The sequence below is a fragment of the Kitasatospora sp. NPDC002522 genome (genome assembly GCF_053595195.1).
This window is the reverse complement of the sequence record NZ_JBSFXE010000007.1, coordinates 167,699-224,551: the sequence shown is the minus strand read 5'-3', so window position 1 is coordinate 224,551 and position 56,853 is coordinate 167,699. Positions and strand designations below refer to the sequence as shown.

Below are 56,853 nucleotides of genomic sequence, written 5' to 3'. Positions count from 1 at the left end.
CTGGATCTCGCGGCCCGCGGTCTGGATCTTGTCGATGCCCAGCAGCAGCCCGTACAGCACTCCTTGGAGCTGTCCGTGGGCGGCGAACACCGCCGACTCGTGCTCCTGGCGGCGACGGCCGAGCAGCAGCAGCCCGGCCGTCACCGCCAGCACGGCGAGCAGCAGCAGCCCGCCGAGCCGCCAGTCCACCAGCAGCAGCACGGTCAGGCCCGTGCAGGCGAACACCGCGCCGAGCACGGCACCCACCAGCACCTCCGAGAGCGCCTGCCGGGCCAGTGCCACCGCGTTCGCCCGGTGCACCAGGTCACCCGTGGTGTAGTCGCGGAAGAACCGCACGTCCTGGGCCAGCAGCCGGTCCCAGACGGCGGGTTCGAGCGCGTGCTGCACCCGGCTGGTGAGCCGGACGGCCGCGGTGTTGCGGACCAGCGTGAGCAGCCAGGACGCGGCCACCGCGGAGCCCAGCAGCACGGCCAGCCAGCGCACCGGGTGCTTCTCGGCCAGCAGCAGGCCGGGCAGCAGCACTCCGGTGGACAGCGGGACGAGCAGGCCGAGCAGTGCCGACACGAGTCCGGCCGCGCTGAGCACCGCCAGGTCCCGGCGGGCACCGGGCGCGGCGAGGGCGAAGCGCAGCAGGACTCCCGGGGTCGGGCGCCCCGGTGGCAGCGGCGGGTACAGCAGCAGCGCCTGGCGGCTCAACACCTCGGGGGCGGCGGCCCCTTCGGCACCCGGGTCGAGCCGGCGGTGCCGCCCGGCCCGGGGGATCAGGGCGATCGGCCGACCGTCCGAGGCGGCGAAGGCCACCATCGGCCCGGCCGTCCCGCTCGGGTCGCCGCCGCCGTCCCTGCCCGCCGGCAGGGTGACGGGCCGCCAGCGCATCCCGGCCCGGCGCAGCAGCGCCGTCACCGGGTCGGCGGCCTCCCGCACCGCGGCCGGCAGCTCCTGGGGCAGTCGGACGCCGAGCGCCCGCAGCACCTCCCGCGCCCGGTCCGCGCGGTGGCGCGGCGCATCCGGCGGGCCGCCGGGGCGCGAGGAGGGGTGCTGCCGGGCGTGCGCGGTGCCGATCGTGGCCAGCGCATCCGCGAGCGCGGTGCGGTTGGCCGCCACGGTGGCGTCGACCCGGTTCGCCGGGCCGCACTCGATGTCCCCCGCGGTGCTCTGGGACCCGCCCGGACGGGCGGCGGTCGTGGTGACGCTCATGCCTCCTCCTCCGGAGCGGTCGTGGTGGGCTGCGCGGCGTTCCCGGTCCCCGGGTCCGTCTCGTGCAGCAGGTCGCGGTAGGGGCCGTCCTGGGCGGCGAGTTCCGCCGGCGTGCCCTGCTGGACGATCCGGCCGTCGGTGAGGACCACCACCCGGTCCGCGGCCTGGATGGTGCTGAGCCGGTGGGCCAGGATCAGGCAGGTGACGCCGCGGCGGCGGAGGTTGGCGGTGACGGCGGCCTCGGTGTGGGCGTCGAGCGCGCTGGTGGCCTCGTCCAGGACGAGCAGCGCGGGGTCGAGGGCGAGGGCGCGGGCCAGCTCGAGGCGTTGGCGCTCGCCGCCGGAGAGGTTGCGGGCGTCCTCGTCGACCGCCGCGTCCAGCCCGCCGCGGCGGCGGACCAGCTCGGCGGCCTCCGCGTCGGCCAGCGCCCGGTGCAGCGCGTCCTCGTCCGCGGCCGGGTTCCAGAGCGTCAGGTTCTCCCGGAAGGTGCCCTCGAAGAGCCGCAACTGCTGCTCCACGTAAGCGATCTGACTGGTCACCACGGACCGGTGCCAGTCGTCCCGGGCCCGGTCGTCGAGCAGCACCTCGCCGCTCCACGGCCGCAGCACCCCGGCCGCCAGCCGGGCCAGCGTCGACTTGCCGCTGCCGCTGGAGCCGACCACGGCGACCCACTCGCCGGGGGCGATCCGCAGCGAGATCCCGGCCAGCGCCGGCGGACGGTTCGGGTCGTAGCCGAACTCCAGCCCGCGCAGCTCCAGTTCGCCGCGCAGCCGGTCGGCGCCGGCGGGCGCGTCCAGCACGGGCGTCAGGTACGGGTCGACCTTGCTGGTCTCGACGTCCTCCAGCAGCGCGTTCTGCGCCCGGGCGACGGTGAACTCGGCGCCGGTGCCTACCAGTTGGGAGACCGGCAGGAGGAAGCCGTTGAGCAGCAGCAGGAAGGCCAGCAGAGTGCCGAGGGACAGCGAGCCGGCCAGCAGCAGCACCGTGCCGGCGATCACCGCGGCCGCGGCGGCGGCCGAGTTGAGCGCGCCGGGCAGCGACAGCGGCACCAGCACCGCCTGGGCGACCCGCTGGCCGGTGTGCGCGGCCCGGGCCTGCCAGCCGGACCAGGACCGGAACAGCGCGTCCTCGGCGCCCTCCGCCTTGACCGTCTCGATCGCCGACACCCCGGCGAAGGCGACGCCGTCGCGCTTGTGCTGCTCGGCGTGCAGCCGGTGCAGCAGCCCGCCGCGCCGCCGGTCGGCGACCCGCAGCGCCCACGCGTCCAGCGCGGCGACCGCCACCGGGATCGCGGCCAGTTTCGGCGCCAGCCACACCAGCGCGGCCAGGTGCACCCCGGCCGCGGCCAGCGAGGAGGCCGCGCCGGCCACCCGGTAGGAGAGCAGGTGGGCGAGGCCGTCGTTCAGCTGCACCCGGGTGACCAGTCCGCCGAGCTGCCGGCGGTGGAAGAACGCGCCGGGCAGCCGCAGCATCCGCCACAGGAAGGCCGAGGACGACCGGGCCGCCATCGCCTCCAGCACCCGGTTCACCATCGCCTGGCGCAGCCAACTGCCGCCCAGCACGAGCCCGGTGACGGCCGCTCCGGCCAGCGTCAGCGGCACCGCCCAGTTCCCGGCGCCGCCGTTCACCACCGCCGCCAGGTAGGCCCGCAGCAGGAACGCCGCCGCCACGCCCGGCACCGTCAGCAGCATGCCGACCAGCACCGCCGCGAGCAGCGGCCCGGCGTACGGGCGCATCCGGGCGGTCAGCGCGTTCAGCAGCGGGAAGCGGCGGCCGCCGCGCTCGAAGTCCGGGCCGGGCTCGAAGCCGACCGCGATGCCCGCGAAGGACTCCCAGAACTCCGCCGGGGTGGCCGAATAGCCGCCCAGCGACGGGTCGTTGACGTACACCCGGCCACGCTTGACGCCTTCGAACACGGCGAAGTGCGGTCCGGTCACCAGCACCATCGACGGCACCGGCACGTGTTCCAGGCCGGCCAGCCGTCCCTCGGTGCGCACCACCCGGCGCCCGCGCGCCTTCAGTCCGTACCGGCCCGCGGCCCGCGCCACCGCGGCGGCGCTGACGCCGTCCCGGCTCACCCCGCAGGCCCGCGACGCCTCGTGCAGCGTCACCCGCCGCCCGAACGCGCCCAGCACGATCGCCAGGCAGGCGGCGCCGCAGTCCTGCTCCTCCATCTGTGGGACGACGGGCGTCCGAAGGTACCTGCGCGGCTTGGCCGTCGCCTTCCGGGCGGCGGTCCGCGGGTCGGCGGCGGGCTGGTCGGCGGGCGGCGAGTCAGGGGTCGACGGGTCAGGGGTCGACGGGTCGGCAGCGGGCTGGTCGGCGGGCGGCGAGTCGGGGGTCGAAGGGTCGGCGGCGGGGGGCGAGGTGCGTTCGGGGGACTCGGCCTGGGGTTCCAGGGTGCGGAGCCGGCTCGGCCTCATCGCTTGGCCTCCGTGCCGAGGACCGCCTGGTACGGGTGCCGGCTGCCGAGGTCGACCCGGACCTGGAGCGCGATCGGGCCCTGCAGCGTGACGCCGGCGGGCAGCGTGGCGTACGCGACCCAGACCGGGGCGGCGCCGGTCGGCAGGCCGGGCAGCGGGACGGGCAGGGTGCCGTCCAGCGCGTCGGCGCGGACCGGCAGCGGTTCGACCGCGTCGACCACCGCCCGGACGACTCCCCCACCGGGGACCGGCACCAGGACCGGCAGGCCGGGGCGGAGCTTCGCCGCGTCCTGCGGGCTCACGGCGAGCAGCCGCACGGTGGCCGGGGCGTCGGCCGGGTCGAGGGCCAGCAGCGGCGCTCCGGGAGCGAGTGGGGTGCCGGGCGCGGCCAGCAGGGCGCTCACCGTGCCGGCCCGGGGCGAAGTCACCTCGACCGGGCCGTCGGCGGCGGCGAGCACCGCGACCACCTGTCCGGCGGCCACCGGCTCCCCCGGACCGACCTTGAACTCGGCCAGGCTGCCCGCCCGTTCGGCGGCCACCCGGACCGGCGCGGTCCCGTGCGCGGCGACCGCCTGCACCGTCAGGGCGTGCGGGAGCCTCCCCCACACCGCCCACCCGGCGCCCGCGCCGACCGCGAGCAGCAACGCCGCACCGGCGATCCACAGCCGGGCCCCGACCAGCCGGACCGGCTGGTCCAGCCCGGGCTCCAACACGGCAGCAGCCCGAGCCGCTGCCACCGCAGCCTGCGAGCGCTCGCCAACGGGCTCCCCGCCCGCGACCTGCGCAGCACCCTGAGGTTCCGTCACCGTGCTCATGCCGCCACCCCCACGAGGGCGCGGGCCGAACGCACCGGCAGCTCGAACCCGGCCACAGCAACAGCCGCGACGGGCTCCCCGCCCGCGATCCCCCGGCTGCTCTCCGCCGCCCACGCAGCGTCCTGACGTGCCATCACCTTCTTCATGCCGCCACCTCCACGAGGGCATCGGCGCGCAGCGGGCAGTGCACCGGCAGCTCGCGGACGCCGCCGAAGGCGAACTGTTCGTGGCGGCGGGCGGTGGCCTCGGTCAGCGGGGTGCTCAGCACCCTCTCGGTGCCCGCGTCGGCGAGGCCGCGCAGCACGGCGGCGCCGGCCAGCAGGGAGAGCGGGGCGCCGAGGCAGTGGTGCGGGCCGTGACCGAAGGCGAGGTGGTGGCGTTCGGCGCGGGCGGCGTCGAAGCGGTCGGGGTCGGGGAAGCGCCGCGGGTCGCGGTTGGCGGCGGCGTAGAGCAGCATGGCGACGCTGCCGGCGGGCAGCACGGCGGACCCGAGGTCGACGTCGCGGGTCAGCGCGCGGGCGCTGGCCCGGACGGGGCTGCCGAGGCGCTGGGCCTCGTCGAAGACCGCCTCGGCGAGCGCGGGTTCGGCGCGCAGCCGCGCGGCGAGGCCGGGGGTGCGGATCAACTCCCAGGCGGCGAGGGCGAGTCCGGAGGTCAGGGTCTCCAACCCGTTGGCGAAGAGCATCACCACGAAGGCGAGCAGTTCCTCGGTGTCGAGCCGGCCGTCGGCCCGCGCGACGGTCAGCCTGCTGATCAGGTCGTCGCCGGGGCGGGCGGCCCGCTCGGCGCACAGCTCCTCGACGTAGGCGCGGAACTCGGCGAACTCGGCGTCCAGTTCGGCGGCCTGCTCGCCCTCCCCGAAGGGGTCGAGCAGCGCGCGGGCGACCAGCGAGGCCCAGCCGGTGATCCGGTCGTGCTCGGTGTCCGGGATGTCGAGGATGGCGCAGGAGACCGCGACCGGCAGCGGCACCGCGAGGTCGGCGACCAGTTCGAAGGAGCCGGAGTCCAGCAGCGGGGCGAGCAGCCGGGCGGCGGTGGTCTCGATGCGTTCGCGCATCTGCTCCAGGCGGCGGTGGCTGAACGCGGCGGTGGCCAGCCGCTTGAGCCGGCCGTGGTCGTCGCCGTCGCGCATCGGCAGCATCCGGTTGACCACCTTCAGCAGGGCGGTGTTGCCCGCCCGGGGCAGTCCGACACTGGTCGGGTCGACGGCGGTGCCGGGGTTCATCAGGACGGTGAGGATCTCCTGGTAGCCGGAGACCACGTACAACGGGCCGAGGTCCAGGACGGGTGCCTCGGCCAGCAGCCTGCGGTAGAGCGCGGGTGGGTCCTGCTGAGCGGCGGGCTGCTGGATGAACCGCGTCAGCTCGTGCCGGAGGCTGTCCATGCCCGGCTCTCCTTACGGGGGTTGGTGGGCCGGTCGGGGCCGACCGGGAGGGGTGCGGGGGTGGGCCGCCGGAGCGGACCACCCCCGCACAGGACCCGAATTACTCGGCGGCGCTGTTCGAGATCGAGCTGAAGCTCGACACCGGGCAGGCGGCGGAGAGCAGCGAGGAGACGGAGACGCCGCCGTTGACGGTGTCCAGCTCCTCGACCTCGATGTCGAACTGCTCGTCCTTGTTGATCTCGTTCTCGGCCATGGGGATCTCCCTCCGGTCAGGGCACCGACCCGCTTCTCGGGTCGGTCACCGCATCTGGTCCCCGGTATTCGCATTCCCGGCTTTCCGGTTTCCCGGCTTTCTCCGGTTCCGCTCTCCGGCGATGTCTCAACTATGACCGGTCCGGGGAATGCCGGGCAGTACGAGATGTCAGATGTTCGAGCAGGTAAATGTCACCACCCGCCATGACATTTTGCACATACTCTGACCTGCACCGATACGCTACTTGCCGATTCACGCCGGGAGCCGTCACGCTGCATTCATGACACCTCTTTCCGAGAATTCCCCGGCCGTGGAGGTAGTGGATCTGCGGCGCAGTTACGGCGACTACGAGGCGGTGCGCGGCATCTCCTTCTCGATCGCCCGCGGCGAACTCTTCGCCCTGCTCGGGACCAACGGCGCGGGCAAGACCACCACGCTGGAGGTCCTGGAGGGCTACCACCCGGCGAGCTCCGGCACGGTGCGGGTGTTCGGCCTGGACCCGTACACCGCGGGCGCCCGGGTGCGCCGGCGGACCGGGACGATGCTCCAGGAGGGCGGCTTCTTCAAGGAGCTGACGGTCCGTGAGACGGTCGACTGCTGGCGCTCCTTCACCACCGGCGCCCGGCCCACCGCGGAGGTGCTGGCCCGGGTCGCACTGGAGCCGAAGGCGGGCACCCGGGTCGGGCAGCTCTCCGGCGGCGAGCGCCGCCGGCTCGACCTGGCGCTGGCGGTGCTGAACGACCCGGAACTGCTCTTCCTGGACGAGCCGACCACCGGCATGGACCCGGAGGCGCGGCGCACCACCTGGCGGCTGGTCAAGGAACTGCGGGCGGCCGGCACCACGGTGGTGCTGACCACCCACTACCTGGAGGAGGCCCAGCAGTTGGCCGACCGGGTGGCCATCATGGACCGCGGCGTGATCGCCGCCGCCGGCACCGTGGCCGAGGTGCTGTCCGGCCGGGGCGACCTGATCGCGCTGCCCGTGCCGCCCGGCTGCCCGCCCGCCGCGCTGCCGCAACTGCTCGGCGCCACACCGGTGTTCGCCGACGGCCGGGCCGAGTACCGGGTGCCGCGCTCGGCGCCCGCGCTGGCCGCCCTGCACGCCTGGGCCGCCGACCGGGGCGTCGAACTGGACGGCCTGGAGGTCCGGTCCGGCTCGCTGGAGGACGTCTTCCTGGAGCTGGCCGGCCACCCCACCACCACCGAAGGGGCTGTGCGATGACCTGGACCACGTACGCCAGGGGCCAGTTCGGCCTGTCCTGGAAGGTGTTCTGGCGCAACCGGCGCTCCACCTTCATCGGCTTCCTGCTGCCGGTGCTGCTCAACCTGGTGATCGCCGCGCCGCTGCGGGACAAGCGGATCGGCGGGGTGAACGCCGCCGGGTACGTGGCGGTCGGGCTGCTCGGACTGGCGCTGGTGACCTCGTTCGTCAACCTGCTGAACAGCGTGGTGGCGCGCCGCGAGGAGCTGGTGCTGAAGCGGCTGCGCGGAACCGAGGTGCCGCCGAGCGCGATCTTCGCCGGGCAGCTCGGCGCGGGCGCGGTGGTGGTGCTGATCCAGGCGCTGGTGCTGGGCGGGGTCGCGGTCGGCTGGTTCGGCGCGCCGCTGCCCGCCGACCCGGCGCTGCTGCTGCTCACCCTGCTCGGCGGCTACCTGCTGTTCTCGGTGCTGGCGGTGGCGCTGTCGGGGGTGACGCCGTCGACCGAGTCGGCGCCGCTGGTGGCCACGCCGGTCCTGGTGCTGTGCATGTTCGGCGCGGGCGTCTTCACCCCGCTCACCGCCCTGCCGGACTGGCTGCGCGGCCCGGCCCACGCGCTACCGCTCTCGCCGGTGATCGAGAGCCTGCGCACCGCCTGGTTCGGCCGCGAGTTCGGCGGCGAGAGCTGGAGCGGCGGCCCGCTGCCGGTGCTCGACCTGCCGCACGGCTGGGCCTCCGCCGGGCCGTCGCTGCTGCTGCTCGCCGCCTGGCTGGCCGCCGCCGCGATGCTCTCCCGCCGCCTGCTGCGCTGGGAGCCGCGCCGCGGCTGACACCTGCTCAGCCGCTGCCCGGCCGCGTTCTGCCGCCCCCCTTTCGCCACCCTTCGACCGGCCCGCCCGGCCCGTAGTGCCCGTCCCCGACGGGACCTCCGGCCGTGGCGGGCCGTCGGCGTCCGGAGGGAGGCTGGTCGGTGCGGGCCCTCTCCTGCCGTCGGCGGGCACCCGTACGGAAGACGTCGGGAGGCCCCGGGATGCCCCAAGACCGCTCGCAGCTAAGTCTGTTGACACTCGACACCACCCCGGACGCGATCGCCGGCGCCCGCCGGCACACCGCGCAGGTACTGCAGTGCTGGCGGGCCGACGCGGAACTCTCCGACGCAGCACGGCTGGTGGTCTCCGAGCTGGCGACCAACGCGATCCGCCACCGCACCGACCGCGACGACCGCGACGACCGCGACGGCTTCACCCTGACGCTCGCCCTGTGCGGCCCCGCCCTGCTGGTCCAGGTCGGCGACCACGACCCGCGTCCGCCCCGCCCGCGCCGCGCCGCCCCCGACGCCACCGGCGGCCGCGGCCTGCACATCGTCGGTGAACTCTCCACCCGCTGGGGCTACTACCCCGTCTCCCCCGGCGGCAAGGTCGTCTGGGCCGAACTCCTCGCCGACGCCGACACCCCGCCCACCCACGGCGCACCCCCACGGGTCGACCCCGACCAGCCTTACCTCCCCGCCTCCCCACTCCCGACCGACCACTGCTGCTGACCCCGCCCGCCGTACCGATTCGTGACACTGTTCGAGGCCCACGACTGAAACCCCGCAGACCCGTTGGTGCGTGTACCTTCCGGAAGATCCGATGGAGGGGGGTCCGTCGTGCGGCGGATATCGATGACGGGTGCGGTGTTGAGCGGGGTCCTGCTGCTGGCCGCGTGCACGGGTGGCGGCGGGGGCGGTGCTGCGAGCGCGGGTGGGGGTGGTGGCGGTGCCGGTGCCGTCGCAGGGCAGAGCGCTTCGCCGAGGACGTCCGCGGCCGTGCTGTCGATCGAGCCCGGGGACGGCGCGAAGGACGTGGCACCGGGCGCGGTCAAGGTCTCGGTGGCGACCGGCAGGCTGACCGCGGTCACCGTCACCGACCAGGACGGCAAGGCGGTCGAGGGCGCGATCGCCGCGGACGGCCTCAGCTGGGTCCCGGCCGCGGGCGGCGTCTCGGTCGGCGCGACCTACCGCGTGAACGCCACCGCCACCGACGCGGACGGCGTGACCGCGACCGCCACCAGCACCTTCACCACCCTCACCCCCAAGAAGACCGTCAAGGTCGAGGACAACGTGGTGACCGGGAAGCAGTTCGGCGTCGGCATGATCATCTCGGTCGACTTCGGCACGAAGGTCAAGAACAAGAAGGAAGCCGAGCAGGCCGTCGTCGTCGAGGCCTCGGACGGCACCCAGGTCAAGGGCCACTGGTTCGACGACGACACCCGGCTCGACCTGCGCCCCGCCGCGTACTGGAAGCCGGGCACCGAGGTGAAGGTCCACCTGCGCACCAGGAGCGTGGAACTCGCCCCGGGCGTGTACGGCGCGACCCAGCGCGACGAGAACTTCACCGTCGCCCGCTCCAGGATCAGCGAGGTCGACGCCCGCACCCACCAGATGGTGGTCAAGGAGGACGGCAAGCCCGACCAGACCATCCCGATCGTCGCCGGCACCGACGACAACCCCTCCTGGAACGGCACCATGACCATCTCGGCCAAGAGCCGCATGGAGAAGATGACCTCCCGGGGCCAGACCAACCTCGTCGGCGAGGGCTACGACGCGGTCGAGCCGCACGCGATGCGCCTCACCAGCACCGGCACCTACCTCCACGGCAACCCGCAGGCCCGCGGCGTCGCCGGCCACGCCAACATCAGCCACGGCTGCATCGGGATGGCCGACACCCCGGAGGGCGACGACGACTCCCCCGCCGGCAAGGTCTACGCCGCCTCCCTCGTCGGCGACGTCGTCATCATCCGGAACTCCGTCAAGAAGCAGCCCCTCGACCCCGGCAACGGCCTCAGCGGCTGGACCGTGCCCTGGTCCCAGTGGTGACCCCGCCCGCGACGGGGTGCCGACCGGACCTGGCGGCCACGGCTCAGCGGGCCCCGGTCACCAGCCCGGTCCGGTAGGCGAGCACCACCGCCTGGACCCGGTCGCGCAGGCCGAGCTTGGCCAGGATCCGTGAGACGTAGGTCTTGACCGTCTCGGGCGCGATGACCAGCGCGGCGGCGATCTCCGCGTTCGACAGGCCCTCGGCGATCAGCCGGAGCACCTCGTGCTCACGCGGCGTCAGCGCCCGGACCAGGTCCCTGGCCGGCTGGGCGGTGTCGGCCGGCCGCAGCCGTTCGGCGAAGTGCCCGATGAGTTCGCGGGTGACGGAGGGGGCGAGCAGGGCCTCGCCGCGGGCGACGGTGCGGATGCCCGCCACCAGCTCGGCCGGGCGGGCGTCCTTGAGGAGGAAGCCGCTGGCACCGGCCTTGAACGCGTCGTACACGTAGGCGTCCACGTTGAAGGTGGTGACCACCAGCACCTTCGGCGGTTCGACGGCGTCGGGCCCGGCCAGCCGCCTGGTGGCCTCGATGCCGTCGACCAGCGGCATCCGGATGTCCATCACGACCACGTCGGGGCGCAGCCGCCGAGCGGCCTCCACCGCCTCGTGCCCGTTCTCGGCCTCGCCGACGACCTCCAGGTCGGGCTGGGCGTCGAAGATGGTGACGTAGCCGGTGCGTACCAGGGCCTGGTCGTCGCAGACGAGCACCCGGATCGGCGGCGGCGCTTCGCTCATGGGGTCACTCCTGCAGGGGTTCGGACGGGATCGTCGCGCTGACCCGGAAACCTCCGTCGGGCCGTGCACCGGCGACCAGTTCACCACCGACCAGGCGCAGCCGTTCGCGCAGCCCGGTCAGTCCGCGTCCCCCGGAGGGGAGCGCGGCCGCGGCGGAGCCGGCGGGGCCTGCGGGTCCGGCAGGGCCTGCGGGGCCCTCGGTGATCACGTCGATGCCGATGTCCGCCGCGCCGTGCCGGACCACGACGGCGGTGCGCTGTCCGGCCGCGTGCTTCATCGCGTTGGTGAGCGCCTCCTGGACCACCCGGTAGGCGGCCAGCTCGACGTCCACGGACCGTCGGGCCTGCGTGCCCTGCTCGGTGATGTCGACGGACTGGCCCGACAGCCGGGCGCGTTCGACCAGGTCGACGATCCGGCCCAGGGTCGGCCCCCCGTCGGCGCCGACCGCCTCGCTGCGGGCCCGGTCGCCGGTCGCCTCCAGGACGCCGAGCAGCGAGCGCAGCTCGGTCAGCGCCCTGCGGCCGGTGTCACTGACCGCGTCGAGTGCCTCGGCGGCCCGCTCGGGCGCGGCGGGGAGGACGAACTGGGCGGCGTCCGCCTGGACCACCATGGCCGTCACGTGATGGGTCACCACATCGTGCAACTCCCGTGCGATCCTGGCCCGTTCGGTGGCCGTGGCGACCTCGGCCGCGAGCCGCCGCCGCTCGGTCTCCTCCACCCGCCGCCTGCGCATCGCACGTCCGATCTGCCAGAACAGGGCGAGGCCCAGGGAGAACGCCGCGAAGTCCGCGAAGCCCAATGGCGAGCCGAGGCCGTGCAGCGTGACGGCCAGCCCGCCGTAGGCCGCAATCGCCGCGGCCGCCAACGGGCGCCGGAACCGGACCTGGTGGGCCCCGACGGCGTACAGCGCCAGGTAGAGCCCCCAGCTCCCGAGCGTGGTCGGAAAGCCCAGCGCCTGGTGCGCGGCGAACGCCGCGCCCACCACCGCGAGGCAGGCGGCCGGCCGCCGCCGGCGAACGGCCAGCGGCAGGGTCTGGGCGAGGGTCAGGGCGATGCTCAGCGCGTCGGCCGGCCGCTTCGGCAGGTCACCGAGCTGCGCGCCGAGGTTCGCCAGTGCGGGCACGAAGGCCAGCAGGGTGACCGCCATCGCGAGGACGCCGTCCTGCGCGGCGGTGCCCAGCCCCGCCCACCGGTCGCGCGGCGCCCGGAGGAACGGGTTCCTCCGGGCCGCCTGCGGGACGAACTCCACGTCCGACTCCTCCGGTCCGGGCGTCATCGCCGGGCGCGGCGCCCGGACACCAGGCCGCCCCGTCGCCGGGCGAGGACCAGCATCGGGACGGCGAGCAGTACGCCGATCACGACGGGCACGATCGAGGTCTCCAGGCCGAAGACCCCGCCGTTCAGCAGTGCCGGGCCGTCGACCTTCGCGGTCAGCACGCCCTCGACGGGGTGGCCCGAGACCGGGATGCCGAGCAACTGCTCGGCGCCGTTCCAGGCGAAGTGCAGCCCCACGACGAACCAGATGCTACGCCGCCACAGGAAGGCCGCTCCGAGCAGCCCACCGGCCTCCAGGGCGATCGCCAGCGCGCTCCACGGCGAGGCTCCCGGGTTGGCCAGGTGCGACAGGCCGAAGAACAGTGCGGGCACCACCAGGCCCACCCGGCTGCCGAACCGCTGCTCCAGCGCTTGCAGGGCCAGCCCGCGGAACATCAGCTCCTCCGCCACCGCCGCCCCGCCCGCCACGATGACGGCGGAGGTCACCAGGGACAGCGCGTCGCCGTCCGCCCAGGAGAAGGAGTAGCCGCCGAACGCCGTGATCAACAGGGCCGAGACGAGCACGAAGCCGAGGCCGAGGCCGCTGCCGAGCAGGAACTCCCGCCGGGCGCCCCGACGGTCGATCTCCGGGGTCTCCCGCCCGGCGAGACGGTGCATCACCACGCGGTACACCAGCACCGAGGCGGCCGCACCCACCAGCGGCAGCGGACCCGGAGCACCCGCGGTCACGCCGGTGACGAGGGCGACGGCGACCATCCCGGTCACCATCCACCCCAGCGGGTGGCGAACGAACCGCCCGAGACGGCCCCTGCCCGGACGGTTCTCCCCCTCCGGCGGTCCGGTCGTTGCACTGCGGTGTTCGACGGACGTGGCGTCCATGACGGCCTCCCCGGGACAGTGGCCACCCCGTCGGCGACCCCGACCACAACGCTAGGAATCCCGCCCCCGCAGCGAATCACCCGAGCGCGGACGATCCGGGTAGCTCTCCCGGGGGATGCCGGTTCGCCCGGGCACGCAAGGGGCAGCGGCCGAGAACCACGAAGGCCCGGTTCGGCGGGATCTCATCCGCTGAACCGGGCCTTCGCTGTGTTCCGTTGCTGTGCCCCAGACAGGAATCGAACCTGCGACACCGGCTTTAGGAGAGCCGTGCTCTATCCCCTGAGCTACTGAGGCGGGAGTGCACCGGGAGGGCGCTGGCGCGGCTCCCGACTTCAGACAGGGTAGCGGATCGGTTCGTCGGGGCGGTCGTCTGATTCGGGATCAGCCGTCCAGGTCAGGTCACGGACGGCGGCGCGGCGGTCGGTGGGGCAGCGGGCCCGGCGGGCTCGAACGGACCTTGTGGAGGCCGGGAAGTCGGGTGTTCGAAGATCCCTTATCCTGACCCAATGGCTGTCGGCGAGGGCGGGGGGATCACGGTGCACGAGCGCCGTCTGCTGAGCACGGGCGCGGTGTGGGCGATACCCGCGGTGGTGACCCTGCTGGCAGGCCTGTGGAGGATCGGCAATCCCGAGCTGTGGCGTGACGAGGTCGCCAGCTGGGTGGCGGCCGAGCGCAGCCCCTCGCAGCTGTACGACATGCTGCAGAACGTGGACGCCAGCTCCGGCTTCTACTACTTCGTCCTGCACTACTGGATCGACCTGTTCGGCGACTCGCCGACCGCGCTGCGCTCGCTCTCCGCCCTGGCCATGGCGGGCGCCGCGGCGTTCACCGCGCTCGCCGCCCGCAAGCTGTTCCGCAGTGACACCGCCGGTCTCGCCGCCGGCCTGCTGTTCGCCGTCACCCCGATCGTCTCCCGGTACGCCCAGGAGATCCGCGCCTACGCCCTGGTCACCTGCGCGGCCGCCGCCGCGACCTGGCTGCTGCTGCGCGCCCTGGAGCGTCCGACCCTCGCCCGCTGGACGGCGTTCGGCGCGGTCACCGCGATCGCGGGCGCGGCGCACCTGGTCTCGCTGGCCGGCCTGGCCGGGCAGGCCGCCCTGGTCGCCCTGGCGATCTGGCGCCCCGACGCCCTCGGCCCCACCCGCGCCGAGGCAGCCCGGGAAGCCGAAGCACCCCAGGAAGCCCCCGCAGCCCAGGAAGCCCACCCAGCCCAGGAACAGGGACAGGGGCAGGAACAGGAGCAGCGCGACATCGCGGCCCCGGCCGAGCGCCCCGCCCGCCAGGTGCGGTGGAAGCTGGCGTGGCAGTTCCCGCTGACCGCCGCGCTGGCCGTCGCGGTGCTGATCCCGCTGATGCGGCTCGGGCAGTCGCAGACCGGCCGCCAGCTCGGCTGGCTGCCGCACCCGGACGCCGGGTCGCTGCGCCACGTCGCCGAGGACCTGTTCACCAGTCCGCGCCTGGTCCACCTGGTGGCGGTGCTGGTGCTGCTCGCCGTGCTGCTGCCCGGCCGCCGGCTGGCGGCGCTGGGCACGGTGCTGCTGGCGGCGCTGCCGGTGCTGGCGGTCTACCAGATGTCGCTGGGCGAGACCTCGTACTTCCTCAACCGGTACCTACTGTTCGTCGTCCCGGCCTGCGTCACGGCCGCGGGCGGCGGGGTGGGCGCCGTGCACCGGCTGCTGGTGCGGGCCTTCCGTGGGCTGGCGCCGGGCGCGGCCGCCCGGACCCGGCTGCTGATGTCGGCCGGGCTGGCCCTGGTACTGCTGGCCGGCCTGTCGGCGCGCTGCTGGTACCTGGTCAGCGACGGGCAGCACGTCCAGCGCACCGCGGCCTCGCACAACGTGACCGACTTCGAGGGCGCCGCCGACCTGATACTGGCCGGCCACCAGCCGGGCGACGCGATGGTCGCGGTCTCCGCCGACTACTGGTGGGCGATGGTCGGCCCCTCGCTCAACTACTACCTGCGCGACGCGAAGTCCGCCCCGGCGCAGGTCTTCGTCTACCGCACCGCGATCGAGCGCGACGACCTGTTCCCGCTCGAGACCCCCACCCCGCAGACCGCGTTCGGGAACCACCAGCGGCTGTGGCTCATCAATGTCGACAGCGGCCCGGACATCTACCAGGGCTTCACCCCGCAGCAGACCAGCGCCTTCAAGTCCACCTTCACGATCGCGCGGACCGAGCGCGTCACCGGACTGACCGTCTCCCTGCTGGTCCGCAGCCACTGACCTGAAAGGCACACCGTGACCACCACCCCGGAGACCCCGTTCGCCGGTCTGGGCAGGATCCTGGTGATCATCCCGACCTACAACGAGGCCGAGAACGTCGAGACGATCGTCTCGCGCGCCCGCGCCGCCGTCCCCGAGGCCCACGTCCTGGTCGCGGACGACAACAGCCCGGACGGCACCGGCAAGCTCGCCGACCAGCTGGCCGCCGACGACGACCACGTCAGGGTGCTGCACCGCAAGGGCAAGGAGGGCCTCGGCGCGGCCTACCTGGCCGGGTTCACGTGGGGCATCGAGCACGGCTACGACGTGCTGGTCGAGATGGACGCCGACGGCTCCCACCAGCCGGAGGAACTGCCCCGGCTGCTGACCGCGCTGCACGGGGCCGACCTGGTGCTGGGCTCCCGCTGGGTGCCCGGCGGCGCGGTGGTGAACTGGCCGAAGTCGCGGCTGCTGCTCTCCAAGGGCGGCTCCACCTACTCCCGGCTGATGCTCGGCGTGCCGATCCGCGACGTCACCGGCGGCTACCGGGCGTTCCGCAAGGAGACCCTGCTCGGCCTCGGCATGGACCAGGTCGCCTCGCAGGGCTACTGCTTCCAGGTCGACCTGGCGTGGCGCACCGTGAAGGCCGGCTTCAAGGTCGCCGAGGTGCCGATCACCTTCGTGGAGCGCGAGCACGGCGCCTCCAAGATGAGCCGCAACATCGTCGTCGAGGCGCTCTGGCGGGTCACCGCGTGGGGCGTCGCCGACCGGGTGGCGCGCCTCACCCGGAAGAAGTAGCGGCACCCCCGACCCTCCGGCGGCCGAGTCACCATGGAGGTAGCCGGCCACCGGAGGTTTCGCCGTGACAGAGTCACTGCATCGCGCAGAGGAGCCCGGACGGCAGCCCAAGCGGTGGTCCGGCGCCAGGGCACGGGCCGCCAAGGTCGCCGAGTCGGCCAAGGGCGCTCCCGAGCGGATCCCGCTGGTCGGCCGCGCCCTCAGCAACCTGATCCGGGTCAACCTGCTCGACAACGCCACCCGGCTCGCCGCCCAGGCCTTCCTCAGCGCCCTGCCCGCACTGTTCGTGGTCGCGATCTTCGCCCCCGCGACCATCAAGCACAGCATCACCGGCTCGCTGCGCGAGCAGCTCGGCCTGCACGGACCGGCCCAGCAGCAGGTCCAGCAGCTGATGAGCACTCAGCACGACACCGCGTCGCAGAGCTTCGGCGCGATCGGCGTGCTGGTCACGCTGGCCTCGGCGACCGCGCTGAGCCGGGCCCTGCAACGGGTCTGCGAACGCGCCTGGGAGATGCCCAAGACCGGTGCCCGACTCGCCCTCTGGCGCTGGGTGGTGTGGCTGCTCGGCTGGCTGGTCTTCCTGGTCATCCAGGTCCCGCTGCGCCACGGCTTCGGCGCGGGCCTGTGGCTCGGCATCCCGCTGGAGTTCCTGGCCTCCACCGGCGTCTGGTGGTGGACCCAGCACCTGCTGCTCGGGGCCCGCATCCGCTGGTACCCGCTGCTCCCCGGGGCCGCCCTGTGCGGCATCGCCGAGGTGGGCCTGGGCATCGCCTCCAAGGTGTACCTGCCGCACGCGATGACCACCTCGGTGAACCAGTTCGGCCCCTACGGCGTGGTCTTCACCTGCCTGTCCTGGCTGATCGTGCTGTTCACCGCCATCACCCTGGCCCTGGTCCTCGGCCGCGTCATCTCCGAGGAGCCCCCCGTCGCCCGCTACCTCGGCACCCGCACCGAACGCGGCGCCTGGTGACCCGTCAGGCACCCCACCCGTCGTCGGGCGAGGGCGCCTCGCCGCACGCGTGGAACGGCTCGCGGTGCTCCCACAGCCCCGCCTTGGCCAGCAGCCAGTCGTCCAGCACCGGCTCGTCGTACGCCTCCCGGTCGACCAGGACGAAGTCCACCCGGGAGGTGCCCCGGGCCACCCGCAGGGTGCGCTGGTCGGTCAGCGAGCCGTGGACCACCGTCTCCCACCGGCAGCCCGCCGCGGTCAAAGCGGCCGTCAGCGCCGACTCGGTGACCCGCCCGTCCACCGGACGCACGCCGCCGCCGGGCAGCGGCAGTTCCAGCTCCGAACGCCACACCTGCAGGCAGAGCGAACGCAGCCGCCGGCAGCGGCAGAACTCCGTCTCGGCGTCGCCCCAGCCGAAGTAGTGCGGCCAGCGGTGCTGCTTCGAGGCCCGGCCACCGTCCCAGGGCCGCCCCAGCAGCCGGACCAGCTCCGGCAGCGAGGCGTCCATCCGCAGCTCGCCGAAGGCCCCGGTGGCAGCCAGGTCGACCAGGCCCGGCAGGACGGACGGCGCGGTCACAGGCAGCCGCGCAGGGCGTCGACGAGGCGGGCGGCCCGGGCGTCGCCGTGGCCGATCATGCGGTTGGCGGTGTACGCGAACGCGACGCCGTGCGCGTCGTCGGCGAAGGCGAACTGGCCGCCCGCGCCGTCGTTGCCGAACGACCGGGCGCCGAGCATCGGGCGGAACCCGGAGTCCAGCAGCACGCCGGAGCCCCAGCGGGCGCCCGCGTCGAAGCGCAGGAAGCCGGCGCCGGACGTCTGCTCGCGCAGGGCGTCGCCGAGGGTCTCCGCGGACAGCAGCGGGGCCCCGCCGTCCAGACCGGTCGCCGCCGCCGCGTAGAGGCCCGCCAGGCCGGTCGCCGAGGCCACCGCGCCCGCCCCCGGGAGCTCCATCGCGTGCAGCGCCGGGTCGTTCCACCCGTGCGGCTCGTCCAGGCCCGGGAAGGCCAGCGCGCCGTTCATGGTGACGATCCGGGTCAGCAGGTGCTCGGGGCCCGGCATCGGCGGTCGGCCCGGTGCCTCCGCGAGCGGCGCCAGCCGCGGCAGTTCCTCCGCCGGCAGGCCGATCCACAGCGGCAGGCCGAGCGCCTCGGTGATCTCCGTCCGGAGGAACCGGCCGATCGTCAGCCCGGTGATCCGGCGGACCACCTCGCCGACCACGAACCCGAAGACGTGCCCGTGGTACTCGTGCGCCGTGCCAGGCTCCCAGAGCGGACGCTGTGCCTCGACCGCCCGCACCACCGGGGTCCAGGCGGCGATCTCCTCGAACGCAGGGGTCCGGTCCAGCACCGGGATGCCCGCCCGGTGCGACAGCACCATCCGGGTGGTGACCGCGGCCTTGCCCTCCGCCGCGAACTCCGGCCAGTACGTGGCGACCGGGGCGTCCAGGTCCAGCAGCCCGCGCTGCGCCAGCAGCAGCGCGGCCACGCTCACCGCGCCCTTGGCGCACGAGAACACCGGCACCACGGTGTCCACCGTCCAGGGGCGGCCCGTGGTCTCGTCCGCGACCCCGCCGTACAGCTCGACGACCTTGCGACCGCCGTGGAACACGGTCACCGCCGCCCCCAGCTCGGCGAACTCCTCGAAGTTCCGCGCGAACACCTCCGCGACGGCCCCGAACCCACCCTCGACCGACCCCTGCACGACCCCGCCCCTCTCACCGAACCGAACCGCCCCACGCTAGGCGAGCCTCCGGCGGAGCGGCGAACGGATTTCGGGGAGAGGGTGCCGCTGCCGCGGGGCATCTGCGGGGGTGACGACGAAGGCGCCTCCGGCGGGGGCGACGCCCGGCTTGGTGCCACCGGGGCGACGCCCGGCTTTCGGGACGCCCCTGCCGGGCCGGTGTCGCGGGGCGGGCGCAACCGCACTCCTCGCGCCGGGCGGGCGGTCGGGGTGCGGGTGTGGGCCGTCGTGGGTTTCGGCTAGGCGAGGCGGAGGAGGCGGGCGGTGATGGAGGGCGGGGCGAGGGGGGACTGGAGGGTGACCGGGATTTCGATGCGGTCGTCGCCGTCGCCCGCGGAGAGGGTGCCGATCTGGGTGCCGGCGGGGAGGGTGTGGGCGATCCGGCCGATCGGGTTGAGGGTGAGGTGGGCGGTGATGCCGTTCCAGCCGGCCACCGTGAGGTCCTTCCCGGCGACGACCGGGACCTTGCCGCCGAGTCCGTCGCCGACGTAGCCGACCACGTCGCCCGGCTTGGCGAGGGTCTGGCCGGTGAGGGCGTTCTGCGCGGCGACGTTGATCCGCTGGCTGACCGGCTGCGCGGCGCGGACCAGGCTGGGCTCGTCCTTGGTCGCGGGCTGACCGAGCGTCACACCGAGGACGGTCCGCTTGACGCCGCCGATGTCCTTGACCGCCGCCCACATCAGGCAGGACTGGGCGGGGGTGGACGAGCCGGTCTTCACCCCGATGTTGCCGTTCTTGCCGAGCAGCGCGTTGGTGTTGAAGATCCGCTGACCGTTGAACTTGGTGTCGGGCTCGGCGACGATCTGCCGGAACACGTCGTTCCTGATCACCTGCTCGGCCAGCTTCAGCTGGTCCTTCGCGGTGGACTTGGTGTCGTTGTTGTACCCGGCCGGGTCGGCGTAGACCGTGTTGGTCATGCCGAGCTGGGCCGCGGTGTCGTTCATCTTCTTGACGAACGCGTCCTCGCTGCCGGAGTCCCAACGCGCCAGCAGGCGGGCCACGTTGTTCGCGGACGGCAGCATCAGCATCTCCAGTGCCTCGTACTGGGTGAGCTGCTGACCCTCGGTCAGGGTGACCTTGGACTCGTCGGCGTTGGCCGACTCCTGCGCGGCCTGCTTGTCGACGGTGATCGTCGGGCCGGTCTCACCCTTCTTCAGCGGGTGGGCCTGCAGGATCAGGTAGGCGTTCATCACCTTGGTGACGGAGGCGATCGGGACCGGGGTCTCCTGCCCGGAGGCGCCGAGGCTGCCGACCCCGACCACCTCGGCGGCGGCCTGGCCCTTGGCGGGCCACGGGATGTCGAGCTTGTCGCCGGCGAAGGTGAAGGAGTCCGCGACCCCGAGCTTGGCCTTCGGCGCGGGCAACGGGCGCAGCAGCTGCGCGGTGGCCAGCACGCCGAGCACCACCACCGCGAACACGCCCCAGATCAGCACCCGACGCATCGCCCGACGCAGCGGCGTCATCGGACGTGCACTCAGCGCGGCCAGGACCTCCATCGCCTCGATGGTGTTGTCCGGCCCGGGCACGAACGCCACGGGCTCGGCGAGCGGCGCAGCAGCGGGAGCCGCGACAGCAGCCACCGGAACGGCGGCGGGCGCCGGCTTCGGCGCGGCGTCCGGCGCAGCCTTGGCGGCGGGGGCGGCCTCCGCTGCGGCCTTGGCGGCGGGGGCAGACGCGGCCTCCGGTGCGGCCTTGGCGGCGGGGGCAGACGCAGCGTCCGGTGCGGCCTTGGCGGCCGTCGGCTTCGGCCCGGCGTCGGCAGCGGGCACGTCCTTGGGCAGCCGCAGCATGACGGTCCGCTCCGGGCGGGACTTCTCGACCCGCAGCGTCACGGTCGGCTCCGGCCCGGCCGGAACCTCGGCATCCGCAGCCGTCCCGGTCTCCGCAGGCTCCGCGGCCTCGGCGACCTCCGCCGCAGCCCCGGTGCTATCGCCGCCCTCCTCCGCCTCCGACTCCGCGTCGGCCTCGACAGCCGCGTCCTCATCCGCGTCCGACGCACCGTCAGCACCCTTGCCGGCCGGGCCCACGCGCAGCGTCATGGTCGGGGCGGGCCCGCTGGCGGGCGGCTCGACCTTCCCGAGCTTCAGCTCCCCGGGCGCGGCGGGCGGCGGCTCTTCCTCGTCCTTCCCCGTCGCGGCCTCCTCCGAACCCTCCGGCTCCGCGACGGTCTCCTCTTCCTCCTCGACCTCCACGTCCGCCGTCTCGGCGCCGGGGGCGTCCGGGTTCCGCAGAGCGAGACGGGGGTCGGCGAGGGCGCCGCTGGCCTCGGGGGTGTCCGCGGGGAGGCGGAGGGAGGTGGTGCGGGTGTCCGAGTCGCGGACGCGGAGGTGGACGGTGGAGGTGCTGCCCTCCTGCGGGTGCTCCGGGGTCGAATCAGCCTCGGCCGACCGCGTCTCGCCGTCTCGCCGGTCGCTCTTCGGGGACTCGCCCACGTAACCCACTCCTCCTCGTCCGCCCGGCGACGCCGGTCCGATCACACAAGCTGGTTTTTTCGGGCGGGTTCTCGGCCCGCGCCGGTATCTGTACAGTCTCCGGCACCGAGTCCGCGGCGGCCTGCCGCACCCCGCCCGACCGGCGGTTTTTCCTGCCCGCCCGGTCCGTCCCCCGGACAGACGCACGTCTGTCCGACGCCGGTTCCAGGGTGCCGGGGCAAGGTCACGATTCGGAGGCGTACTCGACAAGCCTGTGTGAGAGGCGTCACCCTGTCATTCATCCACGCGGGGAGGCTTGGATGGGCAGAGGCCGTCGAACCATTCCCGAGGAGCTGTTGTTGCTCGCGCTGGACCCGGCCACGGGTACCACCGCGCAGCCGCAGACCCTCGATCTCGGACTCGCCGGGGCACAGCTCGTCGAGCTGTCCCTGGCCGGAAGGATAGTCCCGGACGGGGACCGGATCGCCGTGGTGGTGCCACGGCCGACCGGTGATCCGACCCTGGACCACGCGCTGGAGCTGTTGCGCCGGCGTGGCAGTCCGGTGCGCGCCGCGCACTGGATCGGCGGCCCACGGCTGGGCCTGAGGCAGACGTACCTGGCGCACCTGGAGCGGTGCGGCATGGTGACGGCGGTCGCGGGCCAGGTGTGCGGGGTGCTTCCGACGACGCGGTACCAGGCGTCGGACGACTGCACCAACGCCGCGATCAAGCAGCGGCTGGACACCGCGATCCGCACCGGCGTCCCGCCGGACCCGCGGACCGCAGCACTGGCGGCACTGGCGCACGCGGTGGGTCTGGGCAAGCACCTGTACCCGGGCAACGAGGGGCGGTCCTCCCGCTCCCGCCTGCGGGACCTGATCAGGTACGACCCGCTGGGCGGGATGGTGGCCCACGCGGTGATGGACGTGCAGAACGGTCTGCCGGCCCAACAGGGCAGGTCGGCGCCCGCGGGCAGCCGCGGCCCGGCCGGGCGGCCCGCCGCCAGCGGGCGGGGTGTGGCCACCCGGGTGGGCGCGCGATGAGGCGCGCGGACAGCGGCGCGCGCCGTTAGCGTTCGTCGGAGAGCAAGGGCGGTCGGCCCGGTGCGATGCACCGGACGGGCCGCCCTTCGCCGTTCCCGGGGCCGGGCGGTCGAGAGCCGACGAACCGTCAGGGTCCTTCTAGCGCAAGGGAGGTGCCATACCGCGCAGGCGCGCCGGGCGCAAGAGCCGTCATCCTCTTTGAACTATTTTCCGATGATCTGTTCTACAGCGCTCACGCGATTCCCAGGCATGGACCGCAGTTGAAGTGGCATGCTGCTCAGCGTCAGGGGGGTTGGTACCAATTACCGCACTGTTGCCAGAAGTGGGCCCGGAGGTCGATGTGTCCGCCAGCGTGAATCCGACGGTCCGCCGTCGCAGGCTCGGCGCCGAGCTCCGGCGGCTGCGCGAGTTGAAGGGCATGACCGCCGAGGAGGTGGCCGGCCGCCTGATGGTCTCCCAGTCGAAGATCAGCCGACTGGAGAACGGCCGCCGCTCGATCAGCCAGCGCGATGTGCGCGACCTGTGCGACGTCTACGAGGTCGACGACGAGCGGGTGCGCGCCGGGCTGATGGAGATGGCCCGGGAGTCCCGCCAGCGCGGCTGGTGGCACGAGTTCGGCGACATCCCGTACAGCGTCTACATCGGCCTGGAAGCCGAGGCCTCCTCGATCCGGGCGTACGAGTCCTCGTTCGTGCCGGGCCTGCTGCAGACCCGGGAGTACGCGGAGGCGGTGGTGGCGGGCACCCAGCCGGACACCGAGCCGAGCGCGATCCGGCGGCGGGTGGACGTCCGCCTGAAGCGGCAGCACCGGATACACGGCGACGACGAGCTGGGCAGCCTCTGGGTGGTCATAGACGAGGCGGTGCTGCGCCGCGAGGTCGGTGGGAGCCGCGTGATGGCGGAGCAGCTGTACCAACTGGTCGAGCTGGGCGAGCGGCCGAACATCAATCTTCAGGTCATCCCGTTCCGGCACGGCGCGCACCCCGGCATGACCGGGACATTCTCCCTGCTCGAGTTCCCCGAGTCCGCGGATTCGACGGTCGTCTACTTCGAAGGAGTGACGAGTGATCTCTACCTGGAGAAGGAAGCCGACGTACGTCGCTATACCAATCTCTACGACCACCTGCGGGCCGCGGCCCTGAGCGTCGCGGACACCCGGTTGCTGATTAACCAGATCGCAGAGGAGTTCATGAAATGAGCAAGTCCACCGAGAACCTGGCCTGGCGCAAGAGCAGCTACAGCGGCGGCAACGGCGCCTGCGTGGAGATCGCCGTTCCGGCCGCGGGCGCCATCGCGGTCCGGGACTCCAAGGACCCCCAGGGCCCGCAGCTGCGGTTCTCCGACCAGGCCTGGGCGGCGTTCGCGGCGGCCGCCGGTGCGGGTGCCTTCGGCGAGGTCTGACCTCGGCCCGCCCGCTCCACGGCCCACGACGGTGCCCGCCGCTTCCCGCGCGGCGGGCACCGCCGCGTCCGGGGACCCGACGGACTGTCAGGCGGGCGAGGGCGCCCCGGGGACGGGGACCCGACGGGGCGTCAGGCGGTCGGGTAGCGGGTGCTCCAGGCCTCGGTGCCGTGCAGTTCGGGGCCGTGCAGCAGTTCCAGCACCAGGTCGTCGGCGAGTTCCAGGACCGTGCCGCGGCCCTCGACCCCGGCGACCAGGTCGGGCGGCAGGGCGGTCTCGCCGTGCAGGGCGCCCAGCAGGTTGCCGCAGATCGAGCCGGTGGAGTCGCTGTCGCCGGAGTGGTTGACGGCCAGCAGCAGGCCGCTGCGGACGTCCTCGGCGACCAGCGCGCAGTACAGGCCGATGGCGAGCGCCTCCTCGGCCGTCCAGCCCTCGCCGAGCTGCTCGACCCGCTCGGCGGACGGCACTCCGGCCCGGACGGCGTCCAGGGCGCCGCGCAGCGCGGCGGTGGTCTCCTCGTGCTGCGGCCGCTCGGAGAGCAGGGCCAGCGCCAGGTGGACGCCCTCCTCCAGGGTGCCGCCGCGGGCGACCGCGTGGACGATCACCGCGAACGCCCCGGCGGAGAGGTAGCCGGTGGGGTGACCGTGGGTCAGCACCGCGCACTCGAGGGCGAGTTGGAAGACCAGGGCCGGGTCCCAGGCGGTGAGCAGTCCGAACGGGGCGGCGCGCATCACGGTGCCGCAGCCCTTGGAGTCGGGGTTGCGCGGTTCCTCGACGGTGGCCAGCCGTTCGGCGTCCGGTCCGGACAGCCCGGACAGGCAGGCGTCGCCGGGGGCGCGGCGGGCGTACAGCCATTCCTCGCGGCCGAGCCAGCCGAGGTCCTTGCGGCGCTCGTCCGGTCCCCAGTCCTGCTGGGTGGCGTACCAGCGCAGGTAGGCGCGGTGCACGTCGGTGGGCGGGTGCCAGGCGCCGCTGTCGCGGCTGATGTGGGCGCGGATCAGGCCGTCCACGGTGAACAGGCTGAGCTGGGTGTCGTCGGTGACGGCGCCGCGGCGGCCGAAGGCCGGGACGTAGCCGGTGACGCCGTCCGGTCCGTTCGCGGCGCGGATCCGGTCCAGCGGCTCGAACTCCACGCCGGCGCCGAGCGCGTCGCCGATCGCGCCGCCGAGCAGGCAGCCCCGCACCCGGCTGCGGAAGTCCTGCTGCTGGGCGCGTGACCACAGGGGCATCACGGTCGGAGGGCCTTTCGGTCGACTGGTGCGGGCGGGCAGACGCACTGTATTCGAAGATTCGCGCGGAACCGCGGGCTCCATCGAACATCCATCCGTCGACACGCTGGTGCCATCCGGACCGCACCGCCGGAGCAGCCGTCAGTCCAGCACCGGCAGCAGCCGGGGCAGGTGCCCGTCCGAGGACAGCGCCGCCGCGCGCCGCTCGTCGGGCACCTCGCCGTACAGGGTGGTGCGCTGGCGGGCGGGGCGGCCGGCCAGTGCTGCGATCGCCTCCAGGTCGCGCACCGACTTGTAGGAGCCCCAGGAGGAGCCCGCCATCCGGGAGATGGTCTCCTCCATCAGGGTGCCGCCGAGGTCGTTGGCACCGCTGCGCAGCATCTCGGCGGCGCCCTCGGCGCCCAGCTTCACCCAGCTGGTCTGGATGTTGGGGATGTGCGGGTGCAGCAGCAGCCGGGCCATCGCGGTGACCGCCCGGTTGTCCCGCGCGGTCGGGCCGGGCCGGGACAGGCCCGCCAGGTAGACCGGCGCGTTGGTGTGCACGAACGGCAGGGTGACGAACTCGGTGAACCCGCCGGTGCGTTGCTGGATCCCGGCGAGCAGCCGCAGGTGCCCCAGCCAGTGCCGCGGGGCGTCGACGTGGCCGTACATCATGGTGGAGGACGAGCGGATGCCCAGCTCGTGCGCGGTGGTGACCACCTCCACCCACGTCGCGGCGGGCAGCTTGCCCTTGGTCAGCACCCAGCGCACCTCGTCGTCGAGGATCTCCGCGGCGGTGCCCGGGATGGTGTCCAGGCCCGCCTCCTTGGCGCGCTGCAGCCACTCCCGGATCGACAGCCCGGTCCGGGTGGCCCCGTTGACCACCTCCATCGGCGAGAAGGCGTGCACGTGCATGCCCGGCACCCGCTCCTTCACCGCCCGGGCGATCTCGAAGTAGGCGCTGCCCGGCAGGTCCGGGTGGATGCCGCCCTGCATGCACACCTCGGTCGCCCCGACCTGCCAGGCCTGCTCGGCCCGCTCGGCGACCTGCTCCAGCGACAGGGTGTAGGCGTCGGCGTCGGTGCGGCGCTGCGCGAAGGCGCAGAACCGGCAGCCTGTGTAGCAGACGTTGGTGAAGTTGATGTTCCGGGTGACGCAGTAGGTGACCGCGTCGCCGACGGTGTCGCGGCGCAGCTCGTCGGCGATCCGGGTGAGCGCGTCCAGGGCCTCGCCGTCGGCCTGGAACAGCGCCAGGGCCTGGTCGTCCGTCAGCCGGGTCGGGTCGTCAGCGGCGGTGGACAGCGCTGCCAGCACCTCGGAGTCCAGGCGGCGCGGGCCGGGGACGGCGATCCGCTCGCGCAGCGACTCCCAGTCGCCGTACACCTCGTCGAAGTCCGAGCGGCGGTCCGCGCTGCGGCCCTCGGTGTCCACGGTGCGGAACAGGTCGGTGCGGCCGCCGCCGGACATCGGCTCCTCCGGCTCCTGCCAGGGCAGGCCCTGCGGGCGGACGCCCTCGCGGGCCAGGCCGGTGGCCGGGTCGGCGAGCGCCCGCACGTGCGGCAGCAGCCGCGGGTCCAGCCAGGGCTCGCCGCGCTGCAGGTACTCCGGGTAGACGGTGAGCCGCTCGCGCAGCGTGAAGCCGGCCTCGGCGGTGCGGGCGGCGAGCTCCTCGATGTGCGGCCAGGGGCGCTCCGGGTTGACGTGGTCGGGCGTCAGCGGGGAGACGCCGCCCCAGTCGTCGATGCCCGCGTCGATCAGCAGCCGGTACTCGGCGTCCACCAGGTTCGGCGGGGCCTGGATCCGCGCGGCCGGGCCCAGCACCAGCCGGGCCACCGCCACCGCGGCGGCCAGCTCGGCGAGTTCGGCGTCGGGCATGCCGCGCATCGCGGTGTCCGGCTTGGCCCGGAAGTTCTGCACGATCACCTCCTGCACGCCCTGGTAGGCGCGGGCCACCTTGCGGATCGCCAGCAGCGACTCGGCGCGCTCGGTGTGGTCCTCGCCGATGCCGATCAGCACCCCGGTGGTGAACGGCACCGCGCTGCGCCCGGCGTCCTCCAGCACCCGCAGGCGCACCGCGGGCTCCTTGTCCGGGGAGCCGTGGTGCGGGCCGCCGGGCTCGGACCACAACCGGGTCGCGGTGGTCTCCAGCATCATCCCCATCGACGGGGCGACCGGCTTGAGGCGCTGCAGGTCCGTCCAGGACAGCACCCCGGGGTTGAGGTGCGGCAGCAGCCCGGTCTCCTCCAGCACCCGGATCGCCATCGCCCGGACGTACGCCAGGGTGTCGTCGTAGCCGTGCGCGTCCAGCCACTCGCGGGCCTCCGGCCAGCGCTCCTCGGGCCGGTCGCCGAGCGTGAACAGGGCCTCCTTGCAGCCGAGTTCGGCGCCCTGCCGGGCGATCTCCAGCACCTCGTCCGGGGACAGGTACATGCCGTGGCCGGCCCGGCGCAGCTTGCCGGGGACGGTCACGAAGGTGCAGTAGTGGCAGCGGTCCCGGCACAGCCGGGTGAGCGGGATGAAGACCTTCCGCGAGTAGGTGACCACCCCGGGGCGGCCCGCCTGCTCCAGACCGGCGTCGCGGATCCGCGCGGCGGTCCGGCACAGCTCCGCGAGGTCCGCGCCGCGCGCCTGCAGCAGCACCGCGGCCTCGGCGGCGTCCAGGGCCACCCCGTCGCGGGCCCGGCGCAGCGCGCGCCGCATCGCGGTCGGAGTCGGGGCGGAGGCGGGTGACTTCGGGTCCGGGTCGGTCATGGACCGACCCTACGCGAGCCGTCCGTCTGCGGGACTACACGACCCTGAGGGCGCATCAGGGTCGCAACACGCTGGATACGACGCGAGACGTACGAGAATCTGCCTCTGCCGGGCGACGTTTCGGGCGCGCCGAGCGTCTCTAATGGAGAGTGACAGTGCACGGAGCTCGGAAGGGGGCTGCGATGGAACAGGACTCCACGGCAGGGCAGGACGTGACGGCGGACCAGGGCGCGCCGGCGGCACGGGTCGGCAGGCGGCGCACCGCGGTGCGGATCGGCGTGCCGGTGGCGGTCGCCGCGGTGGTCGCGGCCGGCATCGGCCTGGTACCGGCACTGGCCGACGACGAGACGCCGAACCTGCCCGCGATCAGCGCGCAGGACCTGGTCGCCAAGGCGCTCTCCACGGACACCGACACCTTCAGCGGCACCGTCCGGGTCACCGCCGACCTCGGCCTGCCGACCGCCATCACCGACGCGGTCTCCGGCTCCGGCCCGCTCGGCGGGATCGTGCAGAGCGCGGGCGGCGCCACCGGCTCCGCCGACCCGCAGCGCAAGGCCGTCGAGCTGCTCGGCGGCTCGCACACCCTGACGGTCGCCGCGGACGGCCCGGACCGCCAGCGGCTCACCCTCGCCTCCCAGCAGTCGGGCTACGAGTTCGTCCACAACGGCGACCAGGTGTGGGCGTACGACCGCGCCTCCCAGCAGGCCCTGCACCTCACCGGCGACGGCCGCGGCCACGGCCCCGACGGCAAGGGCGGCATCGCCGCCGCCACCCCGCAGGAGGTCGCCCGGCAGCTGCTGGAGCACGCCTCCGCCACCACCTCGGTCACCGTCGACGGCACCGAGCGGGTGGCCGGGCGCGCCGCGTACAAGCTGAGCGTCAAGCCCAAGCAGGCCGGCTCCACCATCGCCGAGATCCGGGTCTCGGTCGACGCCGAGAAGGGCCTGCCGCTCGCCGTCCAGGTGCGCACCGTGGACGGCGCCAAGGCCTTCGACATCCGCTTCGGCACGCTGTCCCTCGCCAAGCCGGACGCCAAGACCTTCGAGTTCAGCGTCCCCAAGGGCGCCAAGGTGGTCGAGGGCGGCGCCAAGGACCTCGCCGAGCCCGCCACCCCGACGCTGCCGGGGCTGCCCGACCTGAACGGCGCCGACGCCAAGGTGATCGGCGAGGGCTGGACGGCGATCGTGCAGGGCGGCGGCGGCGCCGACGCGGCGGGCGGCCTGGGCAAGTTCGCCGGCAAGTCCGTCAAGGGCGGCACGCTGATCTCCACCCACGTGGTGAACGCCCTGATCACCACCGACGGCCGCTTCTTCGCGGGCGCCGTCACCCCGGAGACCCTGCAGGCCGCGGCCGGCCTGAAGTAACGATCCGTCAGGAGAAGGGGCGTCCCCGCCGGGGGCGCCCCTTCAGCGTCGCTGGGTGGAGGCCGCGGCCAGCGCCAGCAGCGTCAGCTGACCCGGCGACACCAGGAACAGCGGCGCCCAGCCGTCCGAGACGATCCGCACCCCCGCCGTCAGGCCGTGCAGCCGGGCCCGGTGCGAGCCGCGCAGCTCCACCCGCTCCAGCCGGTACGGCGGCGCCAGCTCCACCCCGTCGCCCTCGGCCGGCTGCCAGCGGATCGACGCGGGCAGCCCCGCCGTCCGCACGACGCACAGCTCCCCGCCCTGCGCCAGGCCGCCCTCGCGCCGCACCGCGGCGACACGGCGGAGAACGGGCCGAGCGAGGTGGACCATGGAGCCCTCCAGTGCGCCCGAGGGCGCGGCCGAGCGTGGTGGAAGACCGCGGCCGCCGGGTCAGGGTCCCTCCGGTCCGGTCCGCGCAGCGAGGACGTTAGCAGTCCCGCCCTCCGCTTGAGGAGATCTCACGGAGGCGTTCTTCGGACACCCACGGACCCCCCGTGCAACGAGTCCGTACATTCCGGCTATTGACGCGGACTCAAGAAGGGCGATGGGATGGTGGGCCGCCTCGGTCCGTTCGTCCGTTGTTCCCCCGTCCCACCATCCACCCGCCCGCTGGGAGTGCCGTGCCGATCAGCCGCCGAGGAGCCCTGCTGGGCGGCCTCGCCGTCGCCTGCACGGCGGCCCTCGCCCGCTGCGGATCGGCGGTGGCGACCTCCTCGGCCGGTCCCGCGGGCCTGCTGGAGGTCACCACCGGCTGGACGTCGGGACCCGAGCAGAACGGCCTCCAGGCCCTCCTGGCGGGCCTCAAGGGCCGCGCCCCGGACGTCACCTTCGTGGCCGGCGACAGCTCCAACCCGGCCCGCCCCGACCTCGCCCGCCGGCTCTCCGACGGACCGCCCCCGGACGCGTTCCGGTGCGCCGGCGGCGCCGAACTCGCCGAGCTCGCCCCGCGCCTGGAACCCCTGGACGGCCTCTACCGGCAGCGCGGCTGGTCCACCGGCCTGCCCGCCCTGCTGCTGCCCCGGCTGCGCTCCGGCGGCGTCCTGTACGCCGTGCCGGCCGGCGTCCGGCGCACCAACCTGCTCTGGTCCAACCCGCAGGTGCTCGCCGACGCCGGCGCCGACCCCGCCCCACCGTCCTTCGACCGACTCCTCGCCCAGCTCCGGCGGGTCGCCGCCACCGGCCGCACCCCGCTCGCCCTCGGCGGGCCCGCCGAGGTCCTGCACCTGCTGGAGACGGTCCTGCTGGCCGCCCACGGCCCCGACGTCTGGACCGACCTGTGGCAGCCCGGCGGCCCCTGGCGCACCCCCGCCACCACCGGCGCGCTCCGCCAGTTCGACGCGCTGCTCGCGCTGGCCGACCCGCCCACCGCCGCCGCCGACTGGACCGACGCCGCCCGGCGCCTCGGCGCCGGCCAGGCCGGCTACCTGCTCACCGGCGACTGGGCCGAGGGCTGGCTGCGCGACACCCTCGGCCTGCGCCCCGACGCCGGCTACCGCTGGTCCCCCGCCCCCGGCACCGACACCGTCTTCCAGTCCCGCGCCGACGTCTTCGCCCTCCCCCGCGAAGCCCGCCACCGCCCCGCCGCGCTGGCCTGGCTCGACGAGTGCGGCAGCCTGGACGGCCAGGTCGCGTTCAACGGCGCCCGCGGCGCGATCCCCGCCCGCACCGACCTGCCGGCACCGTCCCGCGCCCTGTTCGGCCCCTACGCCCGCTGGTCCCTCGACGAGTGGCAGACCCGCCGCCCGCTCGACTCGCTCACCCACGGCGGCCTGGTCGCGCCCCGCCGCCGCGACGCCGCCCTCGCCTGCGCCGGCGCATTCGCCCTGCACCGCGACAGCGCCCGGCTGGCCCGCGAGCTCTCCGACCTCTGAGCCGCCCCCGACCCCCGTCAGCTCGCGACGGGCTCCGCCACCGCCGCGTCCAGCACCCGGCGCTGCCGCTCCACCCGCACCCGGCGCAGCGCGTCGAAGCTCAGCACCGCCAACGCCGCCCACACCAGCGCGAACCCGGCCCACCGGGCCCCCGGCATCGCCTCGTGGAACACCGTCACGCCGATCAGGAACTGGAACACCGGCGCCAGGTACTGCAGCAGCCCCAACGTGGTCAGCGGCACCCGCAGCGCCGCCGCCCCGAAGCACATCAGCGGCACCGCCGTGATCACCCCGCTCACCACCAGCAGCGCGCTGTGCCCCGCCCCGTAGTGCCCCAGGCTGCCCTCGCCGCGCACCCCCAGGTAGACCAGGAACCCCAGCGCGAACGGGAACATCGCCGCGCTCTCCACCGCGAAGCTCTCCAGCCCGCCGAGCGCCACCTTCTTCTTCAGCAGCCCGTACGTGGCGAACGACAGCGCCAGCGTCAACGCGATCCACGGCAGCCGCCCGTACGCCACCGTCAGCACCGCGACCGCCGCCGCGCCGATCCCCACCGCCGCCCACTGCGCCCGGCGCAGCCGCTCACGCAGCACCAGCACCCCGAACGCGATCGTCACCAGCGGGTTGATGAAGTACCCCAGGCTGGTCTCCACCACGTGCCCCGAGTTCACACCCCAGATGTAGACGCCCCAGTTGACCGAGACGACCGCCGCCGCCAGCGCGGACAGCGCCAGCCGCCGCGGCTGCCGCAGCAACGGCCGGATCCACGACCAGCGGCGCAGCGCCAGCACCATCACGACCACCGCGACCAGCGACCACACCATCCGGTTCGCCAGGATGTCCGCCGCCCCCGCCGGCTCCAGCAACGGCCAGAACAGCGGGAACAACCCCCACATCCCGTACGCCGCGAAGCCGTTCCACAGGCCCACCCTGGCCTCCGCGACACTCTCCGCCATGGGCCTGCCTTTCACGTGCGCACATTCGTCCTACGAAAGGTAGCGGGCACGGGGCTGGGATGTCATCTACGAATGGAACTTTTGCTCCTGACAGCTATGTGGGACTGCCAGGGGCTCGGGGAACGGCGAGGCGAGTGCCTGGTGGTCTGAGTCCGGCTGGTGGCCTTGAAGACCTTCAGCCGGATCGAAACCTTGCAGACACTCGCCTCGCAGTTCCCCGAGCCCCTGTCCTGTTCCCCTTCTCCTGCCTAAGAGTTGCCCACCGTCCAGGTGTTCTGGCCGGCCAGCAGGGAGGTGAGGTCGCCGCGGCCCTGCCGGCTCTCGGCGAGGTCGAGCTGCTCGGCCATCTGTGTGTCGTAGACCGCTCGCTTGACGTCGCGCAGGACGCCGATCGGCGTGTGGTGCAGGGTGTCCGCGTCGGCGAGGCGGGTGAGGGCGAACGCGGTGGTGGGGCTGGTGGCGTGGGCGTCGTGGATCAGCGGGGTGGCGCCCTCGCGGGGGGCGATGCGCAGGTCGCCGTCGGCGTCGCGGACCACCGCGTGCTCGGCGCCCACCAGCACCGGTTGCCCGTGTTCGAGGCGGATCAGGGCCTCGTCGCGGGTGCCGGGCTCCTTGAGGATCTCGAAGGCGCCGTCGTTGAAGATGTTGCAGTTCTGGTAGATCTCCACCAGCGCGGTGCCCTCGTGCTGGGCGGCGGCGCGGAGCACGGACTGCAGGTGCTGGCGGTCGGAGTCGATGGTGCGGGCCACGAAGGTGGCCTCGGCGCCGATGGCCAGCGAGAGCGGGTTGAAGGGGGCGTCCAGCGAGCCCATCGGGGTGGACTTGGTGATCTTGCCGATCTCGCTGGTCGGCGAGTACTGACCCTTCGTCAGGCCGTAGATCCGGTTGTTGAAGAGCAGGATCTTCAGGTTGACGTTGCGTCGCAGCGCGTGGATCAGGTGGTTGCCGCCGATCGAGAGCGCGTCGCCGTCGCCGGTGACCACCCAGACCGACAGGTCGGGGCGGGCGGCGGCCAGGCCGGTGGCGATCGCCGGGGCGCGACCGTGGATGGAGTGCATCCCGTAGGTGTTCATGTAGTACGGGAAGCGCGAGGAGCAGCCGATGCCGGAGACGAAGACGGTGTTCTCCCGGCGGATGCCGAGCTCGGGCATGAAGGACTGGACGGCGGCCAGGACGGCGTAGTCGCCGCAGCCGGGGCACCAGCGCACTTCCTGGTCGGTCTTGAAGTCCTTCGCGGTCTGCGCGGCGTCCGCCTTGGGCACCAGTCGCAGGGCGGGGAAGTCGGTCATCGGGTCTCCTCCGCTTCGAGGGTGCCGAGCGCGGCGTGCAGCACGTCGGCGAGCTGGGCGGCCTTGAACGGCAGGCCGCGCACCTGGTTGTAGGACTGGGCGTCGACGAGGTACTTCGCGCGCAGCAGCAGGGCGAGCTGGCCGAGGTTCATCTCGGGGACGATCACCCGGTCGTACTGGCGCAGCACGGTGCCGAGGTTGGCGGGGAACGGGTTGAGGTGGCGCAGGTGGGCCTGGGCGACGTGGCAGCCGTCGGCCCGTACCCGGCGCACCGCGGCGGTGATCGGGCCGTAGGTGGAGCCCCAGCCGAGGACCAGGACCCTGGCCTCGCCGCTCGGGTCGTCGACCTCGACGTCGGGCACCTCGATGCCGTCGATCTTGGCCTGCCGGGTGCGGACCATGAAGTCGTGGTTGGCCGGGTCGTAGGAGATGTTGCCGGTGCCGTCCTGCTTCTCGATGCCGCCGATCCGGTGCTCGAGGCCCGGGGTGCCGGGCACCGCCCAGGGGCGGGCCAGGGTCTGCGGGTCGCGCAGGTAGGGCCAGAACGAGCCGTCGGGGCGGTTCGGGCCGGTGGCGAACTCGACGGTGAGGTCCGGGAGTTCGTCGACCGAGGGGATCTTCCACGGCTCGGAGCCGTTGGCCAGGTAGCCGTCCGAGAGCAGGAAGACCGGGGTGCGGTAGGTCAGGGCGATCCGGGCGGCGTCGAGCGCGGCGGTGAAGCACTCGGCGGGCGTCGCGGGGGCGACGATCGGCACCGGGGCCTCGCCGTTGCGGCCGAACATCGCCTGCAGCAGGTCGGCCTGCTCGGTCTTGGTCGGCAGGCCGGTGGACGGGCCGCCGCGCTGGATGTCCACCACCAGCAGCGGCAGCTCCAGCGACACCGCCAGGCCGATGGTCTCCGACTTCAGCGCCACGCCGGGCCCGGAGGTGGTGGTGACGCCGAGCGCGCCGCCGAACGCCGCGCCCAGCGCCGCACCGATGCCGGCGATCTCGTCCTCGGCCTGGAAGGTCCGCACGCCGAAGTTCTTGTGCCGGGACAGCTCGTGCAGGATGTCCGAGGCCGGGGTGATCGGGTACGAGCCGAGGAAGACCGGCAGGCCGGAGCGCTCCCCCGCGGCGACCAGGCCGTACGCGAGCGCCAGGTTGCCGGAGATGTTGCGGTAGGTCCCGGCGGGCAGCTTGGCCGGCGGGACCTCGTAGGAGACCGCGAAGTCCTCGGTGGTCTCGCCGAAGTTCCAGCCCGCCCGGAAGGCCGCCACGTTCGCCTCGGCGATCTCCGGCTTCTTGGCGAACTTCTGCCGCAGGAACAGCTCGGTGCCGTGGGTCGGCCGGTGGTACATCCAGGACAGCAGGCCGAGCGCGAACATGTTCTTCGCCCGCTCGGCGTCCTTGCGGGCCAGGCCGCTGTCCTTGAGGGCCTCCAGGGTCAGCGTGGTCAGCGGGACCTTGTGCAGCCCGAAGCCGTCCAGCGAACCGTCGCCCAGCGGGTCCTTGTCGTAGCCGACCTTCGCCAGCGCGCGCTTGGTGAACTCGTCGGTGTTGACGATGATCTCCGCGCCGCGCGGCAGGTCCGGCAGGTTGGCCTTGAGCGCCGCCGGGTTCATCGCCACCAGCACGTCCGGCGCGTCGCCGGGGGTGAGGATGTCGTGGTCGGCGAAGTGCAGCTGGAAGCTGGACACGCCCGGCAGGGTGCCTGCGGGGGCCCGGATCTCGGCGGGGAAGTTCGGGAGCGTGGACAGGTCGTTGCCGAACGCCGCCGTCTCCGAGGTGAACCGGTCGCCGGTGAGCTGCATGCCGTCGCCCGAGTCACCGGCGAAGCGGATGATCACCCGGTCCAGCCGTCGGATCGGCTTCGCCGAACGCCCGGGGCCCCCCTGCGGGCCGGCCTGCGCCGAGGCCGGATCGGACCGGCGCCCGTCGTCCGAGCCGTCCACTGCCTCTGACTGATCGACCTGACTGGTCACTGCCGCGGACCTCCTCGAAGGGCGCCAGCCGCGGGCGTGAGCCGTGTGCCCCGTCCGCCTGGTGCACCACTGGGCATCCTAAGCGGGCGGGGCACGGCTGGAAGGGAACTCGCACGGTCCGTCGGGTCAGGTCAGCAAGCCGTCAGAAGTCGAGGTACGCGAGCACCGCCAGAACCCGCCGGTGATCGTCCTGGCTCTGCCCCAAACCCAGTTTCTGGAAGATGTTCGACACGTGCTTCTCGACCGCACCGTCCGACACCACCAGTTGCTTGGCGATCGCCGCGTTGGTCCGGCCCTCGGCCATCAGGCCCAGCACCTCGCGCTCACGGGGCGTCAACTTCACCAGGGTGTCGACCTGTCGACTGCGGCTCAGCAACTGCTGCACCACCTCCGGGTCGAGCGCGGTGCCGCCCTGCGCGACCCGCACCACCGCGTCCTGGAACTCCCGGACCTCGGCCACCCGGTCCTTCAGCAGGTAGCCCACCCCGCGGGTCGAACCCGCCAGCAGCTCGCCCGCGTACTGCTCCTCGACGTGCTGCGACAGCACCAGCACGCCCAGCTCCGGATACCGCTTGCGCAGCTCCACGCAGGCCCGTACGCCCTCGTCGGTGTGCGTCGGCGGCATCCGCACGTCCGCCACCACCACGTCCGGCAGACCGTCCCCCGCGTGCAGCTCGTCCACCGCCCGCAGCAGCGCCTCCCCGTCACCGACCCCCGCCACGACCTCCATCCCCCGGTCCGTCAGCAACCGCGTCAGCCCCTCCCGGAGCAGCACGGAATCCTCGGCGATCACGACTCGCAACATAGGGCGAACCCTACCCAGCGAGGGAACCGATCAGGGGCTCTGGGGGCACCTCCCAGCCCCCCCTTGGGGCTGGGGGCGGAACTGCGAGAACCGGAAGGCGCACGTCGGCAAGATCGCGGCACGGAGAGCGACTTGCACGTGGGTGCGCCCCTACATCGTCCGGATCGCCACCGTGTCGCACAGCTCCTGCAGCGCCGCCTTCGCCGGGCAGTCCGGGAGCGGCTCCAGCAGCGCCCGGGCCTCCTCGGCGTAGCGCAGCGTCTCGCGGCGGGCCCGCTCCAGCGCCGGGTGGCGGCGCAGCAGCCGCAGGGCCTCGGCGTGGGCGGCGTCGTCCGCGGCGAGGTCGGTGTCGAGCAGCTCGCGGAGGCGGACGTCCTCGGGATCGGCCGGGTCGACCGGCATCTGACGGAGCAACAGCACCGGCAGGGTGGGGACGCCCTCGCGCAGGTCGGTGCCGGGGGTCTTGCCGGACTCCGCGCCGTCGGAGGCGATGTCCAGGACGTCGTCGGCGAGTTGGAAGGCGGTGCCGATCCGCTCGCCGTACTGGGTGAGCAGGTCGACGATCCACCGCTCGGCGCCGGCCATCAGCGAGCCGAAGCGGCAGGAGACGGCGATCAGCGAGCCGGTCTTGCCGGACAGCACGTCCAGGTAGTGGCGCAGCGGGTCGTCCTCCGGGCGCGGCCCGGCGGTCTCCAGGATCTGGCCGGTGACGAGCCGTTCGAAGGCGTCGGACTGGATCCGGACCGCTTCCGGGCCGAGGTCGGAGAGCACCTGGGAGGCGCGGGAGAACAGGAAGTCGCCGGTCAGGATGGCGACCGAGTTGTCCCAGCGGCTGTTGGCGCTCGGGGCACCGCGGCGGACCGGGGCCTCGTCCATCACGTCGTCGTGGTACAGCGTCGCCAGGTGGGTCAGCTCGACGACCACCGCGGAGGGCACCACGCCGGGCGCGCCGGGGTCGCCGAACTGCGCGGCCAGCATCACCAGCAGCGGCCGGAACCGCTTCCCGCCGGCCTCGATCAGGTGGCTGGCGGTCACCGTGATGAACGGGACGTCGCTCTTCACGGCCTCGACCAGGGCGGCCTCCACGGCCTCCATCCCGGCCTGCACATCGCGGGTCAGATCGCGGTCCTGCACGCTCAGCCCGAAGGGCCCCACGACGGTCACGCTGACCACTCCTGTCCCTGGTCGATCCACCGGGCCGGTCCCTCGGCTCCGCTGGTGCACATACAAGGCAGCGTATCCGGTCCCGAGTGGATCACTGCACGGGCATGGCCCTCCCCCACCAGGTGGCGGGAGCGGAACGTCCGGCCAAGGAAAGGCGAACGCTCAGCGCGGGAACACCCGCGCCAGATCCACCTCGACGGGGAACGGGAACGCGGTGCTCAACTTGCCGTGGTGCACCGCGACCCCGGGCGCGGGCGCGTAGACCCCGGTCTCGTCGTCCAGGTGGAACTCGTACACCACCGGCAGGTCGTCCTCGCCCCGCTCGACCCGCCAGAAGAACGGCACCCCGGCCTCGGCGTACATGCCGGGCTTGCGGAAGCGGTCGTCGCTACGCGAGCCGTGGGAGACCACCTCGACGGCGAGGGCGACGGCCGCGACCGGGACGCACTCCAGCGTGAAGAAGTCGAGCCCGGTGCGGTCGAAGACCACCACGTCGGGCTTGAGCACGTTGCAGGGGTCGACCAACACACACTGTTCGGCGTTGACCTGGTACGGATCGCGGCGAGCACTGCGAAGCGCAAAGCCCAGTTCGCCCCGCACGGTGTCGTGCCACAGATTGGTCATGCCACGAACCACGATCGCCCCATCCACCAACTCGAACTCGAAGGGCAGATCGAGGTCCTTGACCTGGTCGTAGGTCCAGCCTTCGGAAGGCGGGGACGTCCAGTCGATCGGTTCGGCAGTCATGGTCACCTCCTGCGCCCAGTCTATGGGCCGAGGCTATGGCGGCCAATGAAGCCGAAACGGTTCACCAGCTCGAAGATCACCCCTCGAACAGCCGTCCGGCCCCCGTCCCGGGGGTGGGAGGGGGCCGGCGGGTGAAGGAGGGTCAGCGGACGAAGAGGGAGGCCTTGGAGGCGAGGTCGAGGAAGTACTGGGGGAGCAGGCCGAGGCCGAGGGTGACCAGGACGCCGACGGCGATGGCGGTGGCGGTGAGGGGGCTGGGGACGGCGACCGCGGGGCCGGAGGGCTGCGGGTCGGAGAAGAACATCAGGACGATGACCCGGATGTAGAAGAAGGCGGCGACCGCGGAGGAGAGCACACCGACGATGACCAGCGGGGTCGCGCCGCCCGCGGCGGCGGCCTGGAAGACCGCGAACTTGCCGGTGAAGCCGGAGGTCAGCGGGATGCCGGCGAAGGCGAGCAGGAAGAGCGCGAAGACCGCGGCGAGCAGCGGCGAGCGCCGGCCGAGCCCGGCCCAGCTGGAGAGGTGGGTGGCCTCGCCCTTCGAGTCGCGCACCAGGGTGACCACGGCGAACGCGCCGAGGGTGACGAACGAGTAGGCGAGCAGGTAGAAGAGGACCGCCGAGACGCCGCGCTTGTCGGTGGCGATCAGGCCGGTGAGGATGAAGCCGGCGTGCGCGATGGAGGAGTAGGCGAGCAGCCGCTTCACGTCCTGCTGGGTGACGGCGAGGATCGCGCCGACCACCATGGTCAGGATCGCCACGCCCCACATGACGGGCCGCCAGTCCCAGCGCAGGCCGGGGAAGGCCACGTAGAACAGCCGCAGGAAGGCACCGAACGCGGCGGTCTTGGTGGCGGCGGCCATGAACCCGGTGACCGGTGTCGGGGCGCCCTGGTAGACGTCCGGGGTCCAGGAGTGGAACGGCACCGCGCCGACCTTGAAGAGCAGGCCGACCGCGAGCATGGCCAGGCCGATCAGCAGCAGCGCGTCGTTCTGGGTGGTGACGGCGAGCGCGGGGGTGACCGGGGCGACGCCGGAGACCACGTCGGCGATCTCGCCGAGTTGCACGGTGCCCGCGTAGCCGTAGATCAGCGCGGTGCCGAACAGGAAGAACGCCGAGGCGAACGCGCCGAGCAGGAAGTACTTGACCGCGGCCTCCTGCGAGAGCAGGCGGCGGCGCCGGGCGAGCGCGCACATCAGGTAGAGCGGGAGGGAGAAGACCTCCAGCGCCACGAACATGGTCAGCAGGTCGTTGGCGGCGGGGAAGAGCAGCATGCCGCCGACGGCGAACAGGGTGAGCGGGTAGATCTCGGTGGTGCGCAGGCCCTCGCGGGTCGCCTCGCGCTCCTGCTCGCCGCCGGGGACGGTGGCGGCCTGCGCGGTGAAGGCGTCGATGCGGTGGCCGTTGATGCGCGGCTCCAGCCGGCCCTCGGCGTAGGTGAGGACGGCGAGCACCGCGGTCAGCAGGATGACGCCCTGCAGGAAGAGCGCGGGGCCGTCGATGGCGACGGCGCCCATCGCGAGCAGTCCGGCCTTGGTGGTGGCGTGGCCCTGGGCGGCGAGCACCACCACCGCGGCGAAGGCGCCGCCGAGGCCGAGCAGGGACAGGCCCAGCTGGGTGGAGGCGCGCAGCCGGCGGGGCAGGAAGGCCTCGGCCAGGATGCCGAGCACGGCGGCACCGAACACCACGAGCATCGGCGAGAGTTCGCCGTACTCGATGTGCGGGGCGGGGATGCTCGGGCTGTTGCCGCCGGCGGCGGCCAACAGGTGGGTGGAGATCACTGGTGCTCACCTCCGGGGGTGGCGGCGACCGGGTGGGCCGGTGCGGGGTCGGTCTGGTGGACCTGGCTGAGGGTGTCGTTGACGGCCGGGTTGACCAGGTCGGTGAGCGGCTTGGGGTAGACGCCCAGCAGCAGGGTCAGGGCCACCAGCGGTGCCACGACCGCGAGTTCACGGACCTTCAGGTCCTGGATGCGCTCGTTGCCGGCCTTCACCGGGCCGGTCATGGTGCGCTGGTAGAGCAGCAGCGCGTACAGCGCGGCGAGCACGATGCCGAAGGTGGCGACGATGCCGATCGCCGGGTAGCGGCTGAAGGTGCCGACCAGGACCAGGAACTCGCTGACGAACGGCGCCAGGCCGGGCAGCGAGAGGGTGGCCAGGCCGCCGATCAGGAAGGTGCCGGCCAGCACCGGGGCGACCTTCTGCACGCCGCCGTAGTCGGCGATCAGGCGGGAGCCGCGGCGGGAGATCAGGAAGCCGGCCACCAGCATCCACGCGGCGGTGGAGATGCCGTGGTTGACCATGTAGAGGGTGGCGCCGGTCTGGCCCTGGCTGGTCATCGCGAAGATGCCCATGATGATGAAGCCGAAGTGCGAGATGGACGCGTAGGCGACCAGCCGCTTGATGTCCTTCTGGCCGATCGCGACCAGCGCGCCGTAGACGATGCCGATCAGCGAGAGCACCAGGATCGCCGGGGCGAAGTCCTTGGAGGCGTTCGGGAACAGGCCGAGGCAGAACCGCAGCATCGCGAAGGTGCCGACCTTGTCGACGACCGCGGTGATCAGCACCGCCGTCCCGGGGGTGGCCTCGCCCATCGCGTTGGGCAGCCAGGTGTGCAGCGGCCACAGCGGGGCCTTGACGGCGAAGGCGAAGAAGAAGCCGAGGAACAGCGCCCGCTCCGCGTTCGGGTCGATGGCGAGCTTGCCGGAGGAGATGGCGTCGGTCAGCGCGGTGAGGCTGAAGGTCGCCTGCCCCTGGTCTCCGGCCACCACGTACAGGCCGATCACGGCGGCCAGCATGACCAGGCCGCCGAGCAGGTTGTACAGCAGGAACTTGACGGCGGCGTAGGAGCGCTGGCTCGCCGAGTCGGGTCCGCCGGCCCGGTCGCCGAAGCCGCCGATCAGGAAGTACATCGGGATCAGCATGGCTTCGAAGAAGACGTAGAACACGAAGACGTCGGTGGCCAGGAAGGACACCAGCACCATCGCCTCGACCGCCAGGATCAGCGCGAAGAAGCCCTGGGTGCGGCGCTTGGACTCGAACGAGCCCTCCGGCACCGACGGGTCGGCGTCGTGCCAGCCGGCCAGCATGACCAGCGGCACCAGGACCGCGGTGAGCAGCACCAGGACGGTGCCGATGCCGTCCGCGCCGAGCGAGAAGCTGATCCCGAAGGACCGGATCCAGCTGTACGACTCGGTCAACTGGTAGCGGGCGCCGCCGGGTTCGAAGGTGGCGGCGACCGCGGCGGCCAGGCCGAGGGTGACGGCGGAGACCGCCAGCGCGACGGTCTTGGTGGTGCGCCGCCGGGCCTCGGTGGTGCCGGCCGGGAGCGCTGCGGTGAGCACCGCTCCGGCGGCCGGGACGGCACAGGTGGCGGAGAGGAGGTAGCTCATCAGACCGACCTCATCAGGAGAGTGGAGGCGACCAGCACCAGCGTGCCGCCGAACATGGAGAGCGCGTACGTGCGGACGTAGCCGGTCTGGATCCGGCGCAGCCGGCTGGAGATCCCGCCGATGGCGGCGGCCAGGCCGTTGACGAAGCCGTCCAGGGCCTTGCTGTCGAAGTAGACCAGCGTGGCGGCGAGCGCCGAACCGGGGCGCACCAGGACGGCGTGGTTGAAGTCGTCCTGGAGCAGGTCGCGGCGGGCGGCCCGGGTGAGCGCGGAGCCGACCGGCGGCGTGACCGGGACGGGGCTGCGGCCGTACATCAGGTAGGCGACGGCGACGCCGGCCAGCATGCACACCGTGGTGAGCGCGGTGACGGTGAGCGCGGAGAGCGGGGAGTGGCCCTCCTCGTGGCCGGTGACCGGCTCCAGCCAGTGCAGGAAGGAGCTGCCGATGGTGAACAGGCCGCCCGCGAAGACCGAGCCGAAGGCCAGCACGATCATCGGGATGGTCATGGTCCGCGGCGACTCGTGCGGGTGCGGCTCCTCGCCGGTCTCCGCGGAGACCTGCCAGCGCTTCTCGCCGAAGAAGGTCAGCACCATCACCCGGGTCATGTAGAACGCGGTGACGGCCGCGCCGACCAGGGCGCACAGGCCGAGGATCCAGCCCTCGGCGCCGCCCTTGGCGAACGCCGCCTCGATGATCTTGTCCTTGGAGAAGAAGCCGGACAGCCCGGGGAAGCCGATGATCGCCAGGTAGCCGAGGCCGAAGGTGGCGAAGGTGATCGGCATGTACTTGCGCAGGCCGCCGTAGTGACGCATGTTCACCTCGTCGTTCATGCCGTGCATGACCGACCCGGCGCCGAGGAACAGCCCGGCCTTGAAGAAGCCGTGGGTGACCAGGTGCATGATCGCGAAGGCGTAGCCGATCGGGCCGAGGCCCGCCGCCATGATCATGTAGCCGATCTGCGACATGGTCGAGCCGGCCAGCGCCTTCTTGATGTCGTCCTTGGCGCAACCGACGATCGCACCGAAGATCAGCGTGACCGCGCCGACCACCACCACGGCGGTCTGCGCGTCCGGCGCCAGGTTGAAGATCGCCGCGGAGCGGGTGATCAGGTAGACGCCGGCGGTGACCATGGTCGCGGCGTGGATCAGCGCGGAGACCGGGGTCGGGCCCTCCATCGCGTCGCCGAGCCAGGACTGCAGCGGCACCTGGGCGGACTTGCCGCAGGCGGCCAGCAGCAGCATCAGCGCGATCACGGTGAGCTTGCCCTCGCTCGCCTGGGGCGCGGTCTGGAAGACCGGCCCGAAGGCGAAGGAGCCGAACTGGACGAACATCACCATGATCGCGATGGACAGGCCCATGTCGCCGACCCGGTTGACGATGAACGCCTTCTTGGCGGCCGTCGCGGCGCTCGGCTTGTGCTGCCAGAAGCCGATCAGCAGGTAGGACGCGAGACCCACGCCCTCCCAACCGACGTACAGCAGCAGGTAGTTGCCGGCGAGAACCAGCAGCAGCATGGCGGCCAGGAACAGGTTCAGGTAGGCGAAGAAACGGCGCCGGCGCTCGTCGTGCGCCATGTAGCCCACCGAGTACAGGTGGATCAGCGTGCCGACGCCCGTGATCAACAGGACGAAGGTCATCGAGAGTTGGTCGAGCTGGAAGGAGACGTCGGCCTGGAAGCCGTTCACCGGGATCCAGGTGTACAGGGTCTCCGTGACGGCGCGGTGCTCGGCGTCCCGGCCGAGCATGTCCGCGAACAGGGCCAGCCCGAAGGCGAAGGAGAGTGCTGCCAGCAGGGTGGCGAGCCAGTGCCCGAACCGGTCCAGGGCCCGGCCGCCGAGCAGCAGCAGGGCCGCACCGGCCAGTGGCGCTGCCACCAGCAGCGGAATGAGAGAGTTCACTGAAGGGCCCTCCGCCTACAGCTTCATCAGGTTGCTGTCGTCGACCGAAGCGGAGTGCCTGGTCCGGAAGATGGAGACGATGATGGCGAGGCCGACCACGACCTCGGCCGCCGCGACCACCATCGTGAAGAAGGCGATGATCTGGCCGTCCAGGTTGCCGTGCATCCGGGAGAAGGTGACCAGCGCCAGGTTCGACGCGTTCAGCATCAGCTCGACGCACATGAACAGCACGATCGCGTTGCGCCGGATCAGCACCCCGGAGGCGCCGATGGTGAACAGCAGCCCGGCGAGGTAGAGGTAGTTGACGGGGTTCACTCCGCCGCCTCCTTCGTCTCCTTGGTCGGCACGGTCTCCAGGGCCTTGCGCGGCCCGGTCACCGGCGGACGGGCGGAGGACGGCCGGTCCAGCCAGTCGGCGGTGGTCTCCTCCAGCTCGGCCATCCGGCGCAGCATCTCCTGGCTGACGTCGCGGATCTGGCCGCGCTCGCGCAGGGTGCCCATCACCGAGTCCTCGGCGATCGTGCCGTCGGGCAGCAGGCCCGGGATGTCCACCGCGTTGTGCCGGGCGTACACGCCGGGGGCGGGCATCGGCGGCACCTGGATGTTGTCCTTGACGCGCTGGGCGGCGAGCTGACGCTGGGTCAGGCGCTCGACCACCCGCTCGCGGTGGGTCAGCACCATGGCGCCGATCGCGGCGGTGATCAGCAGCGCGCCGGTCACCTCGAAGGCCCACACGTACTTGGTGAAGATCAGCCGCGCCAGGCCCTGCACGTTGCCCTCGGCGTTCGCCTCGGACAGACCGGTGAAGTGCGACAGGTGCGCGTTGGCCAGGCCGGCGATCAGCAGCACCCCGAAGCCGAGGCCGCAGAGCACCGCGGCGACCCGCTGGCCCTTCAGCTGCTCCTTCAGGGAGTCCGCCGAGGTGACGCCGACCAGCATCACCACGAACAGGAACAGCATCATGATCGCGCCGGTGTAGACCACGATCTGCACCACGCCCAGGAACACCGCGCCCTGCGCCATGTAGCAGACCGCCAGCGCCAGCATGGTGGCGGCCAGGCAGAGCGCCGAGTGCACCGCCTTCTTCATCAGCAGCATGCCGAGCGCGCCGCCGACCGCGATCACGGCCAGCACCCAGAACTGCACGGCCTCGCCGGTGGAGGTCATGACTGCGCCTCCTTGTCGCGTGCGTGCTTCTCCTGCACCTCGGTGCCGGGCGCCGCGCCGGTGATCTCGCCCCGGTAGTAGGCGCCGTCGTCGGCGCCGGGGAAGATCGCGTGCGGGGTGTCGACCATGCCCTCGGTCAGCCCGACCAGCAGCTGCTCCTTGGTGAAGATCAGGTCCTGGCGGGAGGAGTCGGCGAGCTCGTACTCGTTGGTCATGGTGAGCGCCCGGGTCGGGCAGGCCTCGATGCACAGCCCGCACAGGATGCAGCGGGCGTAGTTGATCTGGTAGACCGCGCCGTAGCGCTCGCCGGGCGAGTAGCGCTCCTCCTCGCGGTTGTCGGCGCCCTCGACGTAGATCGCGTCGGCCGGACAGGCCCAGGCGCACAGCTCGCAGCCGACGCACTTCTCCAGGCCGTCGGGGTGCCGGTTCAGCTGGTGGCGGCCGTGGAAGCGCGGAGCGGTGGGCTTCTTGTACTCCGGGTACTGCTCGGTGAGCCGCTTCTTGAACATGGCCTTGAAGGTCACGCCGAAGCCGGCGGCCGGCCCGAGGACTGACTTCTCGGACTTCTCGGACGATTCCTCTGACATGCGCGCTCAGCTCCCTTCGGAATGGTCGGCCCCGTTGAGGGCGTCCTGGAGTTGCGGGGTCCGGCGACGGCGGCGCGGGACGGGCGGCAGTTCCTGGCCGGGCAGCGGCGGCACGGGGTAGCCGCCGGCCATCGGGTCGAAGGCGGGGGCCTCGGCCGCGGGCGGCTGCGCGGGCTTCTTGCGCAGCAGGTCGGTGACGAGCGCGAGCAGCAGGATCGCCGCCAGCGGGGCGCCGACGTACAGGATCACCTTGGCGAAGTCGTAGCCCTCGTTGCGCAGCGCCCGGACGGTGGCCACCATCACCAGCCACACCAGCGAGACCGGGATCAGCACCTTCCAGCCCAGCTTCATGAACTGGTCGTAGCGCAGCCGGGGCAGCGTGCCGCGCAGCCAGATGAAGAAGAACAGCAGCAGCTGGATCTTCAGGACGATCCACAGCATCGGCCACCAGCCGTGGTTGGCGCCCTCCCAGAAGGTGGAGATCGGCCACGGTGCGCGCCAGCCGCCGAGGAAGAGCGTCGAGGCGACCGCCGAGACGGTGACCATGTTGACGTACTCGGCCAGCATGAACATCGCGAACTTCAGCGAGGAGTACTCGGTGTTGAAGCCGCCGACCAGCTCGCCCTCCGCCTCCGGGAGGTCGAACGGGGCTCGGTTGGTCTCACCGACCATCGCGATGATGTAGACGATGAACGAGACCGGCAGCAGCACCGCGAACCAGGTCGGCTGCTGCGAGGCGACGATCTCCGAGGTCGACATCGAGCCGGAGTAGATGAACACCGCCGCGAAGGACAGGCCCATCGCGATCTCGTAGCTGATCATCTGGGCGGCCGAGCGGACACCGCCGAGCAGCGGGTACGTGGAGCCGGACGACCAGCCGGCCAGCACGATGCCGTAGATGCCGATCGAGGCGGTGGCCAGGATGTACAGCAGCGCGATCGGCAGGTCGGTGAGCTGCAGCGGGGTCCGGGTGCCGAAGATCGACACCTCGTCGCCGGCCGGGCCGAACGGGATCACCGCGAACGCCATGAACGCGGGGATCGCCGAGACGATCGGCGCCAGGATGTAGACCGCCTTGTCGGCGCCCTTGACCACCAGGTCTTCCTTGAGCGCCAGCTTCACGCCGTCCGCGAGGGACTGCAGCATGCCCCAGGGGCCGTGCCGGTTGGGGCCGATGCGCAGCTGCATCCAGGCGACGACCTTGCGCTCCCAGACGATCGCGATCAGCACCGTGAGCACCAGGAAGGCGAAGCAGAACACCGCCTTCAGCAGCACCAGCCACCACGGGTCGCGGCCGAAGAAGGCGAGCGTGTCGTAGGCAGCAGCGAGGCTCATGATTCCTCCGCCGGGGCGATGGTGACCAGGTGGCCGACCGTGGTGCCGAGGGCGCGGTGCACGCCGCCGTCCGGCGTCGAGTTGAGCGGCAGCCAGACCGTGCGGTCCGGCATCGCCGCGGTGATCTCCAGCGGCAGGGTCAGCGACCCGCCCGGGCCGGTCACCCGCAGCGCGGCGGTCGCGCCGAGTTCGGCGGCGGTGGCGGCGGAGATCCGCGCCACCACCGGGTGCCGGGTGCCCGCGAGGTGCGCGTCGCCGTCCTGCAGCGAGCCGTTGTCCAGCAGCATCCGGTGGCCGGCCAGCACCGCCTGGCCGGTGGCCGGACGGGGCAGCGGGGCGGGGTGCGCGGCCGGCGCGGCCGGGCGGTCGCCCTCCCACGGGGTGAAACGATCCAGCTCCAGGCGGGCGGCGCGGACGTCGGGCAGGCCGATCGGCCGGTCCAGGGCGTCGGCCAGCATGCTCAGCACCCGCACGTCGGAGTGCAGGTGACGCTGCATCAACTGGTCGGCCTTGATCGCCGGTTCGAACATCCGGACCCGGCCCTCCCAGTCCAGGAAGGTGCCGGCCTTCTCGGCGACCGCGGCGACCGGCAGCACCACGTCGGCGTGCGCGGTGGCGGCGGACGGGCGCAGCTCCAGCGAGAGCACGAACTCGGCCCGGGTCAGCGCCTCCTCGGCGAGCGCCGGGTCGGGCAGGTCCTCCAGGCCGACGCCGCCGAGCACCAGCGCGTCCAGGTCGCCCTGCACGGCGGCGGCCAGGATCTGGCCGGTGTCCCGGCCGGTGCGGGCGGGCAGCTCGGCGACGCCCCAGTGGGCGGCGGCCTCGGCGCGGGCCGCGGGCACCGCGACCGCGCGGCCGCCGGGCAGCAGCCCGGGCAGCGTGCCGGCCTCGACCGCGCCGCGCTCGCCGGCCCGGCGGGGCACCCAGGCGAGCCGGGCGCCGGTGGCGTGGGCCAGCCGGAGCGCGGCGGTCAGGCCGCCGGTGGTCTGCGCCAGGCGCTCGCCGACCAGGATCACCGCGCCGGGCGAGCGCAGCGCGTCCGCGCAGCGTCCGGCGTCGTCGGCGAGCACCTCGTCGCCGGCCAGCGCGCCGAGCCACTCGGCCTCGGTGCCGGGGGCGGCGGGCAGCAGCGCGCCGTGCAGCTTGGCCAGGCCGCGGGTGGCGTGCGAGGCGATCGCGAAGACCCGCAGCCCGCTCGCCCGGTTGGCCTTGCGCAGCCGCAGGAAGACGATCGGCGCCTCCTCCTCGGCCTCCAGTCCGACCAGCAGCACGGCCGGGGCGGCTTCGAGCTGACGGTAGGTCACCCCGGTGCCGTCCAGGTCGGTGCCGTGTCCGGCGACCGCGGCGGCCAGGAAGTCGGCCTCCTCACCGCTGTGCGGGCGGCTGCGGAAGTCGACGTCGTTGGTGCCGAGCGCGACGCGGGCGAACTTGCCGTAGCCGTAGGCGTCCTCGACGGTGACCCGGCCGCCGGCGAGCACCGCGGCGCGGGCGCCGCGCAGGCCCTCGGCGGCCCGGGTGAGCGCCTCCGGCCAGGAGACCGCGACGAGTTCACCGTCCTGCCGGACCATCGGGGAGGTGAACCGGTCGCGCTGCTGGGCGTAGCGGAACGCGAACCGGCCCTTGTCGCAGTTCCACTCCTCGTTGACCTCCGGCTCGTTGCCGGCCAGGCGTCGCATCACCTTGCCGCGCCGGTGGTCGGTGCGCTGCCCGCAGCCGGCCGAGCAGTGCTCGCACACGCTCGGCGAGGAGACCAGGTCGAACGGGCGGGAGCGGAACCGGTAGGCGGCGGAGGTGAGCGCGCCGACCGGGCAGATCTGGATGGTGTTGCCGGAGAAGTACGAGTCCAGCGGCTGGTCGTCGCCGGTGCCGACCTGCTGCAGCGCGCCGCGCTCGACCAGGTCGATGAACGGGTCGCCGGCGATCTGCTGGGAGAAGCGGGTGCAGCGGGCGCACAGCACGCAGCGCTCGCGGTCCAGCAGGACCTGGGTGGAGAGCGGGATCGGCTTCTCGTAGGTGCGCTTGTGCCCCTCGAACCGGGACTCCGCGTCGCCGGTGGACATCGCCTGGTTCTGCAGCGGGCACTCGCCGCCCTTGTCGCAGACCGGGCAGTCCAGCGGGTGGTTGATCAGCAGCAGCTCCATCACGCCGCGCTGCGCCTTCTCGGCGACGGGCGAGGAGAGCTGGGTGCGCACCACCATGCCTTCGGCGACCGGGATGGTGCAGGAGGCGACCGGCTTGCGCTGCCCCTCGACCTCCACGATGCACTGGCGGCACGCCCCGGCGGGGTCGAGCAGCGGGTGGTCGCAGAAGCGCGGGATCTGGGTGCCGATCTGCTCGGCGGCGCGGATCACCAGCGTGCCCTTGGGGACGCTGACCTCGACGCCGTCGATGGTGAGCGTGACCAGCTCGGTCTGGGTGGAAGGCTCCGTGACCGTCACGCGTGCACCTCCCTCTCGGTGGTGGACTCGTGGACGGAGGCCCGGCCGGCCCAGACGGTGGACGCCGCCGGGTCGAACGGGCAGCGGTGTTCGTTGATGTGCTGCTCGTACTCGTCGCGGAAGTGCTGCAGCGAGGAGACGATCGGGCTGGCCGCGCCGTCGCCGAGCGCGCAGAAGGACTTGCCGTTGATGTTGTCGGCGATGTCCAGCAGCTTCTCCAGGTCGCCCGCCTCGCCCTGGCCGGCCTCGATCCGCTCCAGCAGCTGGACCAGCCAGTACGTGCCCTCGCGGCAGGGGGTGCACTTGCCGCAGGACTCGTGGGCGTAGAACTCGGTCCACCGGGTGACCGCGCGCACCACGCAGGTGGTCTCGTCGAAGACCTGCAGCGCCTTGGTGCCGAGCATGGAGCCGGCCGCGCCGACGCCCTCGTAGTCGAGCGGGACGTCCAGGTGCTGGTCGGTGAACATCGGGGTAGACGAGCCGCCCGGGGTCCAGAACTTGAGGCGGTGCCCGGCCCGGACGCCGCCGGAGATCTCCAGCAGCTGGCGGAGCGTGATGCCGAGCGGGGCCTCGTACTGGCCGGGGTTGGTGACGTGCCCGGAGAGCGAGTACAGCGTGAAGCCGGGGGACTTCTCGGTGCCCAGCGACTTGAACCAGTCCTTGCCGCGGGCCAGGATCGGCGGCACCGAGGCGATCGACTCCACGTTGTTGACCACCGTCGGGCAGGCGTACAGGCCGGCGATGGCGGGGAACGGCGGGCGCAGCCGGGGCTGGCCGCGGCGGCCCTCCAGGGAGTCCAGCAGCGCGGTCTCCTCACCGCAGATGTACGCGCCCGCGCCGGCGTGCACGGTGATGTCCAGGTTGATGCCGGAGCCCTGGATGTCCTTGCCGAGCAGCCCGGCCTCGTACGCCTCGGCGACCGCCGCCTGCAGGCGGCGCAGCACCGGGACGACCTCGCCGCGCAGGTAGATGAAGGCGTGCTCGCAGCGGATCGCGTACGAGGCGATGATCATGCCCTCGATCAGCGAGTGCGGGTTGGCGAACAGCAGCGGGATGTCCTTGCAGGTGCCCGGCTCGGACTCGTCGGCGTTCACCACCAGGTAGTGCGGCTTGCCGTCGTTCTGCGGGATGAACTGCCACTTCATGCCGGTCGGGAAGCCGGCGCCGCCGCGGCCGCGCAGTCCGGAGTCCTTCACCAGCGCGATCACCTCGTCGGGGGCCATCGCGAGGGCGCTGCGCAGGCCGTCGTAGCCGCCGTGCCGGCGGTAGGTGGCCAGGGTCCAGGGACGCTGGTCGTCCCAGGAGGCGGAGAGCACCGGGGAGAGCAGCTTCTCGGCCGGCTCGGCGGAGGTCATCACGCTTCCGTCCCTTCGTGCCGGGGGGAGACCACCTTGGCGCCCGGGGTGCCGGGCAGCGCCTCGCCCCTGGCCAGCCGCAGTCCGGCCAGCGAGGGGGCACCGCCGGCCCCGGACTCGTCGACCGCGCCGGGCCGCTGGTCGGCGAAGCCGGCCAGCATCCGAGAGGTCTCCTTGAACGAGCAGAGCTTGGCGCCGCGGGTGGGGTGCACCTCGGTGCCGGCCCGCAGCTGGTCGACCAGCTGCTTGGCGCTCTCCGGGGTCTGGTTGTCGAAGAACTCCCAGTTGACCATCACCACGGGCGCGTAGTCGCAGGCCGCGTTGCACTCGATGTGCTCGATCGAGATCGAGCCGTCCTCGGTGGTCTGGTTGTTCTCGATCCCGAGGTGCTGCTTCAGCTCGCCGAAGATCTGGTCCCCGCCGAGCACCGCGCACAGCGTGTTGGTGCACACGCCGACGTGGTACTCGCCGGCCGGGCGCCGCCGGTACATCGTGTAGAAGGTGGCGACCGCGGTGACCTCGGCGGTGGTCAGCTCCAACTGCTCGGCGCAGAACCGGATCCCGGTGCTGGAGACGTACCCCTCCTCGGCCTGCACCAGGTGCAGCAGCGGCAGCAGCGCCGAGCGGGAGTGCGGGTAACGGCCGATCAGTTCGGCGGCGTCGGCGGCCAGTCGCTGCTCCACCTCCGGCGGGTAGGGCTTGGCCGGCATCGCCGGCAGGCCGAGTTCTGTGCTGCTCACCGGTCCACGCCTCCCATCACCGGGTCGATCCCGGCCACCGCAACGATCACGTCGGCCACCTGGCCGCCCTCGCACATCGCCGCCATCGTCTGCAGGTTGGTGAACGACGGGTCGCGGAAGTGCACCCGGTACGGCCGGGTGCCGCCGTCGCTGACCACGTGCACCCCGAGCTCGCCCTTGGGCGACTCGACGGCGGCGTACGCCTGGCCGACCGGGACGTGGAAGCCCTCGGTGACCAGCTTGAAGTGGTGGATCAGAGCCTCCATCGAGGTGCCCATGATCTTCCGGATGTGGTCGAGCGAGTTGCCCATGCCGTCCGGGCCGACGGCCAGTTGGGCCGGCCAGGCGATCTTCTTGTCGGCCACCATCACCGGTCCGGGCTTCAGCCGCTCCAGGCACTGCTCGACGATCCGCAGCGACTGCTTCATCTCCTCCAGGCGGATCAGGAACCGCCCGTAGGAGTCGCAGGTGTCGGCCACCGCGACGTCGAACTCGTAGTTCTCGTAGCCGCAGTACGGGTCGCTCTTGCGCAGGTCGTGCGGCAGGCCGGTGGAGCGCAGGATCGGCCCGGTGGCGCCGAGCGCCAGGCAGCCGGGCAGGTCGAGGAAGCCGACGTCGACCAGCCGGGCCTTGAACACCGGGTTGTCGGTGGCGAGTTTGTCGTACTCGTGCATCCGGGAGCGGAGCAGCTTGACGCCCTCGCGGATCTGGTCGACGGCGCCGGGCGGCAGGTCCTGGGCCAGGCCGCCGGGGCGGACGTACGCGTGGTTCATCCGCAGGCCGGTGACCAGCTCGAAGATGTCGAGGACGACCTCGCGGTCACGGAAGCCGTAGATCATCAGGGTGGTGGAGCCGATCTCCATGCCGCCGGTGGCGAGCGCCACCAGGTGCGACGAGATCCGGTTCAGCTCCATCATCAACACCCGGATCACGGACGCCCGTTCGGGGACGTCGGCGGTGATCCCGAGGAGCTTCTCGACGGCCAGGCAGTAGGCGGTCTCGTTGTACAGCGGGGTCAGGTAGTCCATCCGCGTCACGAACGTGGTGCCCTGCACCCAGTTGCGGAACTCCATGTTCTTCTCGATGCCGGTGTGCAGGTAGCCGATGCCGCAGCGGGCCTCGGTGACCGTCTCGCCGTCGATCTCCAGGATCAGCCGGAGCACACCGTGGGTGGACGGGTGCTGCGGGCCCATGTTGACGATGATCCGCTCGTCGTCGGCCCGGGCCACCGCCTCGGCGACCTCGCCCCAGTCGCCGCCGGTGACGGTGAAGACCCGTCCTTCGGTGGTCTCCCTGGAGCCTGCTTCGTAATGGGTGCTGCTCATCAGGTGTACGACCTCCGCTGGTCGGGCGCCGGGATCTGCGCGCCCTTGTACTCGACGGGGATGCCGCCGAGCGGGTAGTCCTTCCGCTGCGGGTGCCCCAGCCAGTCGTCCGGCATCATGATCCGGGTCAGCGCCGGGTGGCCCTCGAAGACCAGGCCGAAGAAGTCGTAGGTCTCCCGCTCGTGCCAGTCGTTGGTCGGGTAGACGCTGACCACGGACGGGATCCGCGGGTCCGCGTCGGGCGCGGTCACCTCCAGCCGGATCAGCCGGCCGTGGGTGATCGAGCGCAGGTGGTAGACGGCGTGCAGCTCGCGGCCCTTGTCGTGCGGGTAGTGCACGCCGCTGACGCCGAGGCAGAGCTCGAAGCGCAGCGCCGGGTCGTCGCGCAGCGTGCGGACGGTCTTCAGCAGGTGCTCGCGGGCGATGTGGAAGGTGACCTCGCCGCGGTCGACCACGGTCTTCTCGACCACCTCCGCGACGTCCAGGCCCTGCTCCTCCAGCGCGCCCTCCAGCTCGTCGGCCACCTCGTCGAAGTAGCCGCCGTACGGACGCTCGCTCGGGCCGGGCAGCACGATCGGGGCGGTCAGGCCGCCGAAACCGGAGGTGTCGCCGGTGTCCTGGGCGCCGAACATGCCCTGCCGGGTGCCGACCACCTCGACCGGGATCTCCCGCCGGGTGGCGGGGACTTCGGGCTTCTCGGGCTCGGTCATCGCAGCAGCCCCCGCATCTCGCTGATCGGAGTGGCCCGCAGCGCGAACTGCTCGGCCTCCTCCTCGGCCCGGCGGCGGTTCACGCCGAGCTTCTCGTGCTGGATCTTCTCGTGCAGCTTGATGATCGCGTCCAGCAGCATCTCCGGGCGGGGCGGGCAGCCCGGCAGGTAGATGTCGACCGGGACGATGTGGTCGACGCCCTGCACGATCGCGTAGTTGTTGAACATGCCGCCGGAGGAGGCGCACACGCCCATCGAGATGACCCACTTCGGATTCGGCATCTGGTCGTAGACCTGCCGCAACACGGGGGCCATCTTCTGGCTCACCCGGCCCGCCACGATCATCAGGTCGGCCTGCCGCGGCGAGCCGCGGAAGACCTCCATGCCGAACCGCGCCAGGTCGTAGCGACCGGCGCCGGTGGTCATCATCTCGATCGCGCAGCAGGCCAGTCCGAAGGTGGCGGGGAAGAGCGACGCCTTCCGCACCCACCCCGCGGCGGCCTCCACGCTGGTGAGCAGAAAGCCGCTCGGCAGCTTCTCCTCGATACCCATCAGTTCCCTCTCAATGCCCTCAAGTCCGGTGGCTTGTCCGCCCGTTCACAAACGGCGGGATGTCAGTCCCACTCCAGACCGCCGCGGCGCCAGACGTAGGCGTAGGCGACGAACACGGTGGCGATGAACAGCAGCATCTCGACCAGCCCGAAGATCCCCAGGGCGTCGAAGCTGACCGCCCACGGGTAGAGGAAGACGATCTCGATGTCGAAGACGATGAAGAGCATCGCCGTCAGGTAGTACTTGATCGGGAACCGACCGCCGCCCACGGGCTGCGGGGTCGGCTCGATGCCGCACTCGTACGCCTCCAACTTGGCCCGGTTGTAGCGCTTCGGGCCGGTCAGCGAGGCCATCGTGACGGAGCCGACCGCGAACGCCGCCGCGATGGCACCGAGTACGAGGATCGGCGCGTAGGCATTCATAGCCTCCGCTCCCTCCGTCCAGTCGTCCTTGACTGCAGATCGGAACCGACAGGTCACCGAGTGGTGAACCCGTGATCCACTTCGTGAGATCCGGCCTCATGTGAGGCAGTTCACAAAGCCCGGATCGAGCGCATCTTATGCCTGTCGGCTTGTGACTTGCACCACGCGGTTCCCGACGATCTTTGTGATATGCGCCACCTCGCAAACCACCATAGACCGTGGTCAGACCCCACTTATCCACCCAGTGCAGGCACTTGATCACATGCTGTGGCAAACCACCCTGAATCGACCCGTCATGAGGCCCGGCCTATATCAATCACGCCGCTGTCGAGGCAAATTTCGGACGATCCGGCACCCCGTGATAGGGGATCTCACTCGCCAGGTGGACACCCGAGGGCGGTCGCTTGACCCTTCGTTCACAAGCTCACAGGGCAGCGGTGCCGGGCGCCGCAGCGGTGCGGGGCGACGGCGGGGTGCGGTCCACCGCGCGGCGGCCCCACTCGGTGCCGGCGAGGACCGCCAGCGCGCCCAGCAGGGCGAGCGGGCCGGGGCGGTCGCCGGCCAGCGCGATGCCGAAGACCGCGGCCCACAGCGGCTCGGTGCCCAGCAGCAGGCTGACCCGGGACGGCGAGGTGGCCCGGACCGCCCACAGCTGGACGAAGAAGGCGAACAGGGTGCACAGCAGCGACAGGTAGAGCAGCAGGCTCCACCGGGCCCCGTCGAAGGACGCCGCCACACTCAGCGGGGACGGGCCGGCGAACGGCGCGGCCACGGCGAACACCGCGGTGGCGAAGGCCAGTTGGACCCAGGTCAGGGCCAGCGAGTCCACCCCACGGACGGAACGCAGGCGGGCCGTCGCCAGCACGTTGACGGTCCGGGCCACCGCCGCGCCCAGCACCAGCAGGTCGCCCGCGGACGGCGGCTTCAGCCCGCCGCCACCGGTCAGCAGCGCCACCCCCAGCACCGACAGCGCCGCCGCGGCCAGGAACGCCCCCGAGGGCGCGACCCGGCGCAGCGCGGCCTCGGCGAGCGGCGTGAACACCATCGTCAGGCTGATCACCAGCCCCGCGTTGGTCGCCGAGGTGTGCACCGCGCCGTAGGTCTCCAGCAGGAAGATCACGCCCAGCACCAGTCCGAGCAGCGCCCCGCCGCCCCACTGACGCGCCGTCAGCCCGCGCAGCCGCCGCCACGCCACCGCGCCGAGCAGCGGCAGCACCAGCCCGAAGCGCAGCGCCAGCACGGCCACCACGGTGTCCGGTTCGGCGACCCGCTTCACCACCAGGAAGCTCGACCCCCACACCACCGCCACCGCGAGCAGCGGCAGGTCGCGCAGGAGCGGGGGACGGGTGGCGGACGGCTCGGCGCTCATGGCACGGCTCCCGGGGGACGGCGGGGGCCCGTGCAGCGTCGAACGGACTGGTCGGCGCACACCCTCTCGTACGCGAAAGGCGGCGGGCAAGCGTTTTCCGCCTGCTCGCCGCCTGCTCGCTCGCCGCGCTTTTCTGCGGCTGCTCGGGCTCAGGCCCGCGGGGCCACCTTGGCCAGGCCGTTGATGACGCGGTCGGCGACGTCGCCGCCGCTCGGGTCGGTCAGGTTGGCGAGCAGCTTGAGGACGAACTTCATCAGCACCGGGTGGGTCAGTCCGCGTTCGGCGGCGATCCGCATCACCCGGTCGTTGCCGATCAGCTTCACGAAGGCCCGGCCGAGCGTGTAGTAGCCGCCGTAGACGTCCTTGAGGATCTGCGGGTAGCGGGCCAGCGCGCGCTCCCGGCCCTCGGGGGTGATCCGGGCCATGGCCTGAATGATGACGCCCGCCGCGATCTGGCCGGATTCCATCGCATAGGCGATGCCCTCGCCGTTGAACGGGTTGACCATGCCGCCCGCGTCGCCGACCAGCAGCAGGCCGCGGGTGTAGTGCGGCTGCCGGTTGAAGGCCATCGGCAGCGCGGCGCCGCGGATCGGCTCGGTCATGTTCTCCGGCGTGTAGCCCCACTCCTCGGGCATGCCGGCGCACCAGCTCTTCAGCACCTCGCGCCAGTTCAGGTCACCGAAGGCGGGCGAGGAGTTCAGGATGCCGAGGCCGACGTTGGAGGTGCCGTCGCCCATGCCGAAGATCCAGCCGTAGCCGGGCAGCAGCTTCTTCTGCCCGCCGCGGGTGTCCCACAGCTCCAACCAGGACTCGAGGTAGTCGTCGTCGTGCCGGGGCGAGGTGAAGTAGGTGCGGTAGGCCACGCCCATCGGCCGGGACTCGATCCGGTGCAGGCCCATGGCCAGCGACAGCCGGGTCGAGTTGCCGTCCGCGGCGACCACCAGCGGGGCGTGGAACTCCACCTCGCGCTTGTCCGCGCCGAGCTTGGCGGTGACGCCCGTGATCCGGCCGGTGCGGTCCTGGACCGGGCCGCTGACGTTGCAGTTCTCGTACAGCCGGGCGCCGGCCTTCTGCGCCTGACGGGCCAGCAGCTCGTCGAAGTCGGCGCGCTTGCGGACCAGTCCGTAGTCCGGGAAGGCGGACAGCTCCGGCCAGTCCAGCTCCAGCCGGACGCCGCCGCCGATGATCCGCAGGCCCTTGTTGTGCAGCCAGCCGTTCTCGGTGGAGACGTCGATGCCCATGTCCACCAGTTGCTTGACGGCGCGCGGGGTCAGGCCGTCACCGCACACCTTCTCGCGGGGGAACTCGGTCTTCTCCAGCAGCAGCACGTCCAGGCCCGCCTGGGCCAGCCAGTACGCGGTCGTCGCGCCGGCCGGACCGGCGCCGACCACGATGACGTCGGCGGTGGACTCGACGGCGGTCTCGGTCATGTGGGCTTTCTCCTGAGCGCGTCGGGGGTCATGGAGGTCGGCCCGACACTCCGTCACCTTCGGCGACGGATGCCGAACCCCGGCAGTCTACGGGGCCTTGAAGCCGCGGTGGAGGGCGACGATGCCGCCGGTGAGGTTGCGCCAGGCGACCTTGCTCCAACCGGCGCGCTGCAGTTCGGCGGCGAGCGCCGGCTGGTCGGGCCAGGCCCGGATCGACTCGGCGAGGTAGACGTACGCCTCCGGGTTGGAGGAGACCGCGGTGGCCACCGGCGGCAGCGCGCGCATCAGGTACTCGGTGTAGACGGTGCGCAGCGGCGTCCAGGTCGGGGTGGAGAACTCGCAGATCACCAGCTTGCCGCCGGGCTTGGTGACCCGGAGCAGCTCGCGCAGCGCGGTCTCGTACTCCTGCACGTTGCGCA

Annotated in this window: 50 protein-coding genes and 1 tRNA gene (2 of these 51 only partly in view); 12 read left to right on the top strand and 39 right to left on the bottom strand. The window is 72.7% G+C overall.

Features of this window, described 5'->3' with window-relative positions:
• From ACWD4U_RS08565 to ACWD4U_RS08540, 6 genes are all read right to left on the bottom strand, one after another.
• Positions 1-1,197: the 5' portion of an ATP-binding cassette domain-containing protein gene (locus ACWD4U_RS08565; protein WP_363455147.1), read on the bottom strand. It extends 1,056 nt beyond the left edge of the window; only the first 1,197 of its 2,253 coding nucleotides appear in the window; it begins with the start codon at positions 1,195-1,197; its stop codon lies beyond the left edge, outside the window.
• A complete protein-coding gene (locus tag ACWD4U_RS08560) occupies positions 1,194-3,620 on the bottom strand; it encodes an ATP-binding cassette domain-containing protein (protein WP_363455150.1) in 2,427 nt (808 codons plus the stop codon). Before ACWD4U_RS08560 ends, ACWD4U_RS08565 begins: the two co-directional genes overlap by 4 nt.
• Positions 3,617-4,333: an HlyD family efflux transporter periplasmic adaptor subunit gene (locus tag ACWD4U_RS08555; RefSeq protein ID WP_363455153.1), complete on the bottom strand. Its 717-nt coding sequence runs from the start codon at positions 4,331-4,333 to the stop codon at positions 3,617-3,619. Before ACWD4U_RS08555 ends, ACWD4U_RS08560 begins: the two co-directional genes overlap by 4 nt.
• A gap of 98 nt (positions 4,334-4,431) precedes the next feature.
• Complete coding sequence (locus ACWD4U_RS08550) at positions 4,432-4,581, bottom strand: hypothetical protein (protein ID WP_363455156.1); 150 nt, start codon at positions 4,579-4,581, stop codon at positions 4,432-4,434.
• Positions 4,578-5,819 carry a cytochrome P450 gene (locus ACWD4U_RS08545; RefSeq protein ID WP_363455159.1) on the bottom strand — a complete coding sequence of 414 codons (1,242 nt, stop codon included), beginning with the start codon at positions 5,817-5,819 and terminating at the stop codon, positions 4,578-4,580. Before ACWD4U_RS08545 ends, ACWD4U_RS08550 begins: the two co-directional genes overlap by 4 nt.
• 100 nt (positions 5,820-5,919) lie before the next feature.
• The gene (locus ACWD4U_RS08540) at positions 5,920-6,072 is read right to left on the bottom strand and encodes a hypothetical protein (protein ID WP_363455162.1); all 153 of its coding nucleotides are present in this window, start codon (positions 6,070-6,072) and stop codon (positions 5,920-5,922) included.
• A 280-nt stretch (positions 6,073-6,352) separates the two neighbouring features.
• Here ACWD4U_RS08540 and ACWD4U_RS08535 point away from each other — a divergent pair, with 280 nt between their 5' ends.
• The 4 genes from ACWD4U_RS08535 to ACWD4U_RS08520 all read left to right on the top strand — a co-directional run bounded on the left by ACWD4U_RS08535 (position 6,353) and on the right by ACWD4U_RS08520 (position 10,127).
• Positions 6,353-7,294, top strand: a complete 942-nt coding sequence (locus ACWD4U_RS08535) for an ABC transporter ATP-binding protein (RefSeq protein ID WP_363455165.1) — start codon at positions 6,353-6,355, stop codon at positions 7,292-7,294.
• Positions 7,291-8,100: an ABC transporter permease gene (locus tag ACWD4U_RS08530; protein WP_363455168.1), complete on the top strand. Its 810-nt coding sequence runs from the start codon at positions 7,291-7,293 to the stop codon at positions 8,098-8,100. Before ACWD4U_RS08535 ends, ACWD4U_RS08530 begins: the two co-directional genes overlap by 4 nt.
• A 230-nt stretch (positions 8,101-8,330) precedes the next feature.
• A complete protein-coding gene (locus ACWD4U_RS08525) occupies positions 8,331-8,810 on the top strand; it encodes an ATP-binding protein (protein WP_363455170.1) in 480 nt (159 codons plus the stop codon).
• Between the two features lie 267 nt (positions 8,811-9,077).
• Entirely contained in the window at positions 9,078-10,127 is a 1,050-nt protein-coding gene (locus tag ACWD4U_RS08520) for a L,D-transpeptidase (protein ID WP_363455173.1), read from the top strand.
• Between the two features lie 43 nt (positions 10,128-10,170).
• Here the strand turns inward: ACWD4U_RS08520 and ACWD4U_RS08515 are convergent, their stop codons facing one another.
• The 4 genes from ACWD4U_RS08515 to ACWD4U_RS08500 all read right to left on the bottom strand — a co-directional run bounded on the left by ACWD4U_RS08515 (position 10,171) and on the right by ACWD4U_RS08500 (position 13,308).
• The gene (locus ACWD4U_RS08515) at positions 10,171-10,860 is read right to left on the bottom strand and encodes a response regulator transcription factor (RefSeq protein ID WP_363455176.1); all 690 of its coding nucleotides are present in this window, start codon (positions 10,858-10,860) and stop codon (positions 10,171-10,173) included.
• Between the two features lie 4 nt (positions 10,861-10,864).
• Positions 10,865-12,109 (bottom strand): histidine kinase, encoded by a 1,245-nt coding sequence (locus ACWD4U_RS08510; RefSeq protein ID WP_363455179.1) that lies wholly within the window; start codon positions 12,107-12,109, stop codon positions 10,865-10,867.
• 23 nt (positions 12,110-12,132) lie between these two features.
• Complete coding sequence (locus ACWD4U_RS08505; RefSeq protein ID WP_363455182.1) at positions 12,133-12,891, bottom strand: CPBP family intramembrane glutamic endopeptidase; 759 nt, start codon at positions 12,889-12,891, stop codon at positions 12,133-12,135.
• A gap of 344 nt (positions 12,892-13,235) precedes the next feature.
• Positions 13,236-13,308 (bottom strand) — tRNA-Arg (locus ACWD4U_RS08500).
• 212 nt (positions 13,309-13,520) lie between these two features.
• On the opposite strand from ACWD4U_RS08500, the gene ACWD4U_RS08495 reads away from it, so the two are divergent.
• From ACWD4U_RS08495 to ACWD4U_RS08485, 3 genes are all read left to right on the top strand, one after another.
• Positions 13,521-15,239, top strand: a complete 1,719-nt coding sequence (locus ACWD4U_RS08495) for a glycosyltransferase family 39 protein (protein WP_363455184.1) — start codon at positions 13,521-13,523, stop codon at positions 15,237-15,239.
• Between the two features lie 15 nt (positions 15,240-15,254).
• A complete protein-coding gene (locus tag ACWD4U_RS08490; protein WP_363455187.1) occupies positions 15,255-16,016 on the top strand; it encodes a polyprenol monophosphomannose synthase in 762 nt (253 codons plus the stop codon).
• A gap of 64 nt (positions 16,017-16,080) precedes the next feature.
• The gene (locus tag ACWD4U_RS08485) at positions 16,081-16,986 is read left to right on the top strand and encodes a YhjD/YihY/BrkB family envelope integrity protein (RefSeq protein WP_363455190.1); all 906 of its coding nucleotides are present in this window, start codon (positions 16,081-16,083) and stop codon (positions 16,984-16,986) included.
• 4 nt (positions 16,987-16,990) lie between these two features.
• Here the strand turns inward: ACWD4U_RS08485 and ACWD4U_RS08480 are convergent, their stop codons facing one another.
• The 3 genes from ACWD4U_RS08480 to ACWD4U_RS08470 all read right to left on the bottom strand — a co-directional run bounded on the left by ACWD4U_RS08480 (position 16,991) and on the right by ACWD4U_RS08470 (position 21,137).
• Positions 16,991-17,542, bottom strand: coding sequence for a hypothetical protein (locus tag ACWD4U_RS08480; RefSeq protein ID WP_363455193.1), 552 nt, complete (start codon positions 17,540-17,542; stop codon positions 16,991-16,993).
• A complete protein-coding gene (locus ACWD4U_RS08475; RefSeq protein ID WP_363455196.1) occupies positions 17,539-18,666 on the bottom strand; it encodes a serine hydrolase domain-containing protein in 1,128 nt (375 codons plus the stop codon). The genes ACWD4U_RS08480 and ACWD4U_RS08475 overlap by 4 nt, the downstream gene beginning before the upstream one ends.
• Positions 18,667-18,944: 278 nt before the next feature.
• The gene (locus ACWD4U_RS08470; RefSeq protein ID WP_363455199.1) at positions 18,945-21,137 is read right to left on the bottom strand and encodes a serine hydrolase; all 2,193 of its coding nucleotides are present in this window, start codon (positions 21,135-21,137) and stop codon (positions 18,945-18,947) included.
• 299 nt (positions 21,138-21,436) lie between these two features.
• On the opposite strand from ACWD4U_RS08470, the gene ACWD4U_RS08465 reads away from it, so the two are divergent.
• The 3 genes from ACWD4U_RS08465 (at position 21,437) to ACWD4U_RS08455 (ending at position 23,560) form a co-directional block, all read left to right on the top strand.
• Positions 21,437-22,159, top strand: coding sequence for a GOLPH3/VPS74 family protein (locus ACWD4U_RS08465; protein WP_363455202.1), 723 nt, complete (start codon positions 21,437-21,439; stop codon positions 22,157-22,159).
• A 340-nt stretch (positions 22,160-22,499) separates the two neighbouring features.
• Entirely contained in the window at positions 22,500-23,357 is an 858-nt protein-coding gene (locus ACWD4U_RS08460; RefSeq protein ID WP_363455204.1) for a helix-turn-helix domain-containing protein, read from the top strand.
• Positions 23,354-23,560, top strand: a complete 207-nt coding sequence (locus ACWD4U_RS08455) for a DUF397 domain-containing protein (protein ID WP_363455207.1) — start codon at positions 23,354-23,356, stop codon at positions 23,558-23,560. Before ACWD4U_RS08460 ends, ACWD4U_RS08455 begins: the two co-directional genes overlap by 4 nt.
• A gap of 131 nt (positions 23,561-23,691) precedes the next feature.
• Here the strand turns inward: ACWD4U_RS08455 and ACWD4U_RS08450 are convergent, their stop codons facing one another.
• Positions 23,692-24,789 (bottom strand): ADP-ribosylglycohydrolase family protein, encoded by a 1,098-nt coding sequence (locus tag ACWD4U_RS08450; RefSeq protein WP_363455210.1) that lies wholly within the window; start codon positions 24,787-24,789, stop codon positions 23,692-23,694.
• 141 nt (positions 24,790-24,930) lie between these two features.
• Positions 24,931-27,519 (bottom strand): bifunctional FO biosynthesis protein CofGH, encoded by a 2,589-nt coding sequence (locus ACWD4U_RS08445; protein ID WP_363455213.1) that lies wholly within the window; start codon positions 27,517-27,519, stop codon positions 24,931-24,933.
• A 182-nt stretch (positions 27,520-27,701) separates the two neighbouring features.
• Here ACWD4U_RS08445 and ACWD4U_RS08440 point away from each other — a divergent pair, with 182 nt between their 5' ends.
• Entirely contained in the window at positions 27,702-28,883 is a 1,182-nt protein-coding gene (locus ACWD4U_RS08440) for a LolA family protein (protein WP_363455216.1), read from the top strand.
• Positions 28,884-28,925: 42 nt separating this feature from the next.
• Here ACWD4U_RS08440 and ACWD4U_RS08435 read toward each other — a convergent pair whose 3' ends face one another.
• A complete protein-coding gene (locus ACWD4U_RS08435) occupies positions 28,926-29,252 on the bottom strand; it encodes a hypothetical protein (RefSeq protein WP_363455219.1) in 327 nt (108 codons plus the stop codon).
• A gap of 290 nt (positions 29,253-29,542) precedes the next feature.
• Between ACWD4U_RS08435 and ACWD4U_RS08430 the strand changes: the two genes are divergently transcribed.
• Positions 29,543-30,793 (top strand): ABC transporter substrate-binding protein, encoded by a 1,251-nt coding sequence (locus tag ACWD4U_RS08430; RefSeq protein ID WP_363455222.1) that lies wholly within the window; start codon positions 29,543-29,545, stop codon positions 30,791-30,793.
• Positions 30,794-30,810: 17 nt separating this feature from the next.
• Here the strand turns inward: ACWD4U_RS08430 and rarD are convergent, their stop codons facing one another.
• The 23 genes from rarD to ACWD4U_RS08315 form a co-directional block, all read right to left on the bottom strand.
• The gene (gene rarD, locus ACWD4U_RS08425; protein WP_363455225.1) at positions 30,811-31,749 is read right to left on the bottom strand and encodes an EamA family transporter RarD; all 939 of its coding nucleotides are present in this window, start codon (positions 31,747-31,749) and stop codon (positions 30,811-30,813) included.
• A gap of 248 nt (positions 31,750-31,997) precedes the next feature.
• Entirely contained in the window at positions 31,998-33,038 is a 1,041-nt protein-coding gene (locus ACWD4U_RS08420) for a 2-oxoacid:ferredoxin oxidoreductase subunit beta (protein WP_363455228.1), read from the bottom strand.
• Positions 33,035-35,002, bottom strand: coding sequence for a 2-oxoacid:acceptor oxidoreductase subunit alpha (locus ACWD4U_RS08415; RefSeq protein WP_449787142.1), 1,968 nt, complete (start codon positions 35,000-35,002; stop codon positions 33,035-33,037). Before ACWD4U_RS08415 ends, ACWD4U_RS08420 begins: the two co-directional genes overlap by 4 nt.
• 142 nt (positions 35,003-35,144) lie before the next feature.
• Positions 35,145-35,804: a response regulator transcription factor gene (locus tag ACWD4U_RS08410; RefSeq protein ID WP_363455379.1), complete on the bottom strand. Its 660-nt coding sequence runs from the start codon at positions 35,802-35,804 to the stop codon at positions 35,145-35,147.
• A 153-nt stretch (positions 35,805-35,957) separates the two neighbouring features.
• The gene (locus ACWD4U_RS08405; RefSeq protein ID WP_363455231.1) at positions 35,958-36,971 is read right to left on the bottom strand and encodes a polyprenyl synthetase family protein; all 1,014 of its coding nucleotides are present in this window, start codon (positions 36,969-36,971) and stop codon (positions 35,958-35,960) included.
• 162 nt (positions 36,972-37,133) lie between these two features.
• Positions 37,134-37,718 carry a Uma2 family endonuclease gene (locus ACWD4U_RS08400; protein WP_363455233.1) on the bottom strand — a complete coding sequence of 195 codons (585 nt, stop codon included), beginning with the start codon at positions 37,716-37,718 and terminating at the stop codon, positions 37,134-37,136.
• 142 nt (positions 37,719-37,860) lie between these two features.
• Positions 37,861-39,498 carry an NADH-quinone oxidoreductase subunit NuoN gene (nuoN, locus tag ACWD4U_RS08395; RefSeq protein ID WP_363455236.1) on the bottom strand — a complete coding sequence of 546 codons (1,638 nt, stop codon included), beginning with the start codon at positions 39,496-39,498 and terminating at the stop codon, positions 37,861-37,863.
• Positions 39,495-41,108, bottom strand: a complete 1,614-nt coding sequence (locus ACWD4U_RS08390; RefSeq protein ID WP_363455239.1) for an NADH-quinone oxidoreductase subunit M — start codon at positions 41,106-41,108, stop codon at positions 39,495-39,497. Before ACWD4U_RS08390 ends, nuoN begins: the two co-directional genes overlap by 4 nt.
• Positions 41,108-43,006, bottom strand: coding sequence for an NADH-quinone oxidoreductase subunit L (nuoL, locus tag ACWD4U_RS08385; RefSeq protein ID WP_363455242.1), 1,899 nt, complete (start codon positions 43,004-43,006; stop codon positions 41,108-41,110). Before nuoL ends, ACWD4U_RS08390 begins: the two co-directional genes overlap by 1 nt.
• Positions 43,007-43,021: 15 nt before the next feature.
• Positions 43,022-43,321 (bottom strand): NADH-quinone oxidoreductase subunit NuoK, encoded by a 300-nt coding sequence (gene nuoK, locus ACWD4U_RS08380; protein WP_099901806.1) that lies wholly within the window; start codon positions 43,319-43,321, stop codon positions 43,022-43,024.
• Positions 43,318-44,172 (bottom strand): NADH-quinone oxidoreductase subunit J, encoded by an 855-nt coding sequence (locus ACWD4U_RS08375; protein WP_363455246.1) that lies wholly within the window; start codon positions 44,170-44,172, stop codon positions 43,318-43,320. Before ACWD4U_RS08375 ends, nuoK begins: the two co-directional genes overlap by 4 nt.
• Positions 44,169-44,759: an NADH-quinone oxidoreductase subunit NuoI gene (gene nuoI, locus ACWD4U_RS08370; protein ID WP_363455249.1), complete on the bottom strand. Its 591-nt coding sequence runs from the start codon at positions 44,757-44,759 to the stop codon at positions 44,169-44,171. The genes ACWD4U_RS08375 and nuoI overlap by 4 nt, the downstream gene beginning before the upstream one ends.
• A gap of 6 nt (positions 44,760-44,765) precedes the next feature.
• Positions 44,766-46,094, bottom strand: a complete 1,329-nt coding sequence (nuoH, locus tag ACWD4U_RS08365; protein ID WP_363455252.1) for an NADH-quinone oxidoreductase subunit NuoH — start codon at positions 46,092-46,094, stop codon at positions 44,766-44,768.
• On the bottom strand, positions 46,091-48,532 hold the full coding sequence (locus ACWD4U_RS08360; RefSeq protein WP_363455255.1) for an NADH-quinone oxidoreductase subunit G: 2,442 nt from the start codon (positions 48,530-48,532) through the stop codon (positions 46,091-46,093). Before ACWD4U_RS08360 ends, nuoH begins: the two co-directional genes overlap by 4 nt.
• The gene (gene nuoF / locus ACWD4U_RS08355) at positions 48,529-49,887 is read right to left on the bottom strand and encodes an NADH-quinone oxidoreductase subunit NuoF (RefSeq protein ID WP_363455258.1); all 1,359 of its coding nucleotides are present in this window, start codon (positions 49,885-49,887) and stop codon (positions 48,529-48,531) included. The genes ACWD4U_RS08360 and nuoF overlap by 4 nt, the downstream gene beginning before the upstream one ends.
• Entirely contained in the window at positions 49,887-50,597 is a 711-nt protein-coding gene (nuoE, locus tag ACWD4U_RS08350) for an NADH-quinone oxidoreductase subunit NuoE (protein WP_363455382.1), read from the bottom strand. Before nuoE ends, nuoF begins: the two co-directional genes overlap by 1 nt.
• Positions 50,598-50,623: 26 nt before the next feature.
• The gene (locus ACWD4U_RS08345) at positions 50,624-51,952 is read right to left on the bottom strand and encodes an NADH-quinone oxidoreductase subunit D (protein WP_363455260.1); all 1,329 of its coding nucleotides are present in this window, start codon (positions 51,950-51,952) and stop codon (positions 50,624-50,626) included.
• Positions 51,952-52,662, bottom strand: a complete 711-nt coding sequence (locus tag ACWD4U_RS08340) for an NADH-quinone oxidoreductase subunit C (RefSeq protein ID WP_363455263.1) — start codon at positions 52,660-52,662, stop codon at positions 51,952-51,954. The genes ACWD4U_RS08345 and ACWD4U_RS08340 overlap by 1 nt, the downstream gene beginning before the upstream one ends.
• Positions 52,659-53,213, bottom strand: coding sequence for a NuoB/complex I 20 kDa subunit family protein (locus tag ACWD4U_RS08335; RefSeq protein WP_363455265.1), 555 nt, complete (start codon positions 53,211-53,213; stop codon positions 52,659-52,661). Before ACWD4U_RS08335 ends, ACWD4U_RS08340 begins: the two co-directional genes overlap by 4 nt.
• 62 nt (positions 53,214-53,275) lie before the next feature.
• Positions 53,276-53,635 carry an NADH-quinone oxidoreductase subunit A gene (locus tag ACWD4U_RS08330; RefSeq protein WP_033822576.1) on the bottom strand — a complete coding sequence of 120 codons (360 nt, stop codon included), beginning with the start codon at positions 53,633-53,635 and terminating at the stop codon, positions 53,276-53,278.
• 424 nt (positions 53,636-54,059) lie between these two features.
• Positions 54,060-55,004: a DMT family transporter gene (locus ACWD4U_RS08325; protein ID WP_363455268.1), complete on the bottom strand. Its 945-nt coding sequence runs from the start codon at positions 55,002-55,004 to the stop codon at positions 54,060-54,062.
• Positions 55,005-55,153: 149 nt separating this feature from the next.
• A complete protein-coding gene (locus ACWD4U_RS08320; protein WP_363455271.1) occupies positions 55,154-56,434 on the bottom strand; it encodes a geranylgeranyl reductase family protein in 1,281 nt (426 codons plus the stop codon).
• Between the two features lie 87 nt (positions 56,435-56,521).
• On the bottom strand, positions 56,522-56,853 hold the final stretch of the coding sequence (locus tag ACWD4U_RS08315) for a demethylmenaquinone methyltransferase (RefSeq protein WP_363455274.1). The gene runs 364 nt beyond the window's last position; only the last 332 of its 696 coding nucleotides appear in the window; its start codon lies beyond the right edge, outside the window — the gene reads right to left on this strand; the stop codon is at positions 56,522-56,524.

Bases quoted from the DNA above. Each gene is read 5' to 3' on its own strand.
- ACWD4U_RS08400 (WP_363455233.1), bottom strand. From the start codon at position 37,718: ATGACTGCCGAACCGATCGACTGGACGTCCCCGCCTTCCGAAGGCTGG.
- ACWD4U_RS08445 (WP_363455213.1), bottom strand. From the start codon at position 27,519: ATGACCGACCCGGACCCGAAGTCACCCGCCTCCGCCCCGACTCCGACC.
- ACWD4U_RS08390 (WP_363455239.1), bottom strand. From the start codon at position 41,108: ATGAGCTACCTCCTCTCCGCCACCTGTGCCGTCCCGGCCGCCGGAGCG.
- ACWD4U_RS08455 (WP_363455207.1), top strand. From the start codon at position 23,354: ATGAGCAAGTCCACCGAGAACCTGGCCTGGCGCAAGAGCAGCTACAGC.
- ACWD4U_RS08330 (WP_033822576.1), bottom strand. From the start codon at position 53,635: ATGAATGCCTACGCGCCGATCCTCGTACTCGGTGCCATCGCGGCGGCG.
- ACWD4U_RS08550 (WP_363455156.1), bottom strand. From the start codon at position 4,581: ATGAAGAAGGTGATGGCACGTCAGGACGCTGCGTGGGCGGCGGAGAGC.
- ACWD4U_RS08530 (WP_363455168.1), top strand. From the start codon at position 7,291: ATGACCTGGACCACGTACGCCAGGGGCCAGTTCGGCCTGTCCTGGAAG.
- ACWD4U_RS08535 (WP_363455165.1), top strand. From the start codon at position 6,353: ATGACACCTCTTTCCGAGAATTCCCCGGCCGTGGAGGTAGTGGATCTG.
- ACWD4U_RS08515 (WP_363455176.1), bottom strand. From the start codon at position 10,860: ATGAGCGAAGCGCCGCCGCCGATCCGGGTGCTCGTCTGCGACGACCAG.
- ACWD4U_RS08560 (WP_363455150.1), bottom strand. From the start codon at position 3,620: ATGAGGCCGAGCCGGCTCCGCACCCTGGAACCCCAGGCCGAGTCCCCC.
- ACWD4U_RS08505 (WP_363455182.1), bottom strand. From the start codon at position 12,891: ATGGTCGCCGTCGCCCTCGTCACCGGCGTGACCGCGGGTGCTCCGGGT.
- ACWD4U_RS08495 (WP_363455184.1), top strand. From the start codon at position 13,521: ATGGCTGTCGGCGAGGGCGGGGGGATCACGGTGCACGAGCGCCGTCTG.
- ACWD4U_RS08320 (WP_363455271.1), bottom strand. From the start codon at position 56,434: ATGACCGAGACCGCCGTCGAGTCCACCGCCGACGTCATCGTGGTCGGC.
- ACWD4U_RS08340 (WP_363455263.1), bottom strand. From the start codon at position 52,662: ATGACCGAGCCCGAGAAGCCCGAAGTCCCCGCCACCCGGCGGGAGATC.
- ACWD4U_RS08375 (WP_363455246.1), bottom strand. From the start codon at position 44,172: ATGACCTCCACCGGCGAGGCCGTGCAGTTCTGGGTGCTGGCCGTGATC.
- ACWD4U_RS08450 (WP_363455210.1), bottom strand. From the start codon at position 24,789: ATGCCCCTGTGGTCACGCGCCCAGCAGCAGGACTTCCGCAGCCGGGTG.
- nuoI (WP_363455249.1), bottom strand. From the start codon at position 44,759: ATGTCAGAGGAATCGTCCGAGAAGTCCGAGAAGTCAGTCCTCGGGCCG.
- ACWD4U_RS08545 (WP_363455159.1), bottom strand. From the start codon at position 5,819: ATGGACAGCCTCCGGCACGAGCTGACGCGGTTCATCCAGCAGCCCGCC.
- ACWD4U_RS08435 (WP_363455219.1), bottom strand. From the start codon at position 29,252: ATGGTCCACCTCGCTCGGCCCGTTCTCCGCCGTGTCGCCGCGGTGCGG.
- nuoF (WP_363455258.1), bottom strand. From the start codon at position 49,887: ATGACCTCCGCCGAGCCGGCCGAGAAGCTGCTCTCCCCGGTGCTCTCC.
- ACWD4U_RS08335 (WP_363455265.1), bottom strand. From the start codon at position 53,213: ATGGGTATCGAGGAGAAGCTGCCGAGCGGCTTTCTGCTCACCAGCGTG.
- ACWD4U_RS08345 (WP_363455260.1), bottom strand. From the start codon at position 51,952: ATGAGCAGCACCCATTACGAAGCAGGCTCCAGGGAGACCACCGAAGGA.
- nuoH (WP_363455252.1), bottom strand. From the start codon at position 46,094: ATGAGCCTCGCTGCTGCCTACGACACGCTCGCCTTCTTCGGCCGCGAC.
- nuoE (WP_363455382.1), bottom strand. From the start codon at position 50,597: ATGCCGGCCAAGCCCTACCCGCCGGAGGTGGAGCAGCGACTGGCCGCC.
- rarD (WP_363455225.1), bottom strand. From the start codon at position 31,749: ATGGCGGAGAGTGTCGCGGAGGCCAGGGTGGGCCTGTGGAACGGCTTC.
- ACWD4U_RS08540 (WP_363455162.1), bottom strand. From the start codon at position 6,072: ATGGCCGAGAACGAGATCAACAAGGACGAGCAGTTCGACATCGAGGTC.
- ACWD4U_RS08440 (WP_363455216.1), top strand. From the start codon at position 27,702: ATGGAACAGGACTCCACGGCAGGGCAGGACGTGACGGCGGACCAGGGC.
- ACWD4U_RS08465 (WP_363455202.1), top strand. From the start codon at position 21,437: ATGGGCAGAGGCCGTCGAACCATTCCCGAGGAGCTGTTGTTGCTCGCG.
- ACWD4U_RS08420 (WP_363455228.1), bottom strand. From the start codon at position 33,038: ATGACCGACTTCCCCGCCCTGCGACTGGTGCCCAAGGCGGACGCCGCG.
- ACWD4U_RS08325 (WP_363455268.1), bottom strand. From the start codon at position 55,004: ATGAGCGCCGAGCCGTCCGCCACCCGTCCCCCGCTCCTGCGCGACCTG.